The following is a 57671-nucleotide window of genomic DNA, read 5'->3' as shown; positions in this document are numbered from 1 at the left end:
ATGCAGATGAACTTTTAGAGGGATTGGACACAAAAGGAATGGATCTGAAAGACGCCTTGAAGATTATATTTGAGAAATCGGACAAACTTGGATTTTTTAAGGATGATACCGACAATTATGTACTTATCTCAGGTGTCATAAACCCGGACAGCAGGTTATATAAAAAAATAAAACTTATGAGGAAACAGAGTTTCAGAAATTCCTCAGCACCCTAAAAGGAGTATCGGGAGAGAAAGGACACAAACGTATTATTACCGAAGCAATTAAAACTTCCCCCGAAATCAGAGAGTTGGCCTTAAAAAATCAAATGTCACCCGGAAAGTACTATTTGTATGAATTGGCGGCAGAAAAGGGAATGGATTTATCAATAGATAAAGTCAGAGAAAGCAGCATAAATGACATTATGAAAGTACTTGACTATGTTCCTCAAGACGTAAAAGAGAGTAAAGATAGTTCCTTTAATGATGTTCATGAAAATGACTCCGAAGCATCTGATGATCCGCCGGCTGCGGCAATACAAAAGCAGGAAGAGGATGTAACATTTTCTGAAGAGGACACTGGCGCACAGAGCGGCAGTCAGACGGTTCAAGGCAGGCCAATGGAACAAAGCGAGCCAGATGCGCAGCCTGAGATTGTCACTCAGACAAAGAAGGACCGGCAGCCGGCACAAAATACGAAACCGGATGGCGGCACCGAACCTGAAGCTCAACAGCCGGCTGAAAATACAAATACTCTCAAAGCTCCCGGGGCTGCGGTAATTTCTGTTGATAAAGCCTCCAATACGGGAGAATATCAGCTGACAATAGTTATAGGAAAGGATAACAATGCAGCTGAATTTAAGCTGTATGAGAATAACCGTGTAATAATGTCTTCTGAAACAAGTTCCAGGGAAACGGTCGTTAAATCCTTTAGCGGAAAGGAAAACGGCAGCTACACGTATATATGCGAACTGGCAAATTCAACAGGAAAGTCAATGAGCAATGAGGTAAATGTGCTGGTACAAAAAACAGTCAATAAGGAGGCGGCGGTATGGTATGCAGGAGTAATGTATTCAGTAGGAGATGTTGCAGAGTACGGGGGAGAAAAATACAAGTGCATACAGGCTCATAAATCCCAGGCCGATTGGACTCCGGAGAGGGTACCGGCGCTATGGCAAAAGCAGCTCGGTTCTGCCGAAAAGAATTCATGGCAGCCCGGCAATGCTTACCGGACAGGAGACATCGTAGTGTATAAGGAGACTCAGTACAGGTGTCTGCAGGCACATACGGCTATTGAGGGCTGGGAACCGCCTGTTGTGCCCGCACTTTGGGAAAAACAGCAGTAAAATTTTCTTTAATTTGAGATGTACCCTGACGGTGTACATCTTTTTTATTGTCCGGAAAAGTATGATTTATTTTGACAGAATAAAAACTTTTTTCTAAAAATTTTTGTTGACCCACACAAAAAGGAATAATTTTCACGTAATAATATATTGATTTCCTAAAAGTTTACTTAATATCCATTCGACGGCATAAAAATGTGTTAGAAAATAGAAAAAACGGCAAATAAGCTTTTTTAAGAGTATGGTTTCTTGGGGATTTATCATTACAAAATTATTTGTGCTGCTGCTTATGGATAAATTTTGAAAGGAGTGTATTATGCGGAGGAAATTTAAACTTAAAAGATTTTTTGCAGTAACCCTGGCTTTTGCACTGCTGTTTACACAGTTTGCGACTTTAAATGTAAAGGCTGAAACCGGAAGAGGAAAGAACATTGTGGCATATTTCCCGAATTGGGGAACTTACAATGTAAACCACAGTAATTTTTCTGTTGAAAAAATACCATGGGATAAAGTTACAGTTATCAATCATGCCTTCTTTGAAGTTGATTCCGGTTTCAAACTGGCAAGTACCGACACCTTTGCCGATTTTGACAAAATGTTCACCCATTCCGAAGGCTGGGAGGCAAATCAAATCAGAGGGCACTTCGGAGAATATAAATACTTTAAGTCCAGGTACCCTGATGTTAAAGTGCTGGTATCTGTGGGCGGATGGACAAGAGGTCAGAACTTTCATGCCATGGCGGCAACATCTTCCACCAGGGCTGTATTTATAAAAAGTGTTATAGAATTTCTGAAAAAATACCCATTTATCGACGGTATTGATATTGACTGGGAATTTCCCGGAATAGACAGGAAAGCCGACCCTAACGATGAGTATGATAAGGGCTGTTCCGGTGGACCGGAGGATAAGCAGAACTTTACCGCACTGCTGAGGGAAATCAGGCAGGCATATAATAATAACGGGTTATCAGGAAAGATGCTGACTATAGCGGCCCCAGCCGGTTATGACAAGGCTGTTTACCAGGAGCCTGACGTATATGCTCAGTATCTTGACTTCATAAATGTTATGACATATGACATACATGGTGCATGGGAGACAAGCACTAATCACCATTCGGGAATATACGCGAATCCTAATGATCCGTCAGATACTTCACCGGTGGATATTAAAAACAGGTATAATACCGATTCGGCTATGAAGTTGTATAGAGATGTATACAGGATTCCTGCAAATAAGCTTAATGTAGGCACTCCCTTTTATTCAAGGGGCTGGAAAGGTGTAAAGAATAACGGAGGAGCTCTTCCGGGATTATTTGCCCCAGCTTCCGGTGCACCGGTGGGAACATGGGATAATCCCCAGTCTCCGGGAGGCCAGAATCCATATTTCAAGATGAAGGAGCTTGAAAAAACTGCAGGATACATAAAATACAGGGATCCCTATGCGAAAGTACCGTATTTGTACAATGCATCCCAAGGTGTTATGTATACATATGAAGATGAAGAATCTCTGGGTGAACGGTGCAATTATGTAATAAACAACGGATATGGCGGAATGATTATATGGGAAATCTCAGGTGACAATCCTTCGGGTTTTCCCATGACCACACTGATATCTGAAAAGTTCAAGGGAATCAACCAGGATGACGGTAATAATAAATTACCTGCAGCGGCAGCTTTAAGCGCGGACAGCACTACCAACTCGGGAAGCTACACGGTTACTGTTACCGTACCTGCAAACAATACTGCAACGGAATTGACCTTATACGAAGGAAATAATGTTGTTAAGACCCAAAACCTCACTGCAAATTCATCTGCGGCACAGATAATTAAATATGACGTAAGCGGTAAAAGTGCGGGTACATATTCATACAGGGCGGATTTGTCCAATCAGTATGGGATCACACCCGGTGCAAGTCTTGTAATTACGGTAAAATCCAATCAGGACGGCAATACAAACCCTTCAGGCGGTTACAATGTCATCGGCTATGTTTATGGCACGCCAAATAATGTAGATGCAACAAAGCTCACTCATATCAACTATGCTTTTGCACAAATAGTAAATGGAAAAGTAGCAGTCAGTAATCCGGGTGATCTTGCAGCTTTAGTTGCCCTTAAAGTAAAGAATCCAAATTTGAAAGTAATACTGTCGGTAGGCGGATGGGGAGGAGACGGCTTCTCTGACGCAGCACTTACCGAAGCTTCACGCAATACTTTTGCTGAAAGCTGCTTAAAGGTAATAAATGACAATAAACTGGATGGAATAGACCTGGACTGGGAGTATCCCGTTAATGGCGGATGGGGTATGATAAAATGCCGCCCTGAAGATAAGACAAACTTTACACTGATGCTTCAGGCGGTACGCAATAAAATAGGGAACGGAAAGATTTTATCGATTGCTTCAGGTGCAAGCCAGGAATATGCCAACAATACCGAACTTGCTAAAATAGCAGGAATATGTGATTTCATAAATATCATGACCTATGACTTTGGAGCCTCAAGACATAATGCAAATCTTTATGAATCCTCAAATTACGGTTACAGTATAAGCTGTGATTCGGCAGTTAAAATCCATCTGGCTAATGGAGTGCCTGCCAGGAAAATCAATATGGGTATGCCTTTCTACGGCCGAAAGGGAAGCGATTGGCCTACATATTCTGAATTAGTAGAAAACTATATAAACAAAAATGGTTGGACACGTTACTGGGATGAACAGGCAAAGGCATGCTATCTGCTTAATCAGGGTCAGTTCCTGACCTATGACGATGTAGAATCTTTTGGTTACAAGACAGCCTACATAAAGGAAAAAGGTCTGGGCGGTGCCATGTTCTGGCAATATAATCAGGACTATAAAGGGACACTTCTCGGTAAATTGTGGTCGGACCTTGGTTCGGCACAGGAAGAACCCGGTACGGTTCCCAATGTCCCTCAGAACCTGAAAGTGGCAGTTGACGGAACATCTGTCATCAATATATCATGGAATGCTTCAGCCGGTGCCACAGGCTATGACTTAAAGATAGACGGAGTTGAAACAAGCAATGTAACCAGCCCGTATGCCCATACCGGTCTGGCTGCAAATTCGACCCACACATATGCAATCAGGGCGAAAAATGCAAAGGGCGCCAGTCCGTGGAGTTCCATTGTAAGTGCAACTACAAAACAGGCAAATAATGATACGTCCGGAAGCTGGGGGAGCAGAATATTCGCTCCATACGTTGATGTTATGCTCTGGCCTACCTTCAGTATTAATGATTGTTATGAAAAAACAAATCAAAAGTTCTATACTCTGGCATTTATCACGAGCAACGGAGCAGGAAATCCTGCATGGGGCGGAATAACAGGAATAGACACCGATTTCTATGCAGATGAAATTAACAATATACGAAGTAAGGGCGGCGATGTAATAGTATCCTTCGGAGGAGCAAACGGAATCGAGCTTGCACAATCCAATACTGATGCTGCTGCACTTCAATCAAAATACCAATCTGTTATTGATAAATATAAACTTACCTGGATAGATTTTGATATTGAGGGAAGCGCAGTTGCGGACAAAGCTGCTATAGACAGGAGAAGTAAAGCAATAAAAGGCTTGCAAGCCCGGAATCCGAACCTTAAAGTTGCGTTCTGCCTGCCTGTGCTTCCATCAGGATTAACCGATGACGGGCTATACGTGCTAAAGAATGCAAAAGAAAATGGAGTAAGAATAGACGTTGTGAATGTTATGGCGATGGATTACGGGGATGGACAGGCGCCAAACCCTGACGGAAAAATGGGGGATTATGCTATCCAGGCCGCCAGGGCTACTTATGACCAATGCAATAATCTGGGTATTTCAGTTAAAATAGGTGTTACGCCCATGATTGGCAAGAACGACGTTCAGACAGAGGTATTCTATCAGTCTGATGCCAGAAAACTATTGTCATTTGCACAGTCCAACAGCTGGGTAAGGTTACTGGCAATGTGGTCTGTCAATAGGGATAATGGAAGAGGCGGAGCATTATACCAATCCTCAAACATAACGCAAACTGACCTTGAATTTACCAATATATTTAAAGTATTTAATACAGGAAGTGAGCCTGGCGACGATGACACCAATCCGCCTGCAATTCCGGCGGTACCAACCGGTCTGAATGCAGCTGCTGCAGGAACTTCGGTCATAAATATAACCTGGAGCAATTCAACCGGTGCCACAGGCTATGACTTAAAGATAGACGGAGTTGAAATAAGCAATGTAACCAGCCCATATGCCCATACCGGCCTGGCTGCAAATTCGGTTCATACATATGCAATCAGGGCGAAGAATTCATCTGGAACAAGCGCATGGAGTTCGGCAGTAACTGCAGCCACAAAGCCGCAAATAGTTGACGGTTCTGCATGGGAAGCGTATAAGGCATATAATGCAGGGGATGTAGTGACATACAATGGAACTGCCTATAAGTGTATTCAAAGTCATACGTCTCTGCCCGGGTGGGAGCCTTCAAATGTTCCTGCATTGTGGTCCAAAACAGATTCTGCCGCGGGAGTGGATCCCAAGCCGCAGCCTGAACCTGATCCTCAGCCCGCAAAGCCTGTATGGGTTGCAAATGAGGTATATAGGACAGGGGACCTGGTCACATATAACGGTAATTTATATGAATGCATACAGGCACATACGTCCTTGCCCGGATGGGAACCTTCAAATGTTCCAGCATTGTGGTCCCAGGTTTGACAGGACAAATAAAGCTGTTATTTAAAAAAGAAAATTAAATAATATCTCCCCAAATACCCCGCAGGACGAGATAAATGTAGAGTAGGACCTACATTTATTTTGTCCTGCGGTCCGGCATGGGTATGACAGGAGTATGATGGTACCGATAAGCACATTAGCAAAATCAGAGTTTAGAGGATTTTTTTAATATTTAAAGTGTTTGACATAAAATAAAAGTAGAAATATGGAGGATATTAACATTATTAGTAGAATAATAAAAATATTACTTCATTTAGAAGGAAAATATTTAGAACTGGGGGTAGAAGAATTGAAAAAAACAGTATTATTTTTATTAGTTTTTACTATTTTGTTGGTACAATTACCAATGGCAGTTACTGCCGGAACAACAACAGACACTAAGACGGCGAAGGTTTCGCATGACGGATTTGTGGACATTACATTAACGACTGATGATAAAAAATTCGTTGTTCATTCACTTACAAAAAGTTTCAGCGTAGCTCCTTATATTAATCAGGGTCAGCTTTTTGTCCAAATTGATCAAATATTGCCATGGATTGGGTATAAGGTTAATTTTGATAATAAGACCGGATTAATGACTGCATCAAATGGTACAAGTAACTTATCATTAAAGGATAAAAGTTTGCAATACAAGGTAAACGGGAAAGAATTTAAGTTTACAAAAGCACCGAAAATAGTGTCAAACAAACTTACTGTTCCGGTAAGTGATGTGTTTAAGTCTCTGGGGTATGAAGTAACATATAACTCCAAGACTAAAACAACAAAAATACTAAAAAGTACCGATATTGGAATAGGAGGTTTTACTTTTTTTAACAAGCAAATAAATTTACCCAACTTTTTCACAGTTGACAAGAAAGGCATATACAGTGATATGCTCAGCAATACTGAAATAAAGGATATATACAGTCAGGAGGGCGCAATTATTTTATATGTCTATGACCAGGCCCTTAGACAAAACAAGCTTGTTAAACGTGAAAATGGTAAATTTGTTGATCTAAAGCAGAATTTTGACATTGTTGATACATATATATTCGGCGGATGCAGAGTTTTTTACGGTTATGATAACAGTGATAAGAAATATAAGCTTTACAGATTTACCGGAAACAATTTGTCTTTGGTAGTGGGGGACTGTTACAGTTCGGTTCAGGTGAACTTTAAGGATAGTATAATACTAAATAAATATGACAGCAATAGAAACTATACTATTGTGAAAATTGACCCCAAATGGAATGTACGCCAGCTATATACAAATATGACCATGACAGAGTATTACATCACTGATGACTGGCTGTACATGAAAACCCGGCCGCAGGAGGGTACAAAACAATATCTGCTGGTTTCAAACGGGGCTTCGATTATGATGGTGACATGCACCGACAGTAATGCAAAAGACCTATACAGTATTGATTTTGATGATGTCAGGGTGTGCGGCGGAAAAGTCTATGCCATCCTTCAGGACGACAAAAAGGTTAGAAAGCTTTATCAGCTCGATGTTGACAAGGCTAAGAAGATGCCGACGGATCCGTACGGCTTAAATGTAGAAGTCATGGAGTCATATAATGGAAAGCTCTATCTTTTTGGAACAGATTCCAGCAAACAAAAGTTAAACCGCATAGTCGAGTATACTCCCGGAGGGAGCTATTCAACAGTTAATTCCGGTAAATTATCCGGCAAAAATGTGAAAATTGCAAAAACAATGGTGATAAACAACACGATGATATTGCTTGGTAAACAGGCTGTAGGCGTGGAAGCTCCGAAAGAGGAAGTTCTGTATACCTTTAAAACAGGAACGTGGAATTACGCACTTGACGTTAAAAGCATAGATTCCTATATAGTAACCGAAAAGGGAGTCTATCTGAAAGTTAAAGATTTTGACAGAGCGTCGGCGAAGTCTACAACGAGAAATTCTGTATTATTTATAAATAATTCAGGGAGCATCAGCAATGCGGCAATAGATTTTAATATTACAAACCAGTCAGTTGTGGGTGATTCGCTAATATTTGCAGGGGCCAATAATATTACAAACCGGTATGACATAAGCAGCCATGATTCAAAGTACAGGGAACTCGTTACGGGTATTACGGTAAAGTATTGGAATCTTGTTTCAGATCAGGTATTTGCAGGAGGACTGCAGGATAAAATACAAACTTTATATAGTTTGACTCCAAAAGCATCTAAACTTGTTAAAAAGGATTTCGAGGTAAAATCAGTTCTTGCTACCAAGGTTCCGCATATCTATCTGATTTATGGAATCGAAGGTGACAAAACATCGATTTACAGCGGCAGTAAAGTTCTTTACTCATATAATATGCAGACAAATACTTTTGTATTGTTAACTGCCGGAAAAGATATTGAGAAGATAATTTCTTATTAGCACACAAAGTGTATGCCTGAAGTTTGTAAGGCTCATCACAAGCATTTTTGCTGATGCAGAACACTCAGTACCCTGTTTCAGGGCGAGGTTTCAAACCGGTCAATGTAACAGCAAAAACACTTGTGTATATCCTGCAATTTCAGGCATGTACTATTAATAGTACTTGTAATCTTATGAAGGGGTATTTAGTCCTATGACTATTAGTTTATTATTTTTAGGACTACTCATTTTAATAAGTTAAAATAATTCAAAATACTATCCTAAATTATACATTTTGCATAGATCTTAGGAGGGTAATTAGCATATTCTGTCAAAAGTTACTAAATTATGTTGATTAGTTAAAAATATTATGTTAATATATAATTACCATACGATACATAAAATTACATATAAAGAAAATCAATTAAAAAATATAAAAATACGACATAAATTACTATTAAATTGTGACCATGGAACCATATACAAAATATGGTATTATATAGAATAATATATATGAGGTGAAATTATGGCAGGAATAGCAGAAAAAGGTATTGAAGATATACTTCTTGAAGAAGGCCTGATAAATATGGCTCAATTGAAGGAGGCTTGGAGTCTTAATATTACATTAAACAAGCCTATTCTCGATATTTTAATTGAACATGGTGCAATAAATGAGAAACAAGCTATGTCCGTCAAGGCCAAAAGTATGAATATCGAACTTGTGGATTTGGAAAATTTCGAGTTCGAAGATATGAATATACCTAAAATAATTCCGGAAGCTGTGGCCAGAAAACATTGCGCCATACCTTACAAATTAGATCAGAACAATGTTTATATAGCAATGAAAGATCCGTCGGACCTGTTTGCTCTTGATGACTTGACCCTTTCCACAAAGTATCAGATCAATCCGGTATTCGGCAGTGAAAAAGAAATTGAAAGGCTTATTGAAAAAGTATTTAAAAAGGAGAACACAAAAGCAAAGCATGACAGGAATGTGAAAATATGTCTGAGCGAAGAGGATATTGCCAATCTGGACAAGGATAAAATCCGCAAGGTATTGGAAGCCCAGAATCAAAACAATTCTCCTATTTTCAAAAGCCAGTTGGGAGTCCTTTTAGTAAACAGCGGAATCCTTGCTGAAGAAAAGCTGGAGGAAGCTTTGAAAATCCAGTCTGAAAGAGGCGGCAAAATAGGTGAAATACTGGTCGGTGAGAATTTTATAAAAGAGGACGTACTATATAAGTTTCTGGAAGTTCAGATGAATACCACTTATGTAGATTTAAGAGAAATTGATATCCCGGACGGGGCAATAAATTTAGTTAAGGATAGTCTGGCAAGGAGATACAATTTGATTCCCGTTGAAGCGGATGGGGATATTTTAAAAGTAGCAATGGCAGACCCATTGGATGTATTTGCTCTGGATGACTTGAGACTGTCGACAGGTCTGGAAATTGTATCATTATTGGCGAAGGAAGAGCTGATAGCAGAAAAGATAGAAAAGCATTATGGAAAAGCAACTCAGCCCAGGCCAGCAGTAATAACTTCCGAACCCATTCAAAATACTGCGCCCGATAGTAACAGCTTCATTTTCAATGGTGACCTGGATGAGGAAATGAAGAAAATAAATGAAGAAATCGCAGTTGAGATTCAATCTGTTCAGCAGGATGAGGATCTGAATGATATAAGCGATGTTTCAAATGCCCCCATAGTTAAAATGGTTAATATAATCTTTCAAAAGGCTGTTACTCAGAGAGCGAGTGATATACATATTGAGCCTTATGAAGACTGCATAGTTGTCCGTTACAGGGTTGACGGACAGTTATTGGAAATGATGCGGCATGATAAAAAAATATTGTCGTCTATGGTGGCAAGAATAAAAATAATAAGTGCATTGAATATAGCCGAAAAGAGGATACCACAGGATGGAAGAATAACCGTAACCATCAATAAAAAGAACTATGACATGCGTGTATCGATTCTTCCTACCGTGCATGGCGAAAAGGTTGTTATCAGAATTGCAGACAAGGAAGCATTCAATGTTTCCAAAAAAGATCTGGGACTCTTTGAAGACGATTTGGAGAAATTTAACGATATCATGGACAACCCTCACGGGATCGTACTGGTTACCGGTCCTACAGGAAGCGGTAAATCCACAACCCTGTACACTGCACTCAGAGAGTTAAGCAAGCCGAATGTAAACATTCTTACAGTCGAAGATCCTGTTGAGTCTACCATCAGAGGCATAAACCAGGTGCAGGTAAATTCAAAGGCCGGACTTTCCTTTAGTTCGGCATTGAGGGCATTCTTGAGACAGGATCCGGACATAATCATGGTAGGAGAAATCCGCGATGGTGAAACTGCTGAAATTGCAACCAGAGCTGCTATTACAGGACATCTTGTTTTAAGTACCCTGCATACAAATGATGCGGCAAGTTCAATTACAAGGATAATAGATATGGGTATAGAGCCGTTTATCATTTCGTCTTCGGTTGTCGGAGTTATTGCTCAAAGACTTGTGAGGCGCTTATGCCCTGAATGCAAATCCGAACATACTCTTGATGAAAATGAAAAGCTCTTGCTGAAACTGGATCCGGAGGAGGAGGTAAAAATTTATGAGCCTAAGGGCTGCACTGCTTGCAATGATTCAGGTTATAGAGGACGAATAGCAATTTATGAGATCATGAAAATTACTAGAAAGCACAGGGAGATGATAGCTAAAAATGTAACCTCCGACGAATTGAAAGAGCTTTCCATAAGTCTGGGGATGTATACTTTGAGAGACAGCTGTATAAGGCTGGTTAAGGAAGGCACAACCTCCCTGGATGAAATGTTACGAGTTACTTACAGCAAGGATTAATATATTATTGATAAATTTTTGTTAAGGTGATGTTTATGGATTTAAATGAGATATTAAATGAATGTTTTATAAGGAAAGCATCCGATGTACATATAACAACCGGAATACCGGTTGTATACAGGATTAACGGAGAACTGCTCTACAGAGACAATCGTAATCTTACTGCAGACGATTGTGAAGATCTTGCAAGGCAGTGTGTAGGAGATAAGGCCTACAGTGTTTTTGTCAGTCACGGTGAAATGGATACCTCCTATGCGCTGTCCAGTACGGGAAGATTCAGGGTAAACCTGTTTAAGCAGCGTGGTTCGGTGGCTATTGCCCTGCGTAGTATCGCATTTGAAATTCCCAGGATAGAGATGCTCGGACTTCCCCCGATAGTATACCAGTTTGCAACAAAGCATAGAGGGCTGGTATTGGTAACCGGTCCAACAGGAAGCGGTAAATCCACTTCCCTGGCAGCCATGATAGATTACATAAATACAAACAGAAAGTGCCATATCCTCACAATTGAAGACCCTATCGAATATATGCACAGGCACAAAAAAAGTGTTGTCAACCAGAGAGAAATAGGCAACGATACGGTTTCGTATGCAAAAGCATTAAGAGCAGCGTTAAGAGAGGACCCTGATGTAATACTTATCGGAGAAATGCGTGACCTGGAGACGATTTCCATAGCACTGACTGCAGCTGAAACAGGCCATCTGGTATTTTCCACGCTGCATACCATAGGTGCGGCAAAAACCATCGACAGAATTGTTGACGTATTCCCGCCCCATCAGCAGCCGCAGGTAAGGAATCAGCTGTCAACGGTTTTGCAGGGAATAATATCACAGCAGCTGATCATTAACAGTGACGGTCACGGGCGCTGCGTTGCAACAGAGGTTATGACATTAACTTCGGCAACATCAAATTTGATCAGGGAAGCCAAGACACCTCAGATAAACAGCTGTATATATAACGGTGCACAACATGGGATGCATTCAATGGATACCAGTCTGGCAAATCTATATAGAAGCGGGAAGATAAGTTATGAATCTGCGTGTCAATGTGCCATTGATGCAGACAACTTAAAAAAGATATTAATAGTTTAAAAATAGCTTATTTTATTTGATAAATTCGTTAGGGGGGATTGCAGTGGCATTTTCGTTTTTTAATAATTACTTTTTAACAATCGACATAGGATTTAAATTAATTAAAGTTTTACAGGTACGTAAGAAGGAAGATGATGCTATTGAAGTTGTCAACTTCGGCATCGGAAACACTCCCAAGGATTGCATCAAAAATGGTGCAATAAGGAACAAGGCCCGTGTTATAGAAGAAATAAAAAGGTTGATGCGGGAAAACAACATTACTGCCAAGGAGGCAAAAATAGTAATGTCGGGAACAAATATCATTACAAGAATAATAATGATTGACGATGTACCCGAAAATCAAGTCGAAAATAAAGTAATGACTGAAATCGAAAGTTTTATGCCCATAAACATGAAAGAGCACAGAGTGGATTTCAAAATACTTGATTATTTTTATGAAGGCGGTATAAAAAAACACAGAATATTTGTTACGGCTGTTAAGCAAAGCATTATTAACAGCTATGTTGAAATATTGAACAGTCTCAATCTTAAGCCTGTCGCCGTAGATACTCCCGCCAACAGCATTGCAAAGCTATTTAATAACGAAATATGGCTGAAGAAAACCGACGACAGAATAAGTGTCCAGCGCAATCAAAGGTTTGACACAGGTACAGTAGCGGTATTGGATTTCGGTTCCGAAACCACAATAGTTAATATTTTGAGAAACAAGGTCATTGAATTCAACAGAGTAATTCTCATAGGCAGCAGCAATATTGACAAGGCAATTTTTGATAACATTATAATTGATAAATTGAAGGCGGATTTTGCCGAAATGTATAAAAAGAAATACGGCATTATACTGAACCGCGATTATAATAACGATTTGGAGTGGAATTGCAGTGAGATCACAAAGGGTGTTGTAAATGAAATAATCAAAAATATCAATACTTGTTTTGACTTTTACACAACCAGATGCGGAGGTGACAAGGTAACCAAAATACTTATTACCGGAGGAGGATCGCAGCTTATACATCTCAATGAGTATCTGGAGAGTATTTTCAAGGTGCCCTGCTACCTGATAAACTCTGTTGATATTCCAGGTGTGGAGTTTGCTGTGAACCTGGATGTAAACAGGATAAATTACCTGACAAATGCACTTGGCATAGCGTTATAACCGAAGTCCGAATCCGGTCCTGCATAATAGAACTAATTCTGTCAAAGGAGGAAGATATGCCTACATATGAATTTAAGGCAAAAAATTCGGAAAGCAAGATCATTGAAGGAAGAAGCAAATTCAAAAACAAGGAAAGTCTGACCGAGCAGTTGGAGCTTAAAGGGTACACCCTGGTAGAAGCCAAGGAACTGAATGCAATTACAGACATATCACAGATATCGATTTTTAAGGCCAAGGTAAAGGTAAAGGATCTGGCCGTATTTTGCAGGCAGTTTGCCATAATACTCGAAGCCGGTGTTCCCATAGCAACGGCACTGGATGTGTTAAGGGAACAAACCGCAAACCCTACCTTAAAGGAATGTATCTCTGATATATATGAGGATATACAAAAAGGAACAGCACTGTCGGTATCCATGAAAAAACATGATGACCTTTTCCCGGAAGTACTGATTTACATGGTTGAGGCCGGTGAACTCAGCGGTATGCTGGATAAAACATTTACCAGGATGGCCGAGCATTTTGAGAAGGAAAACAGACTGCACCAGAAGATAAAAAGCGCCATGACCTATCCTGTTATAGTACTTATGGTTGCCGTAGGAGTAATATTTGTATTGATGGTAAAGGTGGTTCCTTCATTTTCCGGTATATTGGGAGGGTTTGGTGTGGAGCTCCCTGTATTTACAAAAGTACTGATTAATATAAGTAAATTTTTTCAAACCTTTTGGTGGGTGATTCTGGCAGTAATAATAGCAATGGTTGTCGGTTTTGCCCGGTTTAAAAAAACAACTCCCGGGCGGCACTTTTTCGGCAGCCTTGCCATAAAACTGCCGGTTATGAAGCAGGTTACAAAGAATGTCATAACCGCCCGCTTTTCAAGGACGATGGGAACGCTGATGGCATCGGGGGTACTTATAATCCAGTCGCTGGAAGTTGTCCAGAAGCTGCTTGGCAATATCATTATAGAAGAGAAAATCGATTCGGTCATAAATGATATCAAGCAGGGTAAGGGTTTATCCCAGCCGCTGACCGCAATGAAATATTTTCCGCCCATGATGGTTTCCATGATCCGTATAGGCGAAGAATCAGGAAATCTGGACTATTCCCTTGACAAATCCGCCGATTTTTACGACGAAGAGGTTGAAACCTCGGTCCAGCAGCTCACATCTCTAATTGAACCAATCATTGTAATATTTCTCGCAGTAATCGTTGCATTCGTTATTTTAAGTATCCTCTATCCTATGATGAGTATCTATCAGACAATGTCGGCTTAATGCCATCTCTTATATTTTTCTGCTAATGTTCAACTCAAAATTGTATAGAATGCGTTTAGTTAGTGCTAACCGCTTTTTATAATACCAAAAAACAAGCAATAGAAAGGAGTTCAACATTATGAACAGCGTTGTATTATCAACATCACAGGAAATTAAAGGGGGTGAAAAATTGAAAAAGCTGAAAAACAATAAAGGTTTCTCACTGGTGGAACTTCTCATAGTTATAGCCATAATGGGCGTTCTGGCAGTTATAGCTTTCAATATGTTCGGAGGAGTTCTGACCAACAGTAAGAAGAGGGCTGATGACCAGCAGGCTAAGAATATTGAAAAAGCAATACTTACCTACTGTATAGATTCCAATGATTGGAAACTTACTGGCGCTAAAGATGAAGGTGGTGCGAGTATATCTATAGTAGGTATTCCAGGACATGATCTTATCCAGATTTTAATGGAACCGATATTTGATGCAGAAGGAAAGGAATACGGCCCATATTTAAGTTTGAAAGATCCTGAAAAGGCAATTACAGATGATGTTAATGCAAATGCTTATGATCCGCAGTGGAATACTGATAGTGGTGGAGATTATACGGGATGGAAGATAAAGACATTCCCTAACAAACAGTCCGTAAAGGTTGAACCGACAAAAGATGATGATGCAATCGTTTCTGTAGCTACTGAGTAACATCAGGAAGATAATATAGAAACAACCCTGTTCTCCTTTTAATTACTGGAACTTGCAAAGAATTAAAAGGAGAACAGGATACACTTAAAAATTTTTGGAAACATGTTTAATTCAACTTTTAATACAGTTATAAGCTAATAAATACAGAAGTTGGTGATACCTTATGAAAAAAAGGAATAACAGGGGTTTTACCCTTATAGAAATGCTGCTTGTACTGGCCATAATATGCATAATGCTGCCCCTCATATACCAGCTGTATAGTTTCGGGCAGGAGACCTTTACCTATAATAGCAGACTGATTGCCCAGCAGTACACCGTGACCAATGTCATGTCACACATCCGTGGTGACATAAGAAAGGCGGCAGTTGTTTCGGTAGAGAATACGGATGATGAACACAGCTCGGGTTATCCCAAAATAATTACACTGAAGCTGGGCTATATAGATACCGATCCTGGTTCCCCGGCAGAACCGGATATATATAAAATAAAATACTGGAGGTTTTACTGCGAAAAAGAAGGAGACGAGGGAGTGCTCCAGTACAGCGGAGAAAAAGCTCCCAGTGATACTGTAACTGACGGTGACTATAACACCGTTGTGACAGGCCTTGATATAATGAACTGCAAATTTGAGAGATTAACGGAATCCAGCCCGGAATGCGATTATCTGACAGTCCAGATAAAGCCGCTGGAGACAAATACAGGCAAAGCAAAAGCCAGAAATGTGAGAGAGCCAATAAAAACGGAAATTTCTGTTTTATATAAAGATGAATTATAAATTTTTAATTTGCCGTATAGGAGGAGAACAATGAAGGATATAAACCTTATACCGGAAGAAGCAAAAACCAATACCGTAATAAAAGCCGATGATGAGAAGAAAAGTTTATCGGTTAAGTCGGTATTACTTGCTGTGATCATACTCGCGGTTGCCGCCGCCGGTCTCATAAGTCCCAAGCTATATGTTAAAACACTTGAAATCCGGGCTGAGTCTGTCCGGGATGAACTGGCTGGCGAAAAATATGCCGAAGTAAAAAAGGTAAATGATCAGATTACTGCCGCCCAGGATGAAATTTCGGCAAAAAAGACAGTTATAGAAAATATATCCCAAAGCACGGCGCGGATATCCGAAATGATTGATTACGTGGAGAAATCGGCTCCGGTAGGCTTATCGGTTAACTCAATGCAGCATGCAAACGGTAAATTGACCATTAAGGGATATTCCAGAGACAGTACTGCCGTAGCCGAATATATGGCAAACCTGACAATGGTTGATCTTCTTACCGAGTACACCTCAAGTGCCAAATTTAACTACCAAAAGGCCAATGCAAACCTGGAGTATACGCTTGAATTTACCAATAAATCAACAAAAGCCAAGTAGGAGGAGCAGACTATGAAATTTGCACTTAAAAGAAAAGAAATCATGCTTATAAGTGTTCTTGCCTTATTAGTATACGCATTTGTGTTTTATAAATTTGTATGGACGCCTGTGATACCTGAAATTGCTTCTCAAAATGAGGAGATGGGCAGGCTTCAGAGTGAAAAGGCCGCATTGGATTTAAATTTGCAGGAATTGGAGTCCAATAAGGCAAAGGTTCTTTCCATAAAAAGCGGGAGTGAAAGGCTGGATGGCTATCTGAGCAGCGAAGCCAATGTTATGGATTGCATAGAATATATGGATAAGCTGGCGAAGATTGCGGGAACCGATATTACCAATATAAATATAGCGGCTCCGCTAAAAAAAGAGGCCGGTAAAGCCGTTTATTATGAAATCAAAATCGACTTTACTACCACGCAGGATATAAAAGGTATCCGGGATATTGTAGATTTTATTGAAAATAGCTCAAAGCTCATAAATATAAGCAGATTTGAAATAAAGCCCGAAAAGGAAAAGGCAAAAACCGGCACTCCTGTGACGGCTGTTAAAACTCCGGCTTCCGCCGGAACGCCCGCAAATCCGGCAAATACAAATGCCGGAGCCGGTGAAACGCCCAAAGAAAATTATGTAGCCAATATGAGCATAAGCATGTATGCCCTGAAGCTTGAGTCTGCCGATAAGTTCTATGAATACGCCAGGCATAAATTCAACAGGTATCAGTACGGTAGTATTTCGCCCCTGGAGCTTACAGCTCTGGACGTGCTCTCGGGAAAAGCAAACAATATAACGCTGGGGACAAATACGGCAGCGTCCGATTCGGATACAAAGGATTTCGAAATAAATCTGAACAGCTTCCTTTCAGCCGGGGACAATTTTACGGTATTCGGCACAGACAAGCAAAGGGATAAGTACAGCAGCAAGACAAACAAGTATATAACCATGTCGGTTAATATAAACAAATCCTCCTATACGGTAGGAATCACCGACGCCGCGGGCGTGTCTTCAAGCTTCAGCGGTGCCGCACCCGACAGGGATCTGAATATGACCATCAGCACTAATCTTTCTCTGATACCGGAAAATAAAGGACTTGGTTTGAAAATTAAAATTTTTAATAATTCCGGCAACAAACTCAATATAGTGAAAAAAGATGTGACAAAAAAAGTAATCCTGACCGACCGTAACGCAAGGGAAATCAAGGACGGTAACAATCAGGAAAAAGTCCTTATTAAATAAACCGGGCGCATGGACATAATTATGTGCAAAATGGGGAAGGGATTTGATATGGGTAAAATATTGAAAAATATCAAGGGAATGACCTTGACCGAGGTTATAATCGCGTTGGCGGTATTAGGCATTATCTCAGTCCCTCTGATTGCAGTTTTTTCAAACTCGGTATTGATTACTCAACTGACCAGAAATCAGCTGGAAGTTAATGCGGTGGTGCAGATAGTAAAGGTTGAGGTAACCCAAGCCGTAAAAAACGGCAGTCTTATTAAGGATTTTGAGGAGCCTGGTGATATTTCCAAGGCAATTGATATCAGTCCCAGGAGTGTGGGGGCCGAATCTTTGTACCTGGAGCCGGGGAATGAGACAAAGTTTTTGCATATAGATAACAGCAATCTTACCGGCAGGTATAAGTATAAGGTCAGATATATGGATAAAGCGGGGGCTACGCTGGATACCTTACAGCCCGAGCCCGATACGGTGGAATTGCTTATAATGCTGTATTCGGCCGGTGAAAAACATTTAAAGGATCTGAAGGTAGATATACATTATTAATTTAATAAGCGGGATAAGGTTCAGAATCCGTTCAAGCCATAAGGAAAGAGGGGTGAAGCGGTAATAAATGAGAAACAGAATAAAGAATCAGAAGGGCTCGATCATGATAACAGTTATTGTGATTCTGGCAATACTGGTTGTCCTGGGAGTAGCTCTTATAGACAGTTCCACCAAGGGGTTCGGAATCAGCAGGCATGAGGAAACCGCCGATATGGCATATAATGCGGCTGAATCGGCCATAGAAAAATGCTTTGCTTATATGGATTTTTTCTGCGGTAATCCGGACAATACCAAGGAAATTGACTTCGACAGCGAAGAAGATTTTGCAAATAAGGCTATCTTAAAAATCCAGGCTTCATTGAAGGGCTATACATCTCCAAAGTACGGTACCGCCCCGGACAGGATAGCTTATAAAATACAACTCGGCGGCTCAGGCTCAAACGAAGCTACTGTTGAAATAAACGACATCAGATATCTGGGGTGGGAGGAAATCCCGGGTGAAAAGGACAAAATAAATGTAACCATAGGAGTTACGGCAATTTCGGACTTCAACAGAGCCGGTGACCGCACTGTGAACAAGGAGATATTTTCAAAAAGAAAATTTGCAATGACGATACCGAGAGGGTTTGAGCTTAAGGCCGCGATATATTCCATAGGAGATCTGATGGTTGAAAACATCAATGCGCAGGTTGAGGGGGATGTCTTAGCCTTCGGAACTTCGCCCGAATATACAAAACAAACCGAGCAATATTATTACGGGGGTATTTATGCTAAGAACAGAGGCCATTTGTCGGTACGCGGGAATGCGTATACCAGAGGGCTTATCAGAACAGGGATGTACACAAGGGAAGACGGTAATCAGGACAACAGTTATATATACATATATAAGGATGCAATTGCGAACGGTATTCATATTTTTGGAAGGGGAGATAAAATCTTCGTTGGCAGAAATGCCTACACCTTTGATGACCTTGAAATGAATGGGGTAGATTCGGTTATTGCCGTAAACGGAAGCTTTGTAGGACTTTCCAACAACCTGGCAGCCTCCAACCATGATGAGAGCAGTGCAATCGTAAACAGTGCCGTCATACATCACTCAGGCTCTTTGCTTTCGGAAAAGTCACGGATAGTTATAAACGGAGATGCCATAGTCAACGGAGGAACCTTCAGGGTAGATCCGGCCTCGGGAAATACCGATATACATTTTCCACAGATAGAGGATGCATCTATTATCTCCAGAGCCAGCAATTCAGCGCCTATGTACAGGGAGTTTATGGACGGAGTCCAAACGGGAAGCATTACCATACCTGATGGCATTGCTGAGGCCAGCTACTATCACCAATGGCTGTATGAGAACAGGGGAGCGGCAATAGGTTTTGCAAACCTCATACAGTGCTGGAAACCGGCAAATTTTACCGACGATGCCGGTATCGGATTCTGGATGGCCAGCATTGACGGTGCAAGGAAAGAGGGCTTTAATGATCCAACATTTTATGATCCGGCTGCAGATAACGGAAGAATATCAGGTTTCTGTAACTATGAATTCGGTGCGAATGACAGAATATATTTCATGAATAAGGGTATCAATGAAATCAGTAAAGTGCAGTTCATCAACAACAATTTTATACTTGACAATATTGATGAAAAACCGGATATAAGCGATTGGACTGACTTCTGGAATGATTTGCCGAGTGCTGAAGATTCCGGATATAAATCGTTCTTTACCGGAAAACTGGCAGAATTGAAGGAGTTGCTTCTGCCTAAGACCCAGATATTCTCTTCCAGGGAATATACATATTCGGCATTGGGCAACTCCCCTATTAATAACACCCTGATTCAGGCACCTGGAGGCTCTTCCTCGGATAATTTGTTTATGTATATCAATGATATGCTCAATGACAAGTATCCGGGCGGAGATACCGAAGCTACCGACAGATTTGTGTTTAACCTGAGTGAGGAACTGGGTTCAGATGTTTACCTCAATGATGTAATAAAAGAAAGGGCTGAGTCCTATGGACTTTTGCCTGATGATGAATACTATAAAAGTTACTTTTTAATTTATAACTCAAAGCCCGGCATTACCATACATGTCAATACAAAGTTGAACGGCATTATTTTTTCCGTGGGACAGGTTGTAGTTGAGAAAGATGCCGATGTCACAGGCTCAATTCTTGCAGCCGGAAAAGGCTTTTCAAAGGATGCTTCAGATTATTTGCTTGATAATGAGTCTATGGTACATAAGAGTACGGATCCGGATATTCCGAATTATCTTCCCGTTGTTTTAAAGGAAGGTGAAAATCTGACGCAATTGGATAACGGAAAGTATGCGGGAGTGCATTTTAAGGGTACGTCAAACAGTGAAACCGCAAGAGTGACATTTCCGGGCAAGGATGAACTATTGGGAGAATTTAATAAGCAGGGAATGGATTTATATTCAATATTCGATTTTTAGAGGTGATGGAATGAATAAAAAATTAGCAATAATATTAACAGGATGTTTAATTGCAGCAGTAATGATGTCGGGCTGCAGCTCAGCAGGAGACGTGCAGGTGGCCGCAAACAGCAGTCAGAGCGGCAGTACTCCAAAGGTTTCCCAAACTGCGGTGAGCCAGCAGGAAGATACTGAGATTAAGAACCTGATATCCGATTATTTTGTAAAATTGTATTCGGGATATGCCTTGAACTATCAGAAAAATCTGGCGACAGGCAGCATTCCCGAAGATTTGAAAAGCTTTTTAGCCAAACGTGCCGTGGAAGAGGGGAACAACAATGCCGAAGTGGGATTGAATTTCCCGAGATTTGTGGGCATGAACGGGATTACAATGGTTTCTTACAAAATGCTTACAGAGGGTAAAGAGCCTCAGATTGATTCCACATTTATTGAAAATGTGGATGGTACGGTGTTGTATTTCGTAAAGGTCAATCTGCTGGCAAGCTGTGTACCGGACAGTACCTTTGATGCCCATTTCACGCTGGATCCAAACACCAATACATACCAGAAAACATCCGATATTGCTGCCGACCAGGTGGATTCAATCAAGGTACAGGCAAAATATGATGTGGAGCTTGTAAAGGAAAAGGAAGACAGCGGATATAAAATAATCAGAGCCAGGGAATCGGCTTACAAACACGGTGCAAAAAACAGGCTGTTCAGGTACAATAATGATTTTATTACCCGGCTGCCTTATTTGAATCTGGAGCAATCGGACGACAAGACAGGAGTTGCAAACAAGGAAGACACTGAAACCTACAAAGGTGAATGCACTGTTATAACATCCTTCCTTGACAATATTTTGAGCATGGACGGTGAAAGAAGAACACTGCTGGGCGGAAGCTGGGACGACAGCTATTCAAAATTCTGTTTGCTTGCAGAAACCATCGGAATAGACAAAGACAAGGACAAAAATGAGATCCTGTTGATCAATGACAGATATAAGGAGCTTTTTCCAAAAGAGGCACTGCTGCTTCAAAGTGACATAATGAGCATCAAGAAAAAAGGTGATTATACCATAACAATGCATCCTGCCTATTCAAAACTGAACAGGTGGTACATGGTGTCATTTAACGGAACGGTAAAAAAATCCATAGGTTCGGCTTATGCCCAGGAGTATTCGTTTGACTTCTTCATCAAGTTGACGGCGGGTAAAACCACAAAGGTGTCAAATGTCAAATTAAATAAGATGACCCCCATTGTAAAAACAGAAAGTAAAGAAGCAGCAGGCAGCACTGAATCCACAAAAACTGCTGCAGCATCAGACAGCACAGCAGTCTCCGATTCTTCCGGAAGCAGCCAGGCAGACAATGCTGCAGGAAATTCCGTTGATGTGCAGTAGTAAGATTCTAACCCGGCTGGAGTATATGTATTGAATATTATTACCTGGCATTGATTAACACCTGGGAGGTAGTTGTTTGGTTATATTTATTACTTATTTATATGTAGCCTTAATAGGGTTAATTATAGGGTCTTTCCTGAATGTATGTATATACAGGATACCCAGAGGGGAATCAGTAGTAACGGTACCCTCACATTGCACCGGCTGCGGAAAAAAGCTGGGAGCATTGAATCTGATCCCGGTGTTTAGTTATCTATGTCAGAGGGGCAGGTGCACCGGCTGCGGGGGGAAAATATCCCCCAGGTACATGCTGGTGGAAATTCTAACGGCCGGATTATTTACAGGGATGTTGTATAAATACGGTATCAGTCCTGAGTTTTTCTCAGCCGTATTTTTATCTTCCATATTAATAGTAGTTTTTTTTATTGATCTGGAGCATGGGATTATTCCGGATAGTGTTGTTGTAACAGCAGCAATAGGAGGGCTTGTATTTTTTGTGATCAGCTTTTTCATCCCATCTGATATTTATGGGGATGAAAAATGGTGGAACCCCATATTGGGTGCCATTTCAGGCAGCGGCATTTTGCTGCTGGTTTCCATTGTGGGTTCCAGAATTTATAAATCCCAGGAAGTTATGGGGGGAGGGGATATAAAAATTCTATTTCCCATAGGTTTGCTCCTTGGATGGAGATTAATGATAACTTCGCTGTTTTTGTCAATTCTGACAGCGGCAGCAGTGAGTGTTGTACTGATATGCTTTAAAATAATCGACAGGAAAGCCACTGTTCCCTTCGGGCCTTTTATAGCAATAGGTACAGTGCTTGCAATTACCTTCGGCTGGCAGCTCCTCGAAATATATTTCGGGTAAGATAGCTTTAAATTGAAAGGATTTAGTAAAAATTATGGAGGTGTGTAATGAATACGCAAAGTAAAAAAAGAAGAAAGGTATATTGTCTGGCAATAGCGGTAATGTTTGTATTAACAACATTCCTGCCGCTTACTGGCAATGTAGCCCAGGCATCCAATCCTCCCCCGGTAAAAATACTTGAAATTCAGCCTTCAACGTCATTTGATATCACAAGCACGATCAAAGCATCGTTGAAGAGTGAGTTAAGCAGGGAGATCGAAGTAACGACAATGCCTATGCCCTTGTTCATATCAAAGGCGGAAGAGGTAAACGGCTGTTACGATATTGTATACATAGGAAACAATACCGCAACCACCGACAAGTACAACAGTAACTACAAGGGAAATGTATACGGCAGATTTGGTCCTATGGTAAGTAACAACTGGTTTTATGCTAAAACAGTAGCGGGTAATAAAGAATTTTATGCCGGTAACGATATATCGGACATCGCTGCTTTAAAGCTCAAGAGTTTTATTGAAGCGGGACAGCTGATGATATTTGACAGTGGTATTTTCAGCTCAGGTATGAAGGATACCAAGCTTTATAAAAATTTTATCAATTATAAAGATAACAGCAAAGCCTATACAAATGTACAGATCGGGAATACGGGTTCTCTGTCGAGTATGCTCATAAAATACAAGAATACCGAAATGAAAAAGAGGCCCACACTTGTACTGACACAAAAACCGGTGGAATACAACGGAAATAACATTGCTGAGAATGCCGGTCTTATCAGCTTTGCCATGAATCTAAGAAACAACAACAGTGCGGCAAAGATGTCAATTAATCTTTATATTGACCAAAATGGAGACGGAGTTTATAAAAGTGATGAAATAACATCCACATACAAAGATATAGGAAGTATGGACAACTACTCTGTCAATTGCCATCTTCCCAGCAAGTTTACCGGTTTAGTTCCCTGGAAAATAGAAGTGGTTGATGATTCAGGAGCAAAAGCTTATGAAACTGGGTTTACAGCGGTTAAAGGCGATGAACAGAAAATCAGGGTTCTCCAATTGCTTCCGAATAATAATGATAATTCCGCTACGCTAAAGCTTTCTACACTGAGTAATTTTGATAGTCAGAATCTTCTGTATAAACAGGGTGAGTACAATATTATTGTTACCGAGATGAAAATCGGTGATTTTAACACAAATTACGGAAATCAAGTCAATGGTAACCCTACAACTCTCAACGGGAATTATGATATGGTAATATTCGGTTTTGAGGACTCATATATCGGTGACCTGTCGGGTAAGGCACTTAATGACATGATAGCATTTGCCGATTCAGGTCAGGCAATAATGTTTACACATGACACAATAGGTTTTACAAGCAGTGAAACAAATCTTACCAAGTATTTCAGAGACAGGCTCGGAATGAATGCTTTCGCAACAGATACAAGCAAACCCTCCGGTGTAACTGATTCAACTGGCTTGACAAGACTGGCCAATTTCTATCAAAATGGAGCCCCAAGGTTTCCGGATACAATAAAAACAAGTAAAATCAATGAAAGTAATCTCACAAAGTACCCGTATATCCTGGGAGATATAACCGTTTCGCCCACGCATCTGCAGTATTTGAGACTTGATCCAGAAGACCCCGATATTGTAACTGCATTTACTTATAGAAATGAATATATTTACAAGCATGGTACCAGGACGGCCACACTGGTTACACCTGTATCAAATGAGGATATGTATCATGAGTATGACGGTCTCAACGACTATTATACATATTTTAAAGGAAATCTTACCTTCTCGGGTACAGGTCATAGTTCCATCAAATCATTGGAAGAGGTAAAGATGTTTGTAAACACAATGCTTAAAGCATCTGTAGGTGCAAACCATGCACCTTCGGTAGAAATATTGGGTTTGAATGACGGACAGGATATTGCAAACACTCTTGAAAAACTGAATTTCAGTTTGCTTGCAAAAGACCCGGATATGGATGATAAGAAATTGAATTGTAAAGTGTACATTGACAATGACGGTGACGGAAAATATGAAACAGGCGAGAGTGTACTTACTTTGGAAGGTGCCAATGCCTTGGAGAATGAATTGGTAAAGGCTGTAGAAATGGCAAAGAATGTAAACAATAAAGTTACGCAATTTAAAATAAAAGCTGTTGTTACAGATCAGCACGGAGCACAGGGCTCTAAAGAAATAACAATAAACAATAAAGATGTTCCTGTATTGAACCTCGGCCACAATACGGTAAACCGTCTTGTTGGAGACAGGGCTGATTTGAATCTGACGGTGACTGCCCAAGCTACCAAATTCAGTACGACTTACAGTAATCTCGTACTTCAAATGAAACTGAATACTTCAGCATTTAAAGACATAGCTGCTGTGGGAGGCGGTTCCGTTGACGGCTCTGGGAACTATTCCAGGACACTGAATTCGGTAATTTTCAATCCGGCGGCAAACATTGCATCACAGAACGGGCAGCTTCAGTTTGTATGCAAAACAGAAGGAGCATTTTCTTCAACTGCAAAACTTTCATATAAAGATGCTCAAAATACGGCAAGGACAGTTGAAGATCCGGTTACTATAAATGTTAAGAACGGAACTGTCAATGTGGAACTGAAGGACAATTTTGGGGCTGCCATAGGTGGTCATGAAGTCAAACTGCAAAAGTATACCGGGGATTCTGACACACTTGATACCGGTTTTGCCGCTCTGACTGCTTTAACTGATGAAACGGGTATAGCCAGGTTCACTTCGGTACCCACCGGATATTACGGTGCCACAATTGTATTGCCTGAAGGCTACATGCCTGTAGATAACAGCAATATAGGAAACAATGTTACCAAAAAAGGCGGGTCCCAGCTGAACTATGAAAATAATTCAATAGTTATTGCTTTTCCGGCACTGTACCGTGTTCCGGTAATAAAAATCGAAGGAAAAGAAAGAATGGATATCTGGACAAAACAGCAGCTGACAATAAAGGCAGAGCCGAAAGACTTATACGGTGACTGGCAGGTAAAATGGCAGGTGGCTCCGGCTTCAGGAGATCCGGGGGATGGGATTATAGATCCTGATACGGGTATTTTATCGGCAACCAGGACTGGCGATGTTGTGGTAACCTGTACTTCTGTCAATACCGATCCGGGCGGCAGACAGGCAAGTGCTCAATATACAGTAAAAATTGAGAAGAATAATGTAGATATCAACTGATACTATTGTTATGATCCTTCTTTGTGATCAGAGGGCGTACTGTTCAATACAGTGCGCTCTTTGCAATTTGTTAAGGAAACAGCTTGTGAAAATAAGATGCAATTCATGTTGGCAATATACAAGTATATTTATATAGTAGAAAAGGAAATTTATTAGTAGAAATAATTTAACCTGTTGTGCTAATTGAAATTGTGTTCTGTTTTATTGAAATCAACTGGTAACACGAGGACAACTTCATGAAATAGGATGCACGGTTAAAAACAATTGCGATAAATTGTCGACGAAGGTAAGGCGGTTTTGACGGCAAAGCAACAGGACGCTGCTTTGAGCTTCAAATCGAGACAGGATGTCGAGTTTGAGCGACGGCAAAATCGCTTTATAATGAGGCGATACAATTTTCGTAATTGTTTTGGGTGCGTCCTATTTCATGAAGTTAGTACGGAAGTTACCAGTTGATATAAAAAAAGCAAATATAGGATAACTAGCACGATGAGTTAATTTATGCTTCTATAATTTAAAAGCGTTAAATTAATTCTCAGCATTATAGTTGAATTTAAAAAAAATCCTTGCAAAAGTGTGTAACATGTAGTAAAATATTGAATGTTGTGGCGAAGGCATACGATGACGCCGGAGATTGCTACCCAGGGAAATCCCTTTGGAACTAAAGTTCCCGGACTTGATAACAAGTTCGTAAAGAGGTAGGTAACTTCTGCTGAGAATGTCCGATTCAAGAAACCGGGCGACAAGTCACTGTACATTTTGCGTTATATATATTGCTGTGTAATATAATCGCTTTAAATGCCCAGGTTAAGTTTGTCCATTAGGATAAGAACGATCCTGGGTTTTTATATAAAACGTTATGAAACACCCGGCATAGTGTACAGACAAGAACTTGTTGTACGTGACAATAATAAAACGTACGAGGAGGTTTATGTATGTCAAACAAACAGAAAATACGCATCAGACTAAAGGCGTTCGATCATCAGGTGTTAGATCAGTCAGCTGAGAAGATCGTTGAAACTGCTAAGAGGACAGGAGCAAAGGTTTCAGGACCTGTGCCGCTGCCTACTGAAAAAGAGATTATTACAATCTTAAGAGCTCCCCACAAATACAAGGACTCAAGAGAGCAGTTTGAAATGAGAACTCACAAGAGATTGATCGACATTCTTTTGCCGACACCTAAGACTGTTGACGCATTGATGAGACTGGATCTTCCAGCTGGCGTAGACATAGAAATCAAACTTTAATATTTTCGGATATTAAAAAGATGCTGTTGATTTCATCGGATATCGGTTATAATCCGAGAAGCCAGGGTAAAAAAGGTCATGTTCATAGCGTGTAACCGCACGCAGGGTGAATAAAAAATTCACGGTGTGTATTTCAGACACACGGAAGTATGAACCAATAACCATAGGAGGTAATTTAAAAATGAAAAAGGCAATGATAGGCAAGAAGATCGGAATGACCCAGATATTTGACGAAAATGGTCTGGTAATACCAGTAACAGTTGTTGAAGCAGGCCCGTTAACTGTTGTTCAAAAGAAGACAGTTGATACCGACGGATACGATGCCATAAAGGTTGGATATGAAAAGGTCCAGGAAAAGAAGCTCAGCAAACCGGCCTTAGGACAGTTTACAAAGACTAAGCTGGCTCCAATGAAACATTTGAAGGAATTCAGACTTGAAGATGTTTCAGGTTTCGAAGTTGGACAGGAGATCAAAGCTGAGGATATGTTCCAGGCTGGAGATAAAATAGACGTAAGCGGTATCTCAAAAGGTAAAGGATTCCAGGGTACCATCAAGAGATACGGGCAAAAGGGCGGTATGGAAACTCACGGTTCCATGTACCATAGAAGAGTCGGTTCCATGAGTGCCAACACCAATCCTGCAAGAGTATTTAAGGGCAAGAAGCTGCCGGGCCATATGGGTTTGGACAACACTACAATTCAAAATCTTGAAGTTGTCAGAGTTGATGCTGAAAGAGGCCTTATCCTTATAAGAGGTGCTGTTCCAGGACCTAAGGGCGGATTGCTTGTTATTAAAAATACGGTTAAATCCGGTAAATAATAACGTTGAAGGGAGGAAGTAACACATGCCAAAGGTTGATTTATATAACATGAAAGGTGAAGTAGTTGGAGATATCCAGCTCAGCGATAATGTTTTTGGTACAGACATAAACAATGAAGCACTTCACGCTGTAGTAGTTAATCAGTTAGCAAATAAAAGACAGGGCACCCAGTCAACAAAGACCAAGAGTGAGGTTAGAGGTGGCGGAAGAAAGCCATGGAGACAAAAGGGAACCGGTCGTGCAAGACAAGGTAGTATTCGTTCGGCTCAGTGGATCAAGGGTGGTATAGTATTGGGACCCAAGCCGCGCAGCTATAGATACACTCTTCCAAAGAAGGTTAAGCGTATAGCGCTGAAGTCGGCATTGACTTCAAAGGTATCGGCCAATGAGATTCTGGTACTTGATAATCTGGCATTGGAAGCTATAAAGACAAAGGCGATGGTAGGAGTTCTCAACAGCCTTAAGGTTGATTCAAGTGCTTTGATAGTAATTGATTCAAAGAATGATAACATTGTTAAGTCAGCAAGAAATATTCCTGGTGTTAAAACTGCATTTGTTAATACAATAAATGTATTTGACATATTAAAGTATGACAAATTCATAATTACCAAGGAAGCTGTTGAAAAGGTTGAGGAGGTGTACGCGTAATGAGATTACCACAAGATATAATACTAAAGCCGCATATCACTGAAAAAAGTAATATGGAGATCGCTGCTGGTAAGTACACTTTTGTTGTTGATATAAATTCAACAAAAACCGAGATCAAAAAAGCAGTTGAAGCATTGTTTAGTGTAAAAGTACTTCAGGTTAACACTATGAAGTATGAAGGTAAAGTAAAGCGCAACGGTGTTCACGAAGGACCACGCGCCGACTGGAAAAAGGCAGTTGTTAAGATAGACACCGATCCAAAGCCGGAATCATATCTGACCAAGGGCGGTAAAGCAGTATCCAACAACAAGAAATACAAGAGCAGTATCGAAGAATTCGGAGTTGCTCAGTAATTAATTGACTCGTTATAACACATAGATTCAGATAAAATTCTTTCGACTATAGAAAAATTTTATTACATTTAAGTGTTTCAACGAGGTAGGAGATAGTTGATCACTTTCTCAAAATAAAGAAGTACTCGCCACCTGTAGAGGTGGGAAAATAATTGACTCGTTATAAAGGAGTGAGAAGAAATGGCAGTAAAAAAGTATAGTCCTATTACCCCTGCAAGAAGGTTTATGACGTCACAGGACTTTTCCGAATTATCAAAAGTAGAACCTGAAAAGTCATTACTACAGCCTAACAGCAAAAACGGGGGAAGAAACTCATATGGTAGAATTACTGTTCGTCATCAAGGCGGCGGTAACAGACAAAAATATAGAGTTATAGATTTCAAAAGAGATAAAGACGGAATAAAAGCAAAAGTTGCTACGGTCGAATACGATCCAAACAGGACTGCAAATATTGCACTTCTTAACTATGTAGATGGTGAAAAGAGATACATTCTTGCACCGGTAGGTTTAAAAGTCGGTGATATCGTAGAATCAGGTGAGTCAGCGGATATCAGATCAGGAAATGCACTTCCGCTTGCAAATATTCCTGTAGGTTCAATGATTCATAATATCGAACTCAAACCCGGCAAGGGTGGTCAGATGGTAAGAGCTGCCGGAAATGCCGCTCAGCTGATGGCTAAAGAAGGCGAATATGCACAGGTAAGATTACCTTCCGGTGAAGTTCGCATGGTCAGAATCAACTGTAAAGCTACTCTCGGACAGATCGGCAATATTGAACACGAAAACGTTAAGATAGGTAAAGCCGGCAGAAAGAGATGGATGGGTGTCAGACCTACAGTACGCGGTGTTGTTATGAACCCTGTTGACCATCCGCACGGTGGTGGTGAAGGTAAATCACCTATCGGCAGACCAAGCCCGGTTACTCCTTGGGGTAAACCAACTCTTGGCTATAAGACAAGAAAGAAGAAAAACAAATCAGACCAGTTTATTGTTAAGAGAAGAAATCAAAAGTAATAAAAAGGACCGGGTCTTTAAAAAAGACATGGAAGTGAGAGCGGGATAACCGCTCCGCCAAATCCTTTGATATGGCGGCGAAGGGAGGATTTAAGAATAATGAGTAGATCAGTAAAAAAAGGACCTTACGTGCTTGATTCATTGCTCAAGAAGATTGAAGAAATGAATAAAGTCAATGACAAAAAGGTTATCAAAACTTGGTCAAGAGCTTCAACCATATTCCCTCAGATGGTCGGACATACAATTGCTGTTCATGACGGAAAGAAGCATGTTCCGGTTTATATAACAGAAGAAATGGTTGGCCACAAGCTTGGTGAATTCGCACCAACAAGAACATATAAGGGACACAGTGGAAATGAGAAGTCAACTTCTTTAAGATAAAAATGCAATTTAAAAGCAGAATTGCACGCAAGTTGCTTATAACTTACGAAGAATTTCTTCGAAATTCCTCATGACTGAAGGTTAAGTTTAGAATTAAAAACTGAAAGGAGGCTATTCAGTTGGAGAAAAAGGTATTGTCCAAAGAGGAGCTATTAAAAAATAAAGATCAGATTTTAGCTGAACAAAATGCAAAGCATAGAAAGTCAAATAAGCCTGCACTTCTTACCAAGAAAGAAAGAAAAGTTCTCGGAGTTGGTAAGGACGAAGGTAGAGCAGTATTAAAATATGCACGTATTTCCTCAAGAAAAGTTAAAATAGTGCTGGATTTAATTAAGAACAAAGGTATCGATGAGGCATATGGTGTTCTCAAGTTCACTCCTAAGGCTGCATCAGAAGTTTTGTACAAGCTTCTTAAATCAGCAGAAGCAAACGCTGTAAACAATAACGGTTTGAATCATGATGAACTGTTTATTGCAGAAGCATTTGCAACCCAGGGACCTACATTGAAGAGAATAATGCCACGTGCACAGGGTAGAGCATTCAAAATTCAAAAAAGAACCAGTCATATAACATTGGTTGTTAAGGAAAGACAATAAGCGAGAAGGAGGTTGGATGATGGGCCAGAAAGTTAATCCACATGGATTGAGAATTGGAATAATAAAAGATTGGGATACAAAGTGGTACGCTAATGACAAGACTTTCAGCAGTTATCTTGTTGAAGATGTCCAGATAAGAAAGTTTATCAAAAAGAAACTCTATATCTCAGGCATATCAAGAATTGAAATAGACCGTGCGGCAAACAAGGTTAAAATCAATGTAAATACTGCCAAGCCAGGTCTTGTTATCGGCAAGGGCGGCCAGGGTATTGAAGAGCTTAGAAAAGAAGTTGAAAAAATGACAGGTAAAAGTGTTCTGATCAACATTACTGAGATCAAAACTCCTGAAATGGATGCTCAGCTTGTTGCAGAAAACATAGCTTCCCAGCTTGAAAAGCGTATTTCGTTCAGAAGAGCTATGAAGCAGGCAATGTCAAGAACTATGAAGCTTGGAGCAAAGGGTATAAAGACTTCATGTGCAGGTAGACTTGGCGGTGCTGAAATCGCAAGAACAGAGCACTATCATGAAGGAACTATTCCACTTCAGACACTTCGTGCTGACATAGATTATGGATTTGCTGAAGCAGATACAACCTATGGCAAGATCGGTGTAAAGGTATGGATATATAAAGGAGAAGTTCTTCCAGCTGTTAAAAGAGAAAAAAAAGCGGAAGGAGGAGTTAAGTAATGTTAATGCCCAAAAGAGTAAAACGTAGAAGGGTTCACAGAGGCAGAATGACCGGTAAGGCTACAAGAGGTAACGTAGTCAGCAACGGTGAATTCGGTATTCAAGCCACCGAGCCCGCTTGGATCACAAGCAACCAGATTGAAGCTGCCAGAATAGCGATGACTCGTTTTATCAAGCGTGGCGGTAAAGTTTGGATAAAGATATTCCCAGATAAGCCGGTAACAAAGAAGCCTGCTGAAACTCGTATGGGTAGCGGTAAAGGTTCACCTGAATACTGGGTAGCTGTAGTTAAGCCGGGAAGAGTATTATTTGAAATTGCGGGAGTACCGGAGGAGACTGCTAGAGAGGCATTAAGACTCGCTATGCACAAGCTTCCTGTAAAATGTAAATTCGTAACCCGCGAGACAGAAATGGGTGGTGAAGCAAATGAAAGCTAGTGAAATCAGAGAAAAGGATATAGTTGAGTTAAACAAGGAATTGGGCGATTTAAAGTCTGAACTCTTTAAGCTTAGATTTCAGCTTGCTACAAATCAGCTTGAAAACCCAATGAAGCTGAAGGATGTTAAAAAATCCATAGCTAAGGTAAAGACCGTAATAAGGGAAAAAGAGCTTAGCGGAGCTGAAAAGTAATAGCATTTACTCTAAGCTGTGAAAGACCTTAACCATAAAAATGTGAAGGAACACCAGTAAGTACATCAATAACTTAACATGTGAAAAGCCATTAAAGTGCTTTTTAAAAAGTGAATTGAAAGTGCTGGCACTGCGGGCTTCACACAGTGAAAAGTCACTGATGTGCCTTTTCAAGAGTTAATCACAAGTGTAAACATTGTGGACTTCATAGTAGTCACACCGTACAAGTATGTGATGAAGGTTGGTGTAGAGTATTCGAAAAGGAGGTAATTCCACTTGGTTGAAAGAGCGTTAAGAAAGACTAGAGTTGGCAAAGTTGTCAGCAATAAGATGGATAAAACTATTGTTGTTGCTATAGAAACTAGTGTAAAGCATCCGTTATACGGAAAAATAGTGAAGAGAACTTACAAGCTTAAGGCGCATGATGAAGAAAATGTGTGTCAGATAGGCGACAAAGTAAAGGTTATGGAAACAAGACCATTGAGCAAAGAGAAGAGATGGAGACTTGTTGAAATCGTTGAAAAGGCACAATAATTTGGCTGCCGTATCAAAGAAAAATTCAATTGGCGGGCATAGGCCTGTGCAGAATTATTGGAAGGAGGTACCAGTATGATTCAAGTCCAGTCTAGAATGAAAGTAGCTGATAACACTGGAGCTAAAGAACTTATGTGTATAAAGGTTCTTGGCGGTTCTTGGAGAAAGTATGCTAATATTGGAGATATAATAGTAGCTTCTGTTAAAAATGCAACACCCGGCGGTGTTGTAAAGAAAGGTGACGTAGTAAAGTGCGTTATCGTACGCTCCAGGAAAGGCGTAAGAAGACCAGACGGTTCTTACATCAAATTCGATGAAAACGCTGCAGTAATTATAAAAGAAGATAAGAACCCAAGAGGTACTCGTATATTTGGACCTGTTGCGAGAGAATTGAGAGATAAAGATTTCATGAAGATTCTTTCTCTTGCACCAGAAGTATTGTAAGGAAGGAGGCGGCTTAATTTGGCAAACAAAGTTCATGTAAAAAAGGAAGATACGGTTCTTGTGCTTTCAGGTAAAGATAAAGGCAAGAAGGGCAAGGTATTAAGCGTAAATCCTTCTACTAATCAAGTACTTGTTGAAGGCGTAAATATGTCAACAAAGCACAAAAAACCAAGAGGCAGATATCAGCAGGGTGGAATCATACATCAGGAATCACCTGTTAACGGTTCAAACGTTATGCTGGTTTGTGACAAATGTGGCAAGCCTACAAAGGTGGCCAGGAAGATTCTTGATAATGGCCAGAAGGCTAGAACTTGCAAAAAGTGTGACGAAATAATTGATGTTATCCTAGAAAAGAAAGAAGTATAAAAGCTCGACTGAAAGGAGGTATTGTGGATGGCAAGGTTGAAAGAAAAATATTTAAAAGAAACAGCTCCTGCTTTGCATGCAAAGTTTAAATATAGCAGCAACATGCAGATTCCTAAGATTGAAAAAGTCGTTCTTAACATGGGAGTTGGAGAAGTCAAAGACAATCCAAAAGCTATGGATTCTGCTGTTAGCGATATGACGCTGATTACTGGACAAAGGCCTATCGTTACAAAAGCTAAGAAATCAGTAGCGGCATTTAAATTGAGACAGGGAATGAATATCGGATGTAAGGTAACATTAAGAGGCGAAAGAATGTATGAATTCGTTGATAAACTCTTTAATGTAGCCCTTCCAAGAGTAAGAGACTTCAGAGGCGTATCCAACAACTCATTTGACGGCAGAGGTAACTACTCCCTGGGTGTCAAGGATCAGTTGATATTCCCTGAAATCGAATATGACAAGATTGACAAGCTGAGAGGTATGGATATAGTTTTTGTAACTACGGCTAAAAGTGATGAAGAGGCTAAAGAGCTCCTGAAATTACTTGGTATGCCATTCAGCCAGAACTAAGGAGGGATTGAAGGCATGGCAAAGAAAGCTATGATAATAAAGCAGCAGCGTACTCCTAAGTTTAGTACTAGGGGCTACAACAGATGTAAAATATGTGGAAGACCACATGCATACATTAGAAAATTCGGAATTTGCCGTTTGTGCTTTAGACAGTTAGCGTACAAGGGACAAATACCTGGCGTTAAGAAAGCAAGCTGGTAATAGACTTTGGAAGGAGGTTAAACATATGCAAATCACTGATGCAATCGCTGATATGTTAACCAGAATTAGAAATGCAGGTTCTGCTAAACATGAATCAGTTGATATACCCGCTTCCAACCTTAAGAGGTCCATAGCAACTATATTGCTGGAAGAAGGTTATATTAAGAGTTTTGAAGAAATAAACGATGGTAAGCAAGGTGTTATAAGAGTCAGCTTGAAGTACACTGGAAACAAGCAGAACGTTATAACCGGAATCAAGAGAATAAGCAAGCCCGGTTTGCGAGTATATGCTGGTAAGGAAGAGCTTCCTAAGGTATTGGGCGGTCTCGGGGTAGCTATAATCTCAACATCAAAGGGAATCATGACTGATAAGAAAGCTAGAACTGAAGGCGTAGGCGGAGAAGTACTGGCATTCGTTTGGTAAAAAAGTGTTTTATCTTCGATAAAATACTTGGAAAAAACCTATCGGTTTTTTCGCTAAAGCTGACAGGTTTTTTCAAAGTGCCACCTTTAGGTGGCGATAAAAGGTCTGAAAAGGGCGCTTGGTTCGCTCATAATTTTAAGAACTGGAGGTTACGACATGTCAAGAATAGGTAAGTTGCCGATAGCTGTTCCCAAGGGAGTAGATGTCAAGCTGGGCGGCGACAATGTGTTGACAGTAAAAGGATCAAAAGGAACTTTAACAAAACAGTTCCACAAAGATATGATCATCAAAGTGGAAGGTGAACAAATAACAGTTGAAAGACCTTCTGATTTAAAAATGCACAAGTCACTTCATGGTTTAACCAGAACACTTGTAAACAATATGGTTGAAGGTGTAACAAACGGATACCAGAAAGCTCTCGATATCAACGGTGTTGGATACAGAGCACAGAAGCAGGGTAAGAAGTTGGTATTGACATTGGGATATTCACATCCTGTTGAAATGGATGATCCCGAAGGAATAACTACTGAAGTACCTGCACCTAACAAGATCATTGTTAAGGGAATAGACAAGCAGGTTGTCGGAGAGGTTGCTGCAAAGATTCGTGAAAAGAGACCACCTGAGCCTTATAAGGGTAAAGGTATCAAATACGAAAATGAAGTAATCAGACGTAAAGAAGGTAAGACCGGTGGCAAGGGTAAAAAGTAGAAAGGAGATGAGAGTAAATGATTAAGAAACCAAATAGGAACGATATAAGACTTAGAAAGCACGTAAGAGTACGTAAAAAAGTCGCTGGAACTCAAGAACGTCCCAGAATGAACGTTTTTAGAAGTTTAAAAAACATTTATGTTCAGATTATTGATGATTCAACCGGCAATACTCTTGTATCCGCTTCAACCCTTGATGCTGCATTAAAAGGTAAGGTTGCTAACAGTGGAAACAAGGAAGCAGCTAAAGAAGTTGGAAAATTAATAGCTACAAAGGCTATTGAAAAGGGTATAAAGCAGGTTGTATTTGATAGAGGCGGTTATATCTATCACGGTAGAGTTAAAGAGCTTGCAGATGCTGCTAGAGAAGCAGGCTTGGATTTCTAAGAGAAGGAGGGGAATACATTGCAACGAATTGATGCCAACACTTTGGGAGAACTAAAGGAGAAAGTCGTTAATATAGGTCGTGTTACAAAGGTTGTTAAAGGTGGTAGAAACTTCCGTTTCAGCGCTTTGGTAGTAGTTGGGGATGAAAACGGTTATGTTGGAAGCGGAATGGGAAAAGCTGCTGAAATACCTGAAGCTATTCGCAAAGGTATTGAAGATGCCAAGAAAAACCTGATAAAGGTTCCATTGGTGGAAACAACAATACCACACGAGGCAATAGGAGTATTCGGAGCAGGTAAAGTATTGCTCAAACCGGCAGGACAAGGTACTGGTGTTATCGCCGGTGGTCCTGTTAGAGCCGTGCTGGAGCTGGCAGGAATACGTGATATCAGAACGAAGTCATTGGGTTCAAACAACCCTATCAACATGGTTAACGCAACTATCGAGGGTCTTGCTCAGTTAAAGACCGCTGAGGATGTTGCTAGACTTCGCGGAAAAACTGCAGAAGAGATTCTGGGTTAGGGGGGACATTAATGGCTAAGTTAAAAATAACTCTGAAGAAGAGCATAAATAAGGCCGTTGAAAGCCAGGCAGCTACAGTTAAAGCTCTTGGCCTGGGCAAAATCGGTACTTCAGTTGAGCACAATGATAACCCACAAATCAGAGGTATGATCAGAAAAGTTTCACATCTTGTTTGTGTAGAAGAAATATAAGGGAGGTGTAGTCAATGAAATTATTTGAATTACAGCCTGCTCCTGGATCAAAGAAACTGCCTAACAGAAAAGGTAGAGGTATAGGTACTGGTAACGGTAAAACTGCCGGCAAAGGTCACAAAGGCCAAAATGCCCGTGCAGGTGGTGGTGTTAGACCTGGTTTCGAAGGTGGTCAGATGCCATTATATATGAGATTACCTAAAAGAGGATTTAACAACTATGAGTTTGCTGACAAGTACACAGAAGTTAATGTATCTGCATTGAACATTTTCGAAGATGGTACTGTTGTAACCGAAGAGTTATTTAAATCATCTGGCCTTGCCAAAAAGATTATTGATGGAGTAGCTATTTTAGGTAATGGTGAGTTAACTAAAAAGTTAACAGTTCAGGCGGCTAAATTTACGAAGACAGCTACTGCTAAGATAGAAGCTGCGGGAGGAAAGGTCGAGGTGGTATAACGTGAGTGGTATGTTGGATACACTTAAGAATTCCTGGAAAATTCCTGATTTAAAAAGAAAACTCTTGATAACAATAGGTCTGCTCCTGATATTTAGATTAGGATCCAGAATTCCGGTTCCCGGACTTGATCCTACTTACTTCGCCAGCCTTATAGAAAAAGGCGGACAGCTGTTTAATTTCCTGGATGTGGTTGGCGGAGGTTCATTCAAATCTGCGACAATATTTGCTATGAGTATTACACCGTACATCAATGCATCCATCATAATGCAGCTTTTGACCATAGCCATTCCGAAGCTGGAACAGCTCTCAAAAGAGGGCGAGGAAGGCAGAAAGAAAATCGGCCAATGGATCAGATATGCTACGGTTATACTGGCGTTTGTACAGGCGACAGCAATAGCTGTTAGTTTAAGAGGCGCAATTATTTCGGGACTTAACGTTATGACCTTCATTACAGTTACATTCACACTTACTGCCGGAACTGCATTTTTGATGTGGCTTGGTGAACAGATCACCGAGTATGGTATTGGTAATGGTATTTCAATGCTGATTTTTGCAGGTATCGTATCTGCCGGTCCAAAAGGATTGAATTACCTTATCATGAACTATCAGGCTGGAAAGCTTGGAAATGACTTTGTTGGAATACTAAGTATAATTGGAATTTTGCTGGTGTTTGTTGCAATAATAGCATGTGTTGTTTTTGTTAATCAGGCAGAGCGCAGAATTCCGGTACAGTATGCTAAAAGAGTTGTTGGCAGAAAGGTTTATGGAGGACAGAGCACTCACTTGCCGATCAAGGTAAACTGGGCAGGTGTTATTCCTATAATCTTTGCAATGTCAATAATGTCACTTCCATCAACTTTATTTGCATTTGCAGCTCCAAGTACTAATACGGGTTTTATCGGATTCATGAAGAACTGGCAGTCGCATTGGACTTATTCCATACTTTATGCTTTACTGATTATCGGATTTACCTTCTTCTACACATATGTACAGTTCAATCCTATTGAACTTGCCAACAACATGAAGAAGAACGGTGGATTTATACCTGGTATCAGACCTGGTAAGCCCACATCGGATTACATCCAAAAGGTATTAAACAGAATTACATGGTTTGGTGCATTATTCCTTGCCCTTATCTCCATATTCCCATATATAATTGTATGGATCACCGGAGTACAGGGTGTATGGTTTGCAGGAACAAGCGTTTTGATCCTTGTAGGTGTTGCACTTGATACTGTAAGACAGATTGAGTCACAGATGCTTATGAGACATTACAAGGGTTTCCTTGAATAAGCATCATTCATATAAGCTTAAATAGATAATATAAAAAGTTTGGGGTTTATGATACGTCATAAACCCTTACTTTAAATTCATATGATTTTATTAAAGGGTATGCTTAAGGCGCGTCCTATAAGCAGGTAGAATGGAAGAGAGCCATGTAGAAGAATGGCTTGGGAGGTAGATAATATGAAAATCGTACTATTAGGAGCTCCTGGTGCAGGTAAGGGAACTCAAGCTAAAACAATATCTGAAAAATTATCCATACCACATATATCGACCGGAGATATTTTCAGAGCGAATATCAAGGGAAATACACCTCTTGGAATCAAGGCAAAGGAATATATGGATAAAGGGCAGCTTGTTCCCGATGAACTCACTGTAGAAATAGTTAAAGACAGGCTTGCCAATCCCGACTGTGAAAAAGGATTCATTCTTGATGGTTTCCCCAGGACGATTCCTCAGGCAGAGTATCTTGACAAAGTTCTTGATTCTATGAACATTGAACTTGATGCTACATTATTAATTAATGTAAAGGATGCGGATATTATAGAAAGAATGTCCGGAAGACGTACCTGTCCAAACTGCGGTGCATCCTATCATGTTATTTTTAATCCTACAAAGGTTGAAGGGATTTGTGACGTATGCAGCACACCTGTTATTCAAAGGGCTGATGATGCTGCAGAAACAGTGCTGAGCAGGCTTGAGACCTATCACAAGCAAACCCAGCCGCTTATAAGCTACTATGAAAAGGCCGGAAAGCTCAAGGTTGCCGACGGTGCCGATGAGGTAGAACAGACAACTGCAAGAGTATTCAAGGCTTTAGGAATTTAAAACTATGTTTACAATAAAATCGCAAGCAGAAATAGATAAGATGAGAAAAGCTGGAGAGGTTCTTTATGAGACCCTTCAGCTGCTAAAAAAGAATATTGCTCCCGGTGTCACAACAAAGGAACTGGATAGGATAGCATTTGAAAATATCAGGAAGTACAGTGCAATTCCATCCTTTAAGGGATACGAGCCGGGCATACCCGGTGTAGTGCCGTTTCCGGCCAGTATTTGCACCTCTGTCAATGAGGAAGTTGTTCACGGAATCCCAAGCAGTTTAAATCGTTTAAAAGATGGCGATATTATTAGCATAGATGTCGGTGTTTACCTGAACGGTTATCATGCCGATGCCGCCAGAACCTACGGGGTGGGAAAAATATCCGGTGAAGCGCAGCGGCTGATAACCGAAACGAGACAGAGCTTCTTTGAAGGTCTGAAGCAAATGGAAGTGGGCAAACACATCCGGGATATTTCCGAAGCAATACAGAGTCATGCCGAGAGTAAAGGTTTTTCTGTTGTAAGAGATTTTGTGGGGCACGGTATTGGAAGAGAGCTGCATGAGTTGCCCGAAATTCCAAACTACGTTACAAAACGCAGAGGAGCAAAGCTGGAAAGCGGAATGACCATTGCCGTAGAGCCTATGATAAATGAAGGCACCTACAGTGTCAGAGTTTTGGATAACAGCTGGACGGTGGTGACATCTGACGGGTCACTTTCAGCTCATTATGAAAATACGGTAGCAATTACAGAAAATGGACCACTAATTTTAACAAAGTTTTAAAAAGTTTTTTAAATAAATGTATTGTTATTATTATAGTTTTCCTGTATAATTTATATTTGGTTTCACCAATGTCAAATGCATGTTGAAGTTTTGCTTCGAGCAGTGCAGTTGATGATGTAAATTTTATGCGCAAAGGTGACAGGACTTGTATAAGGCGAGTAAGACAGTTTGGGAGCGACATGGTTGCCCCTCGCGTGGCAAAAAGCCGCCGGCAGCTGTTTGGCGGTTTTGCAGACATGTAAGTGATTTTTATGATTTTAACTTCATTTTGTGTCCCCGGTTCCTTTTTATGACATGGAGGTTAGCATGAATATAATGCTGGGACAGGTTGTTTATTCAAAAGCAGGGCGGGACGAAGGCAGGATTTTTATTGTGAGCGGGATTATTGATGACAAATATGTATTTGTCAGTGATGGTGATCTCAGACGGTATGAAAATCCGAAAAAAAAGAAGATTAAACATCTAAATATTACTGCAGCAATTATTGAGTCAATATCACAAAAGCTCAATTCGGGCATAAAAATTACAAATGCTGAGATCAGAAAGGCGCTTGCCGAGGTAAAAGCAGCCGAGGCGGTCAAAGAATGATTATCAGTTGAAAAGCAGCTAATTAATATAAATCCAATTGATTGAATATCCGGTGATATTTGGTTGAAAAGCTCTGGAGGAGGTGCTAGTTTGGCAAAAGACGACGTTATTGAAGTGGAAGGAACAGTTGTTGAAGCATTACCAAATGCTATGTTCCAGGTAGAACTTGAAAATGGACATAAGGTTTTGGCTCATATTTCAGGAAAACTTAGGATGAACTTTATCAGGATACTTCCGGGTGATAAGGTGACAATTGAATTATCCCCATACGACCTTACCAGAGGAAGGATTACTTGGAGAGCAAAATAATACATACCTCTGCCGGCTTGCTGTATGGGAGTGGTATTATTAAATATAAATCAATTAAAATAATTAAGCTAATTTGTTTGTTACTATAAGGAGGCTATAGCAATGAAAGTTAAACCATCAGTTAAGACTATTTGTGAAAAATGCAAGATCATTAGAAGAAAAGGCAGAGTTATGATCATCTGCGAAAACCCAAAGCACAAACAGAAACAGGGTTAATAAACAATAACCCAAAATTATTATTACTTTCGTAAAATCTCAACAAGAAGCGGCTGAACATAGAATTTTTCAAATTCATTTGAATCATCCCAATTCTTTGTTATTCTTGATGATATTTTAAATATTTGACGATATCGCGTGGATTAAGATGCCTAGGGGAATGGCAATATTTATTACATCTGCATCCTGCGGTGGAGAATTAGCACGAGTTGCGCGAGACTGCGTTCAATGCGTTATTGACGTAAGTTGCGCCAAAAAGGTCTGATGGCCTTTTACAAGAATAAGTTTATGAGAAATTATTTGGAGGTGTAGGAAAAGTATGGCACGTATTGCCGGAGTAGATTTGCCCAGAGAAAAAAGGGTAGAAATTGGTCTCACTTACATTTTTGGAATCGGAAGATCCAAGTCAAACGAAATTCTCGTTAAGACTGGCATCAACCCCGACACAAGAGTAAGAGATCTTACTGACGACGAAATCAGCAAACTCAGAGAAACCATTGACAGAGAATATAAGGTTGAAGGTGATCTTAGAAGAGAAGTAGCGTTGAACATCAAGCGTCTTATTGAAATTGGATGCTACAGAGGAAGAAGACACAGAATGGGTCTTCCAGTTAGAGGTCAACGTACAAAGACTAACGCAAGGACTAGAAAAGGCCCTTCAAAGACCGTTAGCGGTAAAAAGAAATAGTTAAAGGAGGTTTGCGAACACATGGCAACAAAGACTGCTGGTGCTAAAAGGACTACCAGAAAAAGAAGAGAACGTAAAAATATTGAACGTGGAGCTGCTCATATCCGTTCATCTTTTAATAATACAATTGTTACCTTGACAGATACTGCCGGTAATGCGCTTTCATGGGCAAGTGCAGGCGGGTTGGGTTTCAGAGGCTCAAGAAAGAGCACTCCATTTGCTGCTCAGATGGCGGCCGAAACAGCTGCTAAAGCTGCAATGGAACATGGACTGAAGACTGTTGAAGTATACGTAAAAGGACCTGGAGCAGGTAGAGAAGCAGCAATCAGAGCATTGCAGGCTGCTGGTTTGGAAGTGAGCCTTATAAAGGATGTTACACCAATTCCTCATAATGGCTGCAGACCGCCTAAGCGTAGAAGAGTATAATTGATTATTATGGAGGTGTAAATTTAGATGGCAAGATATACTGAAGCAGTTTGCAGACTCTGCCGCAGAGAGGGCGAAAAGCTCTTTTTAAAAGGCGAGAGATGCTATACTGATAAATGTTCCATAGCAAGAAGGGCATATGCTCCCGGACAACATGGACAGGCAAAGAAAAAAATGTCTGAATATGGTATACAGCTTCGTGAGAAGCAAAAGGTTAGAAGATTTTATGGCGTATTGGAAGGCCAGTTCAGTGAATACTTTGAAATGGCTGCCAGACGTAAAGGAATTACTGGTGAAAACTTGTTGCAAATACTTGAAACAAGACTTGACAATGTAGTTTACAGACTGGGTCTCGGTACTTCAAGACCAGAATCAAGACAGTTGGTAACTCATGGTCACTTCACAGTAAACGGCAAGCGTGTAAACATTCCTTCATACCTCTTGAAGGTTGGAGATGTTATAGCACTTGCTACAAAGAGCAGAAGTTCAGAAAAAGTCAAAGCTATCAGTGATATCACAGGTGGCAAGGTAGTTCCAAAGTGGCTTGAATATGATGCTGAAAACTTTACAGGAAAAGTTGCCGCTCTTCCTGCCAGAGAAGATATAGATTTACCAATCAAGGAACACTTGATCGTAGAGTTGTACTCCAAGTAATAATAAGTAAAATAAAATTGACTTGGAAGCAACTGAAAGGATTATTTAATATAATAATCTCTATGATAATGTATGTTAGAATCAGTTGCCCTCAAAAAATAAAAAGTTGTTAAGGGAGGGTTTTTGGTGATAGAAATAGAAAAGCCTAGAATTGAATGTGTAGCTAATAGCGATGACAACACGTACGGCAAGTTTATAATTGAGCCTTTGGAAAGAGGCTATGGTATTACACTCGGTAATTCATTGAGAAGAATATTGCTTTCATCTTTACCGGGTGCGGCTGTTAATTCAATCAAGATAGATGGAGTATTGCATGAATTCTCCACTGTTCCTGGTGTAGTAGAGGATGTAACAGAGATAATACTTAATATCAAGTCTCTTTCTTTAAAGATGCACGGTGAAGGATCAAAAGTTATTTATATTGATGCAAATGGTGAAGGACCTATCACCGCTGGTGATATCATAACCGATCAGGATGTTGAGATATTAAATCCCGAGCTCCATATTGCAACATTAAACGGTGACCACAGATTCTATATGGAACTTGTAATCAGCAAGGGCAGAGGATATGTATCGGCTGAAAAGAATAAACAGCCGGGACAGCCCATAGGTGTGGTGCCTGTTGACTCGATTTATACTCCTGTCAAAAAGGTAAACTACACTGTTGAAAACACCCGTGTTGGTCAAATAACAGACTATGACAAGCTTACTCTGGAAGTGTGGACTGATGGCAGCATCAATCCCGACGAGGCAATAAGCCTTGGCGCAAAGATATTAAGCGAGCATTTGAATCTGTTTGTTGATCTGTCAGATCAGGCTAAGCACACTGAAATAATGGTAGAAAAAGAAGAAACCAAAAAGGAAAAGGTTCTTGAAATGACAATTGAAGAACTGGATCTCTCAGTCAGATCCTACAATTGTTTAAAGAGAGCCGGTATCAATACTGTTGAAGATCTTACCAACAAAACCGAAGAGGATATGATGAAGGTAAGAAATCTCGGTAGAAAATCTCTTGAGGAAGTTCTTCAGAAACTACAGGCACTTGGGCTGGTATTGGCTCCAAGTGAAGAATAAACGGATATATCAGTATTTACTATACATGAGTTATTAAGTAAAACATCGGGTAAGGAGGGATAGGTAATGCCAGGTCAAAGAAAGTTAGGGCGTGCGACTGACCAGAGAAAGGCAATTTTAAGAAATCTTACAACAGCTTTATTTGTAAGCGGAAGAATTGAAACTACTGAAGCGAGAGCTAAAGAAGTTAAAAATATTGCAGAAAAACTTATCACTATAGCGATCAAGGAAGCAGACAACTTTACTTCAAAGCAGGTAAAGATCAGCTCGGCCAAGGTTGATGCCAAGGGTAAGAAGCTCACTGATTCCAAGACTTCCAAAAATGGTAACAAGTATTTGGTTATCGACAGGGAAGAGAAGACCGACATGGTTTCTGTGGACAGTCCATCAAGACTTCATGCAAGAAGACTTATAATGAATTGGGTTTACAGACCGTCAACTGCTGACGGAGAGAACGTAAACGTCACAGATAAGCTTTTTGATGAGATTGCTCCGAAGTACAAGGGCAAGAACGGTGGTTATACAAGAATATACAAGCTCGGACCTAGAAGAGGCGATGCTGCTGAAATGGTTATCCTTGAGTTAGTATAATTCCGGTATAAATAATTAAACCAAAATATTATGATATAGGGGATTAGACACGTCGGCAGCAAATGGTGCCGGCATGTTTGATCCCTATATTTGTATATAGTTTGTGTTTCAATTTTCTAGCCACCAAAGTGATAGTGAGGTTTTGTGTTAAATACGAATTTTACGCAGATTAGTTATTAGGCATATTATAATAATGGGTAAAAGTAAGTTTAAATCGTTTTGTTAGTTGAAATTTTGTTTTGCTTTACAGTTAGATTTATTAAGAATCGAACTGGTACGCGAGGACAACTTCATAAAATAAGATGCACGGTTAAAAACAATTTGCGTAATTGGTTTGGGCGCATTCCTATTTTATGAAGTTAGTCCGGAAGTTACCAGTTGATATTAAAAAATTACACAGGTAAGGCAAAATTTAAATCAATTGGCACAACGAATTCATGCTAAGCAATTAATTGTAATATGCATAAGAATAATGGAGGTCAGCGTGAAAGTAAAGTTTTGTGTATAATGGTTGTTTTCACGCATTAAAAACCTGCAGGCAGGTTTTTCGAACTTTTTATAACGCTGCTTCACAGCGGGATGGAGATAGTAATGAGTATATTTTTTGATGTTCAGGAAGTGAGTTTTGCATATAGTTCTTACGGCGAAGTGCCTGTGGAGGTCCCAGCGCTGGAAAACGTTTCAGCCCAAATAGACAAAGGGGATTTTGTTGTCATTCTGGGCAGGAACGGTTCAGGTAAATCTACATTTTCCAGACTCCTGAATGCTCTTTTAGTCCCCAAAAAAGGAATTGTGCTCGTAGCGGGTAAAGATACCTCCAATGAAGATAACGTCTGGGATATCAGGAGTACGGCAGGTATGGTATTTCAAAACCCGGACAACCAGATAATTGCAACAACTGTGGAGGAAGATGTAGCTTTCGGTCCTGAAAATCTGGGTGTTGAGCCCTCTGAGATAAGAAAAAGGGTTGATGAAGCACTGGAGACAGTGGGAATCAGTCAATACAAGCGGAATGCTCCTCACCTGCTGTCGGGAGGACAGAAACAGAGGGTGGCTATTGCAGGCATTCTGGCTATGAAGCCTGAGTGCATTATACTGGATGAAGCTACTTCAATGCTCGATCCTGTGGGTCGCAGAGAAGTAATCAAGGTCCTCAGGAAGCTGAACAGGGAAGAGAATATAACAATTATTCATATAACACACCATATGGACGAAGCTGCAATGGCAGACAGACTGATTGTCATCGATCATGGTGAAATTGTTCTGGACGGTACCCCCCAGGAGGTCTTCAGCAATGTGGATAAAGTCAAGAGCCTTGGACTGGACGTGCCCCAGGTTACAGAGCTGATGTATGACCTGAAGAAGCAAGGTATTAATATTGATAAACTCCCATTGACAGTGGACGAAGCATTCGAAATAATAAAGGCTTTGGTAAGGTAGCAGGTTTATATAAACGCAGTATAAAAATGTCCTATTTTTTTATGGCTTTATATACCCTGATGCCGCCGCTTTTATCAACATCAGCAACATTCCCGAAAACGCTTTTCATTATATCCTTCAGTGTTGAACCGCCCTTATTATGAAAGGCAACCAGCCACAAGGAGCCATTTGCCGTTAAATGCCCATAGGCTTCATTTATCAGCCTGGTATTCAACTCCTTTCCTGCTGCAAAGGGAGGATTTGATACTATGTCATCAAAATACCTGTCTTGCAGGGCTTCATAAAGGTTGCTGTGCAGAACTTCAACCTCCAGCTTGTTGGCCGAGGCATTTTTTCTTGTATAATCCAGGGCTCTGTTATTGATATCAATCATTGTAACTGTCTGGGAGGCAAAAAGAGCCTTCAGAAACAAACCGATAGCTCCGTAACCGCAGCCAACATCAAGTATTGAGGAACCGCCGGGACTGAAGTTCTTTATAAGGTTTTGAGATACCTTGTCAATTCTGTTTTCAAAGGAAAAGACACCGCTTACCGACGTAAAGCTCAATTCCTTTCCGTTTATATTCTCAATAAAGCTTTTCTCTTTAATTTCAGAATCGGGATTTTCAGTAAAGTAATGCTGGCTCATGGGCGTTGTACCTCCGGGAACAAATTAATCCGGCTTTATCTCTATGTTAAAGTATTTAATAACCGGCATTTTTTATATATTTTTTATATATAAGATTTTTATAATAACTATTATTATAATATATATTTGGAAATAATCCTATAATTATGCTGTTATGGCGGACAGTGCTTCACAGGCAGCAAATAACGGCTATATTTGAGGATTTGCATATACTTTTTCTATTCACTATTTATGTATAGTTGTGGTAATATTAATTGATATACAATTATTTGATTGAATTTATAACCGGGAGTAAACTATGCCTATTAATATAGAAGGTCTGAAATTTACTTATTCAAATGGAGGACCCTTTGAAAAAAATGCACTGCATGATATTAATATTGATATACAGAACGGAGAGTTTATTGGGATCATCGGACATACCGGCTCGGGCAAATCTACGCTCATACAGCATTTAAACGGGATACTGAAGCCAACGGCCGGAAGGGTAATAATAAACGGTATCGATACCAAGCAAAAAGATTTAAAGGAATTAAGACGACAGGTGGGAATAGTGTTCCAATATCCCGAGCACCAATTGTTCGAGGATACGGTGAAAAAGGATATCTCCTTCGGACTGCTGAAGCAGGGGCTTTCGGAAGAGGAAATACAGCAGAGAGTTATTTCTGCGCTTCATTCAGTAGGCCTTGATGAGTCGATCCTTGAAAAGTCACCTTTTGAGCTCTCAGGAGGTCAGAAGCGCAGAGTCGCAATAGCAGGTGTTGTTGCTATGATGCCCAAAATCCTGGTTCTGGATGAACCGACGGCAGGCCTGGATCCCAGCGGACGTGACGAAATATTCGGCTACATTAAGGAGCTCCACAGGGATTTTAATATGACTGTAATACTGGTGTCCCACAGTATGGAGGACATAGCAAAGCTGGCAGGTAGAGTTATAGTGATGAATGAGGGTACGGTTTATATGGATAAGCCTTCGGGAGAGGTATATACACAACCTGACCAGTTGGAGAAAATAGGCCTTTCGGCACCGCAGATCACGTATCTGATGAAGAGGCTGAAAACCATATTGCCTGATATTGATGAAAACATATTTACCGTTGAAGCGGCGGTCAAAGAGCTGCAAAAGCATTTGAAACAATAATGGAGGTTTAAATGATAAGAGATATAACAATAGGTCAGTATGTACCGGGCGATTCGCTGCTTCATAAATCGGACCCGAGGACAAAGATCATACTGACATTTGTAATGATGATATTCATATTTTTAATAAATACCTATTGGGGTTATCTGCTGCTCACACTTTTTACGGCATTGATAATTGTGACGTCAAATGTACCCGTCAAATTTATATTAAAGGGTTTGAAGCCTGTAATATTTATAGTTGTTTTTGCAGGTGTGATCAATATGTTTACCATCGGAGGGAGAACAATTTTTGAATTTGGTTTTATAAAGATGACCTATGAAGGCGTGGATATGGCCGTAAAAATGGCTATAAGGCTTTTCCTGCTGATTATAACGGCCAGTATGCTGACATACACCACAACGCCCATTGCATTGACAGACGGGATTGAAAAGCTCCTGGGACCCTTAAAGAGAATCAGGGTACCTGTACATGAAATAGCCATGATGATGACCATAGCTCTGAGATTTATACCCACGCTTCTTGAAGAAACGGATAAGATTATCAAGGCACAATCCTCCAGAGGCGCTGATTTTGACAGCGGGAACATGGTAGAACGCGCAAAAAGCTTCATTCCGGTACTCATACCTTTGTTTATCAGCGCGTTCCGAAGGGCCGACGAGCTTGCCACCGCAATGGAGGCAAGGTGCTACAGAGGCAGTGAAGGCAGGACAAGAATGAAGCAGCTGAGCCTTACCAGGTATGATTTTATTACGGCGGCAATAACTGCTGTCTTTATGGCCTGGGTGCTGGCAATGCAGTATATGGTATTCTAGTACAATATTCAAACTAAATATCTAATTTTTAAAATTGACTTTAGCACCGGTGAACTTTATATTTAATGTGTAGGATATTAAGGAGCAGGGTAGGATATCGGGGTTAAAGCTCAGGGATATCATTATAATCAAATAGAAAGCCTTTTAATCATTACTATTTATGCTTAATTTACACTAATTGCACATAACTAATTTGCACATATAAATAGAGCAGCCTTCCTAAATGTTGGTTGCTTTTATTATTTTACATAATTCCTATAAATACTGTGATAAAAATAGTTATTTTTATTCCTACAAATTGAAAAGGGGCTGGAGATTATGCAGAAAGTAATGATTGTTGATGACGAACTGAGAATCAGACAGGGACTGGCAAAGCTTATTGAATGGGAAGAATACGGACTGGAGATCGTATGTGAGGCAGCCAACGGAAAAGATGCACTCAGGCAGCTTGAAGAGAATGAGATTAATGTTATAGTAACCGATATAAAGATGCCGGTTATGGATGGCATTGAGCTGATAAAGGAAATAAACAAAAGAGCGCTTGACGTGAGAATAATAGTCTTAAGCGGCTTTGACGATTTCAGCTTCGTAAAAAATGCCATGAAGCTGGGCGCTGAAAATTATCTGCTCAAACCTGTAAATAAAGAGGAATTGCTGGGTACCATCAAGGACATGCTGGAGGATATAAAATCCAAGCGCATTTCGGATATCCAGAACAGAGCAGGCCTAACCTACCTTAGAAACAACACATTAAACCGCATAGTCAAAAATGAAATAAAACCGAATGAATTGAGAGACAAATCCGAACTGCTGGAATTGAACATCTGGACATCCAGTATGCAGGTAGCCATATTCCAGCCTTACCTGCCAAACGGAAAAGAGAATGAATCTCATGAGGAAGGACAGGATCTGCTGTCCGCAATATTCTCAATTTGTGAAGAGTCGGTCAAGCCCTATGCCGATTGTATAACCTTCATTGATTCAAACGGACGGATAGTATATATTTTTAATCTTGCCGGAGAAAAGCTTGAAAGAAATAAAAGTTTGCTGCTGAACTGCCAGCAGAAGGTTATTGCCGGCCTTGGCATCCATTCTGCAGTTGCACTGGGAAGTATAGTGGAGTCGCAGAAGCACATTCATCTGTCCTATCAACAGGCAGTTCAGTCCCTTGACTATAAGATTGTGTATGGACCCGACAGAATAATACTTTATTCCGAAATCCGGAAAAGATTTGAGCATAAGCATGAAGAAGTGAATATTTATGAAGAATGGATTCAAAATTGTATCTCGGCATCGAAGGCAGAAGAGCTTACGGCATGCATAGACAATGTTTTCAGAGATATCAAAGATCAGGGAACGGGCATAAGTCCCGAACAGGTCAGAAACATCACCATGAAGATAATACTTGCAATATTTCATAAAGCAAGAGAGTTCTTTATTAATACCGAAAAAATCATTGATTACAATGAATACATGGTGTTCTGGAGTATTTCAAAGGCAGATGATATCGATGAACTGAGAAAGCTTTCAATTGATATTGGAATCAAGGTCATCAATGCCGTTCAGCAGCAGCAGTCCAAAAGATATTCAAAAACTGTGGAATATATCATCAATTACATACAGAACAACTACAGCCAGCAGGATATTTGCCTTAAAACCATGGCCAATCAAATGGATGTCAGCGCTGTCCATCTGGGCAGGATTTTTAAAAATGAAACGGGAATGTTTTTTTCCGACTATCTGAATCAGATACGGATACAGGAGGCAAAAAGGATGCTGGTGGAGACCAACATCAAAATAAGGGATATAACTGAGAAGGTTGGTTTTGTAAACACAAGCTATTTCTTTACTGTCTTTAAAAAAGTTATGGGGGTTACCCCGGGTGAAATCCGTCAGGTCTAAATTACAGGGGATGTGTCTTAATGAAAATTTTCAATAAAAAGAAATATCAGGTCAGGATCAGTTATTTTGTCAAGCTGGTCACCACATACTCGCTGTTGCTTACTTTATCGGTAAGCATTCTCTTTTATACGCAATATTCCTATTTGATTCCCATGATAAGTGAAGCGGATATGAAATTTGAACTGGAGGCTTTTAACAAACTAAGTGAATTCACTGAGGACATATACAGAAAAATACTCAGCGATACCATTGTGGGAATGTACAGCCAGACTGAGATGATCAGCACAATAAAAATGATAAACCACGATAAGGATGTTTATTATGATACAGATATGGCGCAAAAGGTGAACAATTATTTGAAAGCCGTTACCAGTGCCAACAGCGACATACTTGACTTTATAATAATCACAGACAACAATGCAATATTCCAGAGCAGCAGCAAATCCGGCAGGTCAACCAAAACCAGATATGATTTCACAAAAGATGAAAATCTTATCAAGGTCAGGAAGAGCAAGGACAAACTGGATGTGATTTCCGACAACCCTTCACGGTACATAATCAATGGGAGCAAGAATACGGTGACCTTTATAGGGAATATGTACGATCCCAATAATCCTTCAAGTAAAGACAGTATAGGAAACTTTATTATCAATGTGGATCTTGATACCTTCAAAAGATCGTACCGGGAATATGAAAACAACCTAAATGGGGAGCTGTTAATTCTTGACGAGAGCGGTACCGTACTCTTCAATTCAAATTCCCAATATGACCGCATAGGCAAAAAGTATATTTATTACGATAAAATCAAAGATGTAACCAATGAAGAAATTATGCTGTATGAACCAACTTTGGTCAGAGCCGATACCATGGACAACGGCAAGTTGATAATAGTTAACATTCTCCCGTCAAATTTTGTGTGGAACAAGCTGTCGGGTCTCAGGGACGAAATGGTTATGATGCTTGTAATAAGCATCACTGCAGGAATAATAATCACAACTATAATTTCTCTGCTGTTTAATAAAAGAATAAAAACACTGATCAGATATATGAGAAAGGTTCAGAAAGGTGACCTGGACGTATACATACCTGTCAGATCAAAGGATGAAATAGGACAGCTCAGTGCCATTTTCAACGAAATGTGCCATAAGCTCAACGCTTTTATCAAAAGGGAATACTTTGCCGAAATCAACCGTAAAAACTCTGAATTGCAGGTTCTGCAATCCCAGATAAACCCTCATTTTCTGTATAATACTCTTGAAAGTATAAAAATGAAAGCTGTTCTGGAAGGCCAGGAGGAAATAAGCAACATGCTTACAATACTGGGCAGCATTTTCAGATGGAATGTAAAAACCAAGGACAAAATAGTCATGCTGGAGGATGAGGTTGACTATATATCCTCATATCTTGAACTTATAAAATATAGATTTGACGGCAACCTTGAAGTAAAAATAAATATGGATGACAGACTGCTGAAACTGGGAATTCCCAAACTGCTGCTCCAGCCCATAGTGGAGAACTCTGTAGTCCACGGGATCAGTAATATTGAAGGAATGGGACGCATAGCCATTAACGGCCGGCAGGAGGAAGAACTGCTTCATATTTCGGTTGCAGACAACGGCATCGGAATAGAGGAAGATGATCTTCAGGAATTGAGCAATGACTTGAACGAGGTGGAAAACAGCAGGGATTATTACAGACTGGGTATTAAAAATGTTCATGACAGGATCAAACTGATTTTCGGGAGTGATTACGGGCTGAGTATAACCAGTGTAAAAGGCAGGGGAACTACAGTCGATCTTAGGATACCTGCACTTTCCATAGATGAGATGAGAAAATTGACATAATGCAAAACAGTCGGCTTTTTATATTCGCTTGTTTAATTATTGCAGTTAAACTCAAGTTTTTGAAATTTTAATGGACCTTCATACGTGTTAGACTAATATATGTAAAGAGTTATTGTATGGCGCGCTGCAATTTTCTCATAATTAATTTCTAGGAGGTCCAATAATGAAAAGAGTAATCAGCTTATGTGTTGCATTATCCTTAATGGGGTCCGTTCTTGCTGCATGTGGTTCACAGGAGACAGCTGCAGATACTTCCGCTTCAACAGGCACCACAGTTGCAGCAGCTTCCGGCAGCGCCGAAACAAATGCAAAAAAAGTAAATATAAAGATGGAAGGCATTACCTCTCCCACTTATACCGCACAGTTCTGGGATGAATACAAAAAGACCATAGAAAAAGATAACCCCGACGTGACAATAGAAATGGTACTGGCACCTGGTACCGACAGAATGGTATGGATAAAATCCAAATATGCAGCAGGAGATGCTCCAGACATAATCACAGCTGATTCTGAGACTTTCAGCAATGTTGAAGGCGCATATGCCGAAGTGCCTGCAGACCTGCTGGAAAATGTACAGGACACAGCTATTTCCAGAGTTAACGGAAAAGTGATCGTTATGCCTGCAAGCTTACAGATAAAATCTCAGGCTTACTACAATAAGAAAATGTTTGCCGATGCGGGAATAACTGAAGTGCCAAAAACCTGGGATGAATTTATTCAAGCCTGCGACAAGCTCAAGGCAAAGAACTTTGCACCGTTAATTGGCTGCAAGGAAGCCTGGTTTGAAGCCTTCGGGTATGCAACAGCCGTGCTGCAGCCTGATGTTATCGATGCCAAGCCCAACTTTTTAAGTGATTTGAAAGAAGGAAAAGAAAAGTGGAACAATCCTGTTATGAGTGACTCACTGAAGAGATTTCAGGAACTAACCAGGAAAGGATACTGGTACAAGGGTTCAACTTCCTTCTCATACACCCAGGCAGTAGATGAGTTCTTCAAGGGAACTGCCGCCATCATATTGAACGGATCCTGGATGGCGCCTCAGATTGATGGTCTCGAACAGAAGCCTGACTTCGAAATAGGTATATTCCCTATTCCCCAGACAACCGGTGTAAAGAGTATCGGAGCCACAACCGGTACATGGGCTGTTCTTGCGTCCAGCAAGGCTGTGGACCAGGCATGGAAAGTGGTTAAATACTGCATAGTTGACAATCAGGAACTATACAAGAAATACCTTCAGAATGACAATCTTTTAAGTGTTACAAAGACTCCTGTGACCTATGAGTCCACACCGACTGTAGCACTGTTCAATAAGAATATCGAAGGCCTGCAGCCAGTAATGGACTTCCCGGGATTAGCGGGTGACAATGCACTGCCGGCCGGTTTTGGCGACTTCTATAATACTTCCATCCAATCCATTTCAAGGGGAACAGACGTATCTAAAGTTCTTGACGATATGGATAAGGAATATCAGAAATTAACCAGCAAATAACAAGCTAAAAAAATTGAATGTAATTTTAATATGAAACCATGAAAATTTAATTTTCATGGTTTCATAAAAAATATGGGAGAAATTTATGAAAAAGAGATCTATTCTTTTTGCATTACCGGCGTTTTTGATTTATACAGCTTTGATGGTAATACCCATGCTCATAGTTTTCTTTTTTAGCGTCACAAATTATAACGGAATGACTTCGAATTTCAGATTTGTCGGTATAAAAAACTTTATTGAACTGATTACGGATGACAGATTTATCAATGCCTCTAAGATGACTTTCATAATAACACTGGTGGTTGTTATTGTAGTAAATATTTTAGGACTCATCCTGGCAATCCTTTTAGACAAGGCAAAATCGTTCACAAACCTGTTCAGAAGTATTTTCTTCATACCTGTTTTAATGAGTTCGGTAGCAATATCCTTTGCCTGGAATGCTCTTCTTTCTTATACAGGAGTAATAAATACCGTAATATCTCAATTTGGCTTTGAACCGCATGATTTTTTTGGCGTAAAAAGCAATGCCATAGCCTGTATCATAATTGTTGAAATCTGGAGAAATCTTGGTTTTTACATGGTTATATATCTAGCACACCTTCAGACTGTTCCAAAGGATCTGTACGAAGCCTGCACCATCGACGGGGGCAATACCTGGGACAAATTCACAAATGTGACGATTCCAATGATTGTACCGGGTATAACCATTTGTACGCTCCTGAGCGTAATGAACGGCCTGAAGCTGTTTGACACACCTATGATACTGACAGGGGGAGGCCCCGGTTTTGATACCGAAACCATAGTCCTTACAGTTTTTAAAAGGGCCTTCGGCTCCAATGAAATCGGTTACGGATCAGCCATGTCACTGATGCTGTTTGTAACAATTGTAGCAATTTCAATGATCCAACTTAGAATATCCAAAAAAGCGGAGGTGGAAAACTAATATGAGAGCTAAATTGCGTTTACAGGGCATATTGTCCGGAGCTGTTATAACTATCCTGGCAATTTTGTTTGTAGTACCGATATATATTACGTTGATCGGAGCCTTCAAAACCGATGAAGCCATTATAAGAACCCCGCTGATGCTTCCTGTGCCGGGTACGCTGGAAAACATCAAATATGTACTTACCGACCCAAGTGCCAACATCCTCCGAATGTACGCAAATACAATAATAATTGTCATCTTTGCGCTGCTGACAACAGTTGCCGTATCATCAATGGCTGCCTTCTACACCTCAAGAAATAAAACAAAAGCTGCCAATTTCCTTTATGTATACTTTATTTTTGGTCTCATGATACCTTATCAGATGGCGTTTATAGGAGTGGTGCAAATTCTTAAAAAAGCACAGCTGGTAGGTACTTTTCCAGGAGTAATACTGGTATTCATTTCAGGAAATATCATGTTTTCGGTTTTCATGTATCACGGATTTATAAAATCCATACCCCAGGAACTGGAAGAGGCTGCATCAATAGACGGGGCGGGAGAATTCAGAATATTCTGGCAGATAATAATGCCCCTGGTCAAGCCCTGCACCACCACTACCGGTATATTTGTAGGTCTGGGGATATGGAACGATTTCTTTACCCCGTTGATAGTTCTGGGCGGAGGTAAAAAAGCAACGGTTACCACAGGAATATATACGTCCATAGGGATGTTTACCTCCAGGTGGGGCTATGTGTTCGCATATGTATTATTTGCCTCACTGCCTATAATCATTGCCTACATATTTGCACAGAAAAATATCATAAGCGGTTTGACTGCAGGCGCTGTCAAAGGCTAAATTTCAATAGCAAAGGATTTTGTAATATGACAATAAAAAAAGAAAAGGAAAAGGGTCATATAGTTACCCATACCCACTGGGACAGAGAATGGAGATATCCTGTCTGGGAAAACAGAATGCTGCTTGTCAATCTCATGGAAGAATTGCTGGAGACTCTGGATACCAACCCTGAGTACAAGTCATTCATTCTGGACGGACAGAGTGTAGTGATAGAGGACTATCTGAAGGCCAGACCCCAGGATGAGAGCAGAATTAAAAAGCATGTAAAATCGGGCAGACTGTCGGTTGGGCCCTGGTATACATTGCCCGACCTGTACCCGGTTGACGGGGAATGCCTGATAAGGAATCTCATGAAAGGTATCAGGGTGTCCGACAGTCTGGGAGGGCATATGAATATTGCATATGAATCCTTTGGATGGGGACAGACCGCACAGTTTCCGCAGATATACAAGGGTTTTGGCTTTGACATAGTTATAGTGGGTAAAAATGTTTCAAAAGACAGAGCACCTCAGAGTGAATTTTTATGGGAAGCCCCCGATGGGACGAGTATCCTGTCTACAAGGCTGGGACAGCATGCAAGGGCGAATTTCTTTATGAATTCCTACATGAAGATCATGACTGGAAAAGAGTACATTTCGGATGAGTTCCGCCTTGAATGGGATAAAGCGGGTGTAATATACCACCAGGCCGATGAGGACAACTTCCACCAGGATTATTTGAAACTTGAAAATACCGAGAGCATTCATGAAGAGGATATAAGGGAAGCGGTGCTGCAAGCCTGGAAAGCCACCGACGATACTACTGTCAAGACGCATAGGATACTTATGAACGGGTCTGATTCCACCACTTCCCAGCCTTTTCTCACAGAGCTGGTCAAAAAAGCAAATGAACTATTTGAAGACAGGGAATTGGTATTGAGCTCTCTGGAGGAATATACCGGTTTATTAAAGAAAAATATTGATCTGAAAAGCTTGAGGACAGTTAAAGGGGAACTCCGGGACGGACCTGCTTCGGCCTGCTCAGCCAACGCGCTGATGACAAGGCCGGCATTGAAGATTTTGAACAAAAAGGTGCAGAATTCTCTGCTCAACAAAGCCGAACCGGTTTCTGCCATAAACTCCATGCTGGGTGTAAAATATGACAAAACCCTGCTTGACCATGCTGTAAAATTCATGCTTCTCTCGCATCCCCATGATTCAATAAACGGTGTGACACAGGATAAAACGGCAGAGGATGTTATGTACAGCCTCAACCAGGCTCTGGAAATCAGTGAGGTCATAAGCAACCGGGCCTGCGGGGAAATAATAAAAAGGATAAATACCGGCTGCTATGACCAAAAGGATATCCTTTTGGTGGTATTCAATTTTTCACCCTTCGAGAGAAAAGAGATAATGAAAGCTACAATCGATTTTCCCGGCGAATATAATGTATGGGATTTTGACCTTTTGGACCATGAGGGTAACAGGGCAGATACCCAGGTTGTCTCCAGAAAGG

General features: G+C 40.4%; 59 protein-coding genes (1 of these 59 running past the window's edge). 58 read left to right on the top strand and 1 reads right to left on the bottom strand.

Going from position 1 to position 57671, the window contains the following annotated elements; translation table 11 throughout:
- The 50 genes from CTER_RS14900 to CTER_RS14650 form a co-directional block, all read left to right on the top strand.
- Positions 1–215, top strand: the 3' portion of a protein-coding gene (locus CTER_RS14900) for an anti-sigma factor domain-containing protein (RefSeq protein WP_004626618.1). The gene continues 340 nt to the left of window position 1, outside the view; 215 of the gene's 555 nt are visible here — the last part of the coding sequence; its start codon lies off the left edge, out of view; the stop codon is at positions 213–215.
- A gap of 113 nt (positions 216–328) precedes the next feature.
- Entirely contained in the window at positions 329–1324 is a 996-nt protein-coding gene (locus CTER_RS28320; protein WP_004626689.1) for a carbohydrate-binding protein, read from the top strand.
- Between the two features lie 313 nt (positions 1325–1637).
- Entirely contained in the window at positions 1638–6026 is a 4389-nt protein-coding gene (locus tag CTER_RS28885; protein ID WP_004626674.1) for a glycosyl hydrolase family 18 protein, read from the top strand.
- 307 nt (positions 6027–6333) lie between these two features.
- Complete coding sequence (locus tag CTER_RS14885) at positions 6334–8418, top strand: copper amine oxidase N-terminal domain-containing protein (protein ID WP_040761294.1); 2085 nt, start codon at positions 6334–6336, stop codon at positions 8416–8418.
- Between the two features lie 505 nt (positions 8419–8923).
- On the top strand, positions 8924–11254 hold the full coding sequence (locus CTER_RS14880) for a type II/IV secretion system protein (RefSeq protein ID WP_004626573.1): 2331 nt from the start codon (positions 8924–8926) through the stop codon (positions 11252–11254).
- Positions 11255–11289: 35 nt separating this feature from the next.
- Entirely contained in the window at positions 11290–12345 is a 1056-nt protein-coding gene (locus CTER_RS14875) for a type IV pilus twitching motility protein PilT (RefSeq protein WP_004626590.1), read from the top strand.
- 43 nt (positions 12346–12388) lie between these two features.
- Positions 12389–13498: a pilus assembly protein PilM gene (gene pilM, locus CTER_RS14870; protein WP_004626644.1), complete on the top strand. Its 1110-nt coding sequence runs from the start codon at positions 12389–12391 to the stop codon at positions 13496–13498.
- Between the two features lie 56 nt (positions 13499–13554).
- Positions 13555–14769: a type II secretion system F family protein gene (locus CTER_RS14865; protein ID WP_004626664.1), complete on the top strand. Its 1215-nt coding sequence runs from the start codon at positions 13555–13557 to the stop codon at positions 14767–14769.
- Positions 14770–14887: 118 nt separating this feature from the next.
- Complete coding sequence (locus CTER_RS14860) at positions 14888–15451, top strand: type II secretion system protein (RefSeq protein WP_004626681.1); 564 nt, start codon at positions 14888–14890, stop codon at positions 15449–15451.
- A gap of 163 nt (positions 15452–15614) precedes the next feature.
- Positions 15615–16226, top strand: coding sequence for a PilW family protein (locus CTER_RS14855; protein WP_004626581.1), 612 nt, complete (start codon positions 15615–15617; stop codon positions 16224–16226).
- 30 nt (positions 16227–16256) lie between these two features.
- Positions 16257–16826: a PilN domain-containing protein gene (locus CTER_RS14850; protein WP_004626604.1), complete on the top strand. Its 570-nt coding sequence runs from the start codon at positions 16257–16259 to the stop codon at positions 16824–16826.
- A gap of 12 nt (positions 16827–16838) precedes the next feature.
- Positions 16839–18056, top strand: a complete 1218-nt coding sequence (locus CTER_RS14845; RefSeq protein WP_004626602.1) for a hypothetical protein — start codon at positions 16839–16841, stop codon at positions 18054–18056.
- A 48-nt stretch (positions 18057–18104) separates the two neighbouring features.
- Positions 18105–18602: a PulJ/GspJ family protein gene (locus CTER_RS27040; protein ID WP_165585967.1), complete on the top strand. Its 498-nt coding sequence runs from the start codon at positions 18105–18107 to the stop codon at positions 18600–18602.
- Between the two features lie 67 nt (positions 18603–18669).
- Positions 18670–21054 carry a pilus assembly PilX N-terminal domain-containing protein gene (locus tag CTER_RS14835; protein WP_040761293.1) on the top strand — a complete coding sequence of 795 codons (2385 nt, stop codon included), beginning with the start codon at positions 18670–18672 and terminating at the stop codon, positions 21052–21054.
- Positions 21055–21064: 10 nt separating this feature from the next.
- On the top strand, positions 21065–22435 hold the full coding sequence (locus CTER_RS14830) for a hypothetical protein (RefSeq protein ID WP_004626572.1): 1371 nt from the start codon (positions 21065–21067) through the stop codon (positions 22433–22435).
- Positions 22436–22511: 76 nt separating this feature from the next.
- A complete protein-coding gene (locus CTER_RS14825; RefSeq protein WP_004626696.1) occupies positions 22512–23303 on the top strand; it encodes a prepilin peptidase in 792 nt (263 codons plus the stop codon).
- Positions 23304–23350: 47 nt separating this feature from the next.
- Positions 23351–26521, top strand: a complete 3171-nt coding sequence (locus CTER_RS14820; protein WP_004626676.1) for a DUF5057 domain-containing protein — start codon at positions 23351–23353, stop codon at positions 26519–26521.
- 935 nt (positions 26522–27456) lie between these two features.
- Entirely contained in the window at positions 27457–27768 is a 312-nt protein-coding gene (gene rpsJ / locus CTER_RS14815; RefSeq protein WP_004626630.1) for a 30S ribosomal protein S10, read from the top strand.
- Between the two features lie 181 nt (positions 27769–27949).
- Positions 27950–28588, top strand: coding sequence for a 50S ribosomal protein L3 (gene rplC / locus CTER_RS14810; RefSeq protein WP_004626699.1), 639 nt, complete (start codon positions 27950–27952; stop codon positions 28586–28588).
- 25 nt (positions 28589–28613) lie between these two features.
- Positions 28614–29237, top strand: coding sequence for a 50S ribosomal protein L4 (rplD, locus tag CTER_RS14805; RefSeq protein WP_004626672.1), 624 nt, complete (start codon positions 28614–28616; stop codon positions 29235–29237).
- On the top strand, positions 29237–29590 hold the full coding sequence (gene rplW, locus CTER_RS14800; protein WP_004626585.1) for a 50S ribosomal protein L23: 354 nt from the start codon (positions 29237–29239) through the stop codon (positions 29588–29590). Before rplD ends, rplW begins: the two co-directional genes overlap by 1 nt.
- Positions 29591–29770: 180 nt before the next feature.
- Positions 29771–30604, top strand: a complete 834-nt coding sequence (gene rplB, locus CTER_RS14795; protein ID WP_004626598.1) for a 50S ribosomal protein L2 — start codon at positions 29771–29773, stop codon at positions 30602–30604.
- A 99-nt stretch (positions 30605–30703) separates the two neighbouring features.
- Positions 30704–30985 carry a 30S ribosomal protein S19 gene (gene rpsS, locus CTER_RS14790; RefSeq protein WP_004626594.1) on the top strand — a complete coding sequence of 94 codons (282 nt, stop codon included), beginning with the start codon at positions 30704–30706 and terminating at the stop codon, positions 30983–30985.
- 119 nt (positions 30986–31104) lie between these two features.
- Entirely contained in the window at positions 31105–31581 is a 477-nt protein-coding gene (gene rplV / locus CTER_RS14785; RefSeq protein WP_004626606.1) for a 50S ribosomal protein L22, read from the top strand.
- A 19-nt stretch (positions 31582–31600) separates the two neighbouring features.
- Positions 31601–32269, top strand: a complete 669-nt coding sequence (rpsC, locus tag CTER_RS14780) for a 30S ribosomal protein S3 (RefSeq protein ID WP_004626694.1) — start codon at positions 31601–31603, stop codon at positions 32267–32269.
- Entirely contained in the window at positions 32269–32706 is a 438-nt protein-coding gene (rplP, locus tag CTER_RS14775; protein ID WP_004626642.1) for a 50S ribosomal protein L16, read from the top strand. Before rpsC ends, rplP begins: the two co-directional genes overlap by 1 nt.
- Complete coding sequence (gene rpmC / locus CTER_RS14770) at positions 32696–32899, top strand: 50S ribosomal protein L29 (RefSeq protein WP_004626693.1); 204 nt, start codon at positions 32696–32698, stop codon at positions 32897–32899. Before rplP ends, rpmC begins: the two co-directional genes overlap by 11 nt.
- Positions 32900–33175: 276 nt before the next feature.
- A complete protein-coding gene (rpsQ, locus tag CTER_RS14765; protein ID WP_004626638.1) occupies positions 33176–33433 on the top strand; it encodes a 30S ribosomal protein S17 in 258 nt (85 codons plus the stop codon).
- 75 nt (positions 33434–33508) lie between these two features.
- Positions 33509–33877, top strand: a complete 369-nt coding sequence (gene rplN / locus CTER_RS14760; protein ID WP_004626656.1) for a 50S ribosomal protein L14 — start codon at positions 33509–33511, stop codon at positions 33875–33877.
- An 18-nt stretch (positions 33878–33895) separates the two neighbouring features.
- Positions 33896–34243 (top strand): 50S ribosomal protein L24, encoded by a 348-nt coding sequence (gene rplX, locus CTER_RS14755; protein ID WP_004626679.1) that lies wholly within the window; start codon positions 33896–33898, stop codon positions 34241–34243.
- Between the two features lie 27 nt (positions 34244–34270).
- On the top strand, positions 34271–34813 hold the full coding sequence (gene rplE / locus CTER_RS14750; RefSeq protein ID WP_004626666.1) for a 50S ribosomal protein L5: 543 nt from the start codon (positions 34271–34273) through the stop codon (positions 34811–34813).
- A gap of 15 nt (positions 34814–34828) precedes the next feature.
- Complete coding sequence (locus tag CTER_RS14745; RefSeq protein ID WP_004626589.1) at positions 34829–35014, top strand: type Z 30S ribosomal protein S14; 186 nt, start codon at positions 34829–34831, stop codon at positions 35012–35014.
- 25 nt (positions 35015–35039) lie between these two features.
- On the top strand, positions 35040–35438 hold the full coding sequence (gene rpsH / locus CTER_RS14740) for a 30S ribosomal protein S8 (RefSeq protein ID WP_004626640.1): 399 nt from the start codon (positions 35040–35042) through the stop codon (positions 35436–35438).
- 156 nt (positions 35439–35594) lie between these two features.
- Complete coding sequence (rplF, locus tag CTER_RS14730; RefSeq protein WP_004626662.1) at positions 35595–36146, top strand: 50S ribosomal protein L6; 552 nt, start codon at positions 35595–35597, stop codon at positions 36144–36146.
- A 17-nt stretch (positions 36147–36163) separates the two neighbouring features.
- Positions 36164–36532: a 50S ribosomal protein L18 gene (rplR, locus tag CTER_RS14725; RefSeq protein ID WP_004626613.1), complete on the top strand. Its 369-nt coding sequence runs from the start codon at positions 36164–36166 to the stop codon at positions 36530–36532.
- A gap of 18 nt (positions 36533–36550) precedes the next feature.
- Positions 36551–37054: a 30S ribosomal protein S5 gene (gene rpsE / locus CTER_RS14720; RefSeq protein ID WP_004626624.1), complete on the top strand. Its 504-nt coding sequence runs from the start codon at positions 36551–36553 to the stop codon at positions 37052–37054.
- Positions 37055–37065: 11 nt separating this feature from the next.
- Positions 37066–37245, top strand: coding sequence for a 50S ribosomal protein L30 (gene rpmD / locus CTER_RS14715; protein ID WP_004626575.1), 180 nt, complete (start codon positions 37066–37068; stop codon positions 37243–37245).
- A gap of 14 nt (positions 37246–37259) precedes the next feature.
- Positions 37260–37703: a 50S ribosomal protein L15 gene (gene rplO / locus CTER_RS14710; protein WP_004626583.1), complete on the top strand. Its 444-nt coding sequence runs from the start codon at positions 37260–37262 to the stop codon at positions 37701–37703.
- Between the two features lies 1 nt (position 37704).
- Positions 37705–38997: a preprotein translocase subunit SecY gene (secY, locus tag CTER_RS14705; RefSeq protein WP_004626579.1), complete on the top strand. Its 1293-nt coding sequence runs from the start codon at positions 37705–37707 to the stop codon at positions 38995–38997.
- A gap of 174 nt (positions 38998–39171) precedes the next feature.
- Positions 39172–39816 (top strand): adenylate kinase, encoded by a 645-nt coding sequence (locus CTER_RS14700; protein WP_004626668.1) that lies wholly within the window; start codon positions 39172–39174, stop codon positions 39814–39816.
- A gap of 4 nt (positions 39817–39820) precedes the next feature.
- Positions 39821–40591 (top strand): type I methionyl aminopeptidase, encoded by a 771-nt coding sequence (map, locus tag CTER_RS14695; protein ID WP_004626658.1) that lies wholly within the window; start codon positions 39821–39823, stop codon positions 40589–40591.
- 306 nt (positions 40592–40897) lie between these two features.
- Positions 40898–41179 carry a KOW domain-containing RNA-binding protein gene (locus tag CTER_RS14690; RefSeq protein WP_004626650.1) on the top strand — a complete coding sequence of 94 codons (282 nt, stop codon included), beginning with the start codon at positions 40898–40900 and terminating at the stop codon, positions 41177–41179.
- Between the two features lie 90 nt (positions 41180–41269).
- On the top strand, positions 41270–41488 hold the full coding sequence (infA, locus tag CTER_RS14685; RefSeq protein WP_004626670.1) for a translation initiation factor IF-1: 219 nt from the start codon (positions 41270–41272) through the stop codon (positions 41486–41488).
- 102 nt (positions 41489–41590) lie between these two features.
- The gene (gene rpmJ / locus CTER_RS14680) at positions 41591–41704 is read left to right on the top strand and encodes a 50S ribosomal protein L36 (RefSeq protein ID WP_004626648.1); all 114 of its coding nucleotides are present in this window, start codon (positions 41591–41593) and stop codon (positions 41702–41704) included.
- A gap of 319 nt (positions 41705–42023) precedes the next feature.
- Positions 42024–42392 (top strand): 30S ribosomal protein S13, encoded by a 369-nt coding sequence (gene rpsM / locus CTER_RS14675; protein ID WP_004626636.1) that lies wholly within the window; start codon positions 42024–42026, stop codon positions 42390–42392.
- A gap of 21 nt (positions 42393–42413) precedes the next feature.
- The gene (rpsK, locus tag CTER_RS14670; protein WP_004620814.1) at positions 42414–42818 is read left to right on the top strand and encodes a 30S ribosomal protein S11; all 405 of its coding nucleotides are present in this window, start codon (positions 42414–42416) and stop codon (positions 42816–42818) included.
- 27 nt (positions 42819–42845) lie between these two features.
- Entirely contained in the window at positions 42846–43472 is a 627-nt protein-coding gene (rpsD, locus tag CTER_RS14665; protein ID WP_004626652.1) for a 30S ribosomal protein S4, read from the top strand.
- A gap of 126 nt (positions 43473–43598) precedes the next feature.
- Positions 43599–44546: a DNA-directed RNA polymerase subunit alpha gene (locus CTER_RS14660; RefSeq protein ID WP_004626654.1), complete on the top strand. Its 948-nt coding sequence runs from the start codon at positions 43599–43601 to the stop codon at positions 44544–44546.
- A gap of 66 nt (positions 44547–44612) precedes the next feature.
- The gene (locus tag CTER_RS14655) at positions 44613–45137 is read left to right on the top strand and encodes a bL17 family ribosomal protein (protein WP_004626596.1); all 525 of its coding nucleotides are present in this window, start codon (positions 44613–44615) and stop codon (positions 45135–45137) included.
- A gap of 591 nt (positions 45138–45728) precedes the next feature.
- Positions 45729–46577 carry an energy-coupling factor transporter ATPase gene (locus tag CTER_RS14650; RefSeq protein WP_004626687.1) on the top strand — a complete coding sequence of 283 codons (849 nt, stop codon included), beginning with the start codon at positions 45729–45731 and terminating at the stop codon, positions 46575–46577.
- Positions 46578–46608: 31 nt separating this feature from the next.
- Here CTER_RS14650 and CTER_RS14645 read toward each other — a convergent pair whose 3' ends face one another.
- Complete coding sequence (locus CTER_RS14645) at positions 46609–47205, bottom strand: class I SAM-dependent methyltransferase (protein ID WP_004626660.1); 597 nt, start codon at positions 47203–47205, stop codon at positions 46609–46611.
- 298 nt (positions 47206–47503) lie between these two features.
- Here CTER_RS14645 and CTER_RS14640 point away from each other — a divergent pair, with 298 nt between their 5' ends.
- The 8 genes from CTER_RS14640 to CTER_RS14605 form a co-directional block, all read left to right on the top strand.
- Entirely contained in the window at positions 47504–48346 is an 843-nt protein-coding gene (locus CTER_RS14640; protein ID WP_004626592.1) for an energy-coupling factor transporter ATPase, read from the top strand.
- An 11-nt stretch (positions 48347–48357) separates the two neighbouring features.
- Positions 48358–49161, top strand: a complete 804-nt coding sequence (locus CTER_RS14635) for an energy-coupling factor transporter transmembrane component T family protein (protein ID WP_004626587.1) — start codon at positions 48358–48360, stop codon at positions 49159–49161.
- 318 nt (positions 49162–49479) lie between these two features.
- Positions 49480–51063, top strand: coding sequence for a response regulator transcription factor (locus tag CTER_RS14630; protein WP_040761287.1), 1584 nt, complete (start codon positions 49480–49482; stop codon positions 51061–51063).
- 20 nt (positions 51064–51083) lie between these two features.
- Positions 51084–52907 (top strand): sensor histidine kinase, encoded by a 1824-nt coding sequence (locus CTER_RS14625; RefSeq protein ID WP_004626621.1) that lies wholly within the window; start codon positions 51084–51086, stop codon positions 52905–52907.
- A 163-nt stretch (positions 52908–53070) separates the two neighbouring features.
- Complete coding sequence (locus CTER_RS14620) at positions 53071–54396, top strand: ABC transporter substrate-binding protein (RefSeq protein WP_004626698.1); 1326 nt, start codon at positions 53071–53073, stop codon at positions 54394–54396.
- Positions 54397–54481: 85 nt separating this feature from the next.
- Positions 54482–55339: a carbohydrate ABC transporter permease gene (locus CTER_RS14615; protein ID WP_004626632.1), complete on the top strand. Its 858-nt coding sequence runs from the start codon at positions 54482–54484 to the stop codon at positions 55337–55339.
- A gap of 1 nt (position 55340) precedes the next feature.
- Entirely contained in the window at positions 55341–56177 is an 837-nt protein-coding gene (locus CTER_RS14610; protein ID WP_004626685.1) for a carbohydrate ABC transporter permease, read from the top strand.
- Positions 56178–56203: 26 nt separating this feature from the next.
- Positions 56204–57671: glycoside hydrolase family 38 N-terminal domain-containing protein (locus CTER_RS14605; RefSeq protein WP_004626678.1), on the top strand; the 1468-nt coding region annotated here is incomplete at its 3' end.

This window comes from Ruminiclostridium cellobioparum subsp. termitidis CT1112 (assembly GCF_000350485.1).
Classification (GTDB): domain Bacteria; phylum Bacillota; class Clostridia; order Acetivibrionales; family DSM-1351; genus Ruminiclostridium; species Ruminiclostridium termitidis.
Note: the sequence above shows the minus strand (reverse complement) of the source record. Positions and strands in the feature narration are given on the sequence as shown.

Coding starts and splice junctions, on each gene's coding strand:
- CTER_RS28885 (WP_004626674.1), top strand. CDS start 1,638: ATGCGGAGGAAATTTAAACTTAAAAGATTTTTTGCAGTAACCCTGGCT.
- CTER_RS14880 (WP_004626573.1), top strand. CDS start 8,924: ATGGCAGGAATAGCAGAAAAAGGTATTGAAGATATACTTCTTGAAGAA.
- CTER_RS14875 (WP_004626590.1), top strand. CDS start 11,290: ATGGATTTAAATGAGATATTAAATGAATGTTTTATAAGGAAAGCATCC.
- CTER_RS14865 (WP_004626664.1), top strand. CDS start 13,555: ATGCCTACATATGAATTTAAGGCAAAAAATTCGGAAAGCAAGATCATT.
- CTER_RS14860 (WP_004626681.1), top strand. CDS start 14,888: ATGAACAGCGTTGTATTATCAACATCACAGGAAATTAAAGGGGGTGAA.
- CTER_RS14855 (WP_004626581.1), top strand. CDS start 15,615: ATGAAAAAAAGGAATAACAGGGGTTTTACCCTTATAGAAATGCTGCTT.
- CTER_RS14850 (WP_004626604.1), top strand. CDS start 16,257: ATGAAGGATATAAACCTTATACCGGAAGAAGCAAAAACCAATACCGTA.
- CTER_RS14845 (WP_004626602.1), top strand. CDS start 16,839: ATGAAATTTGCACTTAAAAGAAAAGAAATCATGCTTATAAGTGTTCTT.
- CTER_RS27040 (WP_165585967.1), top strand. CDS start 18,105: ATGGGTAAAATATTGAAAAATATCAAGGGAATGACCTTGACCGAGGTT.
- CTER_RS14835 (WP_040761293.1), top strand. CDS start 18,670: ATGAGAAACAGAATAAAGAATCAGAAGGGCTCGATCATGATAACAGTT.
- CTER_RS14830 (WP_004626572.1), top strand. CDS start 21,065: ATGAATAAAAAATTAGCAATAATATTAACAGGATGTTTAATTGCAGCA.
- CTER_RS14820 (WP_004626676.1), top strand. CDS start 23,351: ATGAATACGCAAAGTAAAAAAAGAAGAAAGGTATATTGTCTGGCAATA.
- rpsJ (WP_004626630.1), top strand. CDS start 27,457: ATGTCAAACAAACAGAAAATACGCATCAGACTAAAGGCGTTCGATCAT.
- rplC (WP_004626699.1), top strand. CDS start 27,950: ATGAAAAAGGCAATGATAGGCAAGAAGATCGGAATGACCCAGATATTT.
- rplD (WP_004626672.1), top strand. CDS start 28,614: ATGCCAAAGGTTGATTTATATAACATGAAAGGTGAAGTAGTTGGAGAT.
- rplW (WP_004626585.1), top strand. CDS start 29,237: ATGAGATTACCACAAGATATAATACTAAAGCCGCATATCACTGAAAAA.
- rplB (WP_004626598.1), top strand. CDS start 29,771: ATGGCAGTAAAAAAGTATAGTCCTATTACCCCTGCAAGAAGGTTTATG.
- rpsS (WP_004626594.1), top strand. CDS start 30,704: ATGAGTAGATCAGTAAAAAAAGGACCTTACGTGCTTGATTCATTGCTC.
- rpsC (WP_004626694.1), top strand. CDS start 31,601: ATGGGCCAGAAAGTTAATCCACATGGATTGAGAATTGGAATAATAAAA.
- rplP (WP_004626642.1), top strand. CDS start 32,269: ATGTTAATGCCCAAAAGAGTAAAACGTAGAAGGGTTCACAGAGGCAGA.
- rpmC (WP_004626693.1), top strand. CDS start 32,696: ATGAAAGCTAGTGAAATCAGAGAAAAGGATATAGTTGAGTTAAACAAG.
- rplN (WP_004626656.1), top strand. CDS start 33,509: ATGATTCAAGTCCAGTCTAGAATGAAAGTAGCTGATAACACTGGAGCT.
- rplE (WP_004626666.1), top strand. CDS start 34,271: ATGGCAAGGTTGAAAGAAAAATATTTAAAAGAAACAGCTCCTGCTTTG.
- CTER_RS14745 (WP_004626589.1), top strand. CDS start 34,829: ATGGCAAAGAAAGCTATGATAATAAAGCAGCAGCGTACTCCTAAGTTT.
- rpsH (WP_004626640.1), top strand. CDS start 35,040: ATGCAAATCACTGATGCAATCGCTGATATGTTAACCAGAATTAGAAAT.
- rplF (WP_004626662.1), top strand. CDS start 35,595: ATGTCAAGAATAGGTAAGTTGCCGATAGCTGTTCCCAAGGGAGTAGAT.
- rplR (WP_004626613.1), top strand. CDS start 36,164: ATGATTAAGAAACCAAATAGGAACGATATAAGACTTAGAAAGCACGTA.
- rpmD (WP_004626575.1), top strand. CDS start 37,066: ATGGCTAAGTTAAAAATAACTCTGAAGAAGAGCATAAATAAGGCCGTT.
- rplO (WP_004626583.1), top strand. CDS start 37,260: ATGAAATTATTTGAATTACAGCCTGCTCCTGGATCAAAGAAACTGCCT.
- CTER_RS14700 (WP_004626668.1), top strand. CDS start 39,172: ATGAAAATCGTACTATTAGGAGCTCCTGGTGCAGGTAAGGGAACTCAA.
- map (WP_004626658.1), top strand. CDS start 39,821: ATGTTTACAATAAAATCGCAAGCAGAAATAGATAAGATGAGAAAAGCT.
- CTER_RS14690 (WP_004626650.1), top strand. CDS start 40,898: ATGAATATAATGCTGGGACAGGTTGTTTATTCAAAAGCAGGGCGGGAC.
- rpmJ (WP_004626648.1), top strand. CDS start 41,591: ATGAAAGTTAAACCATCAGTTAAGACTATTTGTGAAAAATGCAAGATC.
- rpsM (WP_004626636.1), top strand. CDS start 42,024: ATGGCACGTATTGCCGGAGTAGATTTGCCCAGAGAAAAAAGGGTAGAA.
- rpsK (WP_004620814.1), top strand. CDS start 42,414: ATGGCAACAAAGACTGCTGGTGCTAAAAGGACTACCAGAAAAAGAAGA.
- rpsD (WP_004626652.1), top strand. CDS start 42,846: ATGGCAAGATATACTGAAGCAGTTTGCAGACTCTGCCGCAGAGAGGGC.
- CTER_RS14655 (WP_004626596.1), top strand. CDS start 44,613: ATGCCAGGTCAAAGAAAGTTAGGGCGTGCGACTGACCAGAGAAAGGCA.
- CTER_RS14650 (WP_004626687.1), top strand. CDS start 45,729: ATGAGTATATTTTTTGATGTTCAGGAAGTGAGTTTTGCATATAGTTCT.
- CTER_RS14645 (WP_004626660.1), bottom strand. CDS start 47,205: ATGAGCCAGCATTACTTTACTGAAAATCCCGATTCTGAAATTAAAGAG.
- CTER_RS14640 (WP_004626592.1), top strand. CDS start 47,504: ATGCCTATTAATATAGAAGGTCTGAAATTTACTTATTCAAATGGAGGA.
- CTER_RS14635 (WP_004626587.1), top strand. CDS start 48,358: ATGATAAGAGATATAACAATAGGTCAGTATGTACCGGGCGATTCGCTG.
- CTER_RS14630 (WP_040761287.1), top strand. CDS start 49,480: ATGCAGAAAGTAATGATTGTTGATGACGAACTGAGAATCAGACAGGGA.
- CTER_RS14625 (WP_004626621.1), top strand. CDS start 51,084: ATGAAAATTTTCAATAAAAAGAAATATCAGGTCAGGATCAGTTATTTT.
- CTER_RS14620 (WP_004626698.1), top strand. CDS start 53,071: ATGAAAAGAGTAATCAGCTTATGTGTTGCATTATCCTTAATGGGGTCC.
- CTER_RS14615 (WP_004626632.1), top strand. CDS start 54,482: ATGAAAAAGAGATCTATTCTTTTTGCATTACCGGCGTTTTTGATTTAT.
- CTER_RS14610 (WP_004626685.1), top strand. CDS start 55,341: ATGAGAGCTAAATTGCGTTTACAGGGCATATTGTCCGGAGCTGTTATA.